Below are 57,671 nucleotides of genomic sequence, written 5' to 3' on the forward strand. Positions count from 1 at the left end.
GGCTTTGAGGACGCAGCCAGAGCCGCACGCCTTGCCGGCGTCAGGCTCCGCGTCATTGGCGACGGCGCTGGACGTGGCCTGCTGGAAGAGAAATATCCCGAATGCATCGTCCACGGCTGGAAAACAAAGGACGAAATCCGCAAGCTCGTCGGCGATGCGCGGGCCGTGATCATCTCTTCCCGTGTTCCCGAGCCCTTTGGCCTGGTGGCAGTGGAAGCAATCGGCAGCGGCATACCGGTGATCATGCCGGACGCGGCATTACTTGCAACGGACGTCGCGCAACGGGACTGTGGCCTGACATTCCACACCGGCAACACCCAATCCCTCGCTGCGGCTATCACTAGGCTCATCGGCGATGACGACCTTATACGCCGTATGAGCGCCAATTGCCTGCGAACGGCGGGTAGCCTTGCCCACTCGCCGGACGCATGGGGGCAAGCGCTTCTCGGCCTCTACGGTCGCGTTCTTACAAGAGCCGACAAGGAGACCGTGCGAACGCTGCACACGGCAACTGCGCAGGCTGTGGCGTGAGCGGCGGCGGCAAGAGATATGCGAACCATGAGGCCGATCGGTCACCTTTCTGCACCGACAAAGCGACCCAGAAAATGGCCGATTAAATACCTGCTATCAGCCTTTTATCGCCGGACGCTACGTCTATGTGACTAAAGAATGACCGCCAAGTCGAATTGCGAAACTGCGGACCGACTGACAACTTAACCAAGGTTTGGAAGTATCAAGGGGTATAGTAGATGCTATCGGCCTTCCGGGGAATAGCGCAACAAGAACAATCAGTTTCAGAACCGCTACAGGCAGCGGGTCAGAACCGGTACAAGCGTATCTTCGACATTGTCTTTGCTGGCACAGCGCTTCTGTTTCTTTCGCCAGCCCTGCTTGTGATCGCAATAGCACTTCTGATTGCCGATGGACGGCCGCTGATCTACCGGCACACCCGCATCGGTCAGGGCGGGCGCCAATTCAGATGTCTCAAGTTCCGCTCGATGAGGAAGGACGGAGACAAGAGGCTGGCCGAACTCTTTGCCCGGGAGCCCGAACGCGAGCAGGAGTGGCTGGCAGTCCGCAAATTGACCAACGATCCGCGCGTCCACACATTGGGCAAGTATCTGCGCATCAGCAGCGCCGACGAACTGCCACAATTGATCAACGTGCTGCGCGGCGAGATGAGCATTGTCGGACCGAGGCCCATCGTCCATGAGGAGCTGGAACGCTATGGTCCATTCGTCCACTACTATCTGTCGATGACACCTGGCGTGACGGGCCTATGGCAGGTGAAGCGGCGCTGCAACACGTCCTACGAACAGCGCGTTCAGTATGACGTTGACTACTACCACACGCGTTCGTTTTCGACCGACATGAACATATTGTGGAAAACAGTCGGCGTGGTTCTACTCGCCCGCAACGAAAAACACCTTACCAAATGAAAAAATATGCGGCGATAGCAAACCAGAATACGACGCAAACGAAGACCAGCAACCATCTGAGAGCATATTTCGTCTGAGGCTGTGTAACCTCGGCCGATGCGACCTTTTCCTGGTGCGCTAGCTTTACTATTCGTTCTGAGACTTGCTTCATAGCTGGTAACAAAACGTCTCAGACATGGCTGAGACAGGCTCCCAAGATCGAGTTGCATAAACCACGCTCAATGTCGCAGCCGACGTAATCGTCACACCTGTACATGATTCACGGGCAACTAACCACCCAGTGCGAATACCTTGATTTTGTCCACCGGTGGAGAATCTATACTGCAACCCTTCGCCGTCCAGCATATGGCGCAGGTCCCATCGAATATCCGGCCGGATGCACGCTCGACACATATACAGCGCTTTGGATCGCTATTTTCGCTCGTTCCGCAAGCTCATCCATCTCCCGCTCGTCAGCCCAAAGGACCAATCTCTGTGCAGTCGAAAAGATAGTCCAAAGGCGCCTGAAGCTACTCGACGAGGAGCATGATGGTCTTTGTGGCACTGTGACCGGCTGTCGTCGCGAGCTCGCGGACCAGCGACATAGACGCCGCCTCCGCCGCAATCACCCCGGGCCTCGATTTGAAAGTAAGGAAGTAGCGGCAAGATGGAGATCGAGGCTGTCATCGGAAGCAATCGTGCGGCACGTTCATGCGGCATCCTGCCCGCCGTTAGGAACCGGTCGGCAATGGCTGTTTCGGGAACTCGATGGCGACCCGTAGCCCCGGTTCGTTGTCGGTCATCGTAATCGAGGCGGAATGCAGGTCAGCGATGGCTTTGACCAGGCTGAGGCCCAGGCCGCTTCCAGGCGTCGTTCTGCTTTTGTCGAGGCGATAGAGACGACGAAAGACAAGCGAGCGCTCCGTCTCCGGAATGCCGGGGCCATCATCGGCAACCGATGCGCAGAGACCGTGTTCCTGATCGCTCAGCGACATGACGATACGGGTGCCGGCCGGACAATGATTGATGGCATTTTCAACGAGATTAACCAGCATTTGCGTCAGCAGTTCGCTGTCGCCGACGACCCCCAGGGATTGGCTAAGCTGCGTTACGAATTCAAGCGACTGATGGCTGTCTTCGGCAACATCAGCATAGATCTCGGCCACAGAACTCATGATGCGGACAAGATCGACGGGACGAAACCGCTCCTTCCTGGCACCAGCCTCGATCTGCGAAATCCGCAACAGCGCCTCGAAAGTCGCATTTATCTGGTCGCTTTCCAGCCGCGCTTCAATCAACGAGTTTGCGACCGGAAGGCCGCGCTCATCTCTTGAAAGTGCGTCTTCGATGATCATCTTCAGCCGGTTTAACGGCGTTTTCAAATCATGGGCGATATCGGAACTGACCTGGCGCATTCCTTCGACCAGCCCCGACAGGCGATCGATGGCGCGATTGATCTGACCGGATACAACATCGATATCGTCGCCGTTTCCTTGGAGCGGTATGCGGCTTGTCAGATCGCCCTGCGAGACCTCGACCATTGTCGTGGCGATGCCATCAAGCCGCCTTTGCGCCCTGGAGGCGAGCCATACACCTCCGCCGATCGCAAGCGTCACGATCAGCACCGTTGCCCATCCAAAGCTCATGAAAGCGATGGCTTCGAGGCGATCGGTTTCGGCAAAGCTTTGGCCGACGACCAGCCGGTCTGTTCCGACCATCCCGGATCTCATTCGAAATGATCCCTCGCCCGCAATGCCGATATCTGTCGCGCCGACGGTCGAAAGACCATCGACAAGCGCAGGTGCCGTAAAATTGCCAGCGATATGCCGGTTCGAGGCATCCGTCAGCGAAAACACCCGATCATTGGCCTTGTTCAAATTTGCATAGGTGTTGATGGTCGTGGTCAGGTCTTCGATGTCGTTGGGCGCATAGCTTGACCGGACCACCGAGTAGATTTCCTCGACCGAGGCGTCCAGGGCTTTCGACAATTCAAGCTTCAGCAAATGATAGGTGACAAAGCCCGACAGCAGAAAAGCCAGGACAAAGAGCAGTCCGAACATCAGGGCGAGCCGAAAGGGCGTGCTGCCAAGCAGCCTAGTGCGGAGCATGAAGACTGTAACCGATATTGCGGATCGTATGCAGCAGCGGGACTTCAAACGGCCTGTCGATCTTCGCACGCAAACGGCTGATATGCGTTTCGACGACGCTCGTCTTCGGGTCGAAGTGGAACTCCCAGACCTTTTCCAGAAGCATGGTGCGCGTCAGGACGCGGCCTTCTCCTCTCATCAACACCTCAAGCAATGTGAATTCGCGCGGCTGCAATTCGATCAGCTGATCGCCGCGCATCACGCGCCGCTTGATGAGGTCGAGCGCCAGATCGGCGACACGCAGGACGGTCTTCTGTTCCTGGGAAGGCGGGCGGCGAGAAAGCGCGTTGACGCGCGCCAGCAGCTCGGAAAAGGCAAAGGGCTTGACAAGATAGTCGTCGCCGCCCGCCTCCAATCCCTCGACGCGATCGTCGACCCCGCCGATCGATGTCAGGAAGATCGCCGGTACGGTATTGCGGGCCGCCCGGATCGCCTTTAGTAGGGACAGGCCGTCGAGACCCGGCAGCATGCGATCGACGATCATCACATCGAACTCTTCGCTTGTTGCGTGGTAGAGCGCATCGCGCCCATCCGCCATGATATCGCAAACATGGCCGGCTTCGGCAAAGCCCTTGGCTATGTAGTCAGCCGTTTTCCGGTCGTCCTCTATGACGAGGATGCGCATTTACAGGCCCTATCTATGAATTCTGCCTCCATGAGGCGTGGTTCTGCCGACATTATAGTTGCATCACCGGCCTGTCACTCCGCGAAAACCATACGCTTTCGTAAGGTCAATCACCCATTCCCAACCTTACGAAATCGTATCCTTGCGGCAAAGCGGTCGTATGACGCCCCCTGTAGGTTCCCGCCGTCCGGCAAGCGCCGACAAGCAACCCACGGCGAAAGTCCCTGCCGTCCCAAAATCTGGAGTGATCCCATGAAAACACTGTTCCTAGCCTCCGTCGTCACCGCCATTGCCGGCGCCGGCTTCGTCATCCTGGCGTTTACGGCCAATGCTGCCGTTCCCTGCGAGGATATGTTGAAACAGCTGCGCGCCGCCAAGCAGACCGTGAAACTGAGCGACGCCGATATGACCAAGGTCACCGATCTGGAAACCAAGGGCGTCGATCGCTGCAACGCCGATGACGATACCCGCGCCGACAAGTTCTTTGCCGAAGCCATGAAGCTGATGGGCAAATAGCAAGAAGGATTGGCCACGCCATGACACAATTTTCCCTCACCGATGCCGATAGGCGGCCAAACCGGGTTCCCTTTGTCAACGTCGAGTTCTGGCTGATCAAGCTTTTAGCGGTCACCATGGGCGAGACGGCCGCAGATTACCTCGCGGTCAATCTCGGACTAGGCTTGACCGCGACATCGCTTATCATGAGCGCGGTTCTTGTCGCCGCTTTGGTGCTTCAATTCGCTCAGAGGCGATATGTACCCTGGACTTACTGGACTGCGGTGGTCCTGATCAGCATCGTCGGCACGCTCGTCACCGACAATCTCGTCGACACCTTCGGCGTACCGCTCGAAGTGACGACAATCGCCTTCACGATAGCACTCACCCTCACATTCATCGGCTGGTACGCCGTGGAGCGCACACTCTCGATCCACTCGATTACCACGACGAGGCGAGAAGCTTTCTATTGGCTGGCAATTCTATTCACCTTTGCGCTCGGGACCGCGGTCGGCGACTTGATCGCTGAGGTTTTCGCCCTTGGCTATCTGACAACGGGAGCTCTCTTTGCCGGGATCATTGCGATCATTGCACTGGCTTACTTTCAGCTGGGAGCCAATAGTGTCGCAGCCTTCTGGCTAGCCTACATACTCACGCGGCCGCTGGGCGCCTCGATCGGCGATCTCCTCTCCCAGCCGGCCGAATATGGTGGCCTGGGGTTCGGTACCATCTATACAAGTCTGCTGTTCCTCGGCGTTATCGTTGCCGTCGTTATCTACATGACGATCGATTATCGGGCGGAAAGCCAATTGGAAGAAGAGTCTCAAGCCGGCTAGAGTCGCAAAGCGTTCCAGCGAAAGGAAGAAAGGCTTTGGGTGTCCGGCCCCAAGCCTTGATCAATAAGAAAATCGTGCCTCTGGCGTCTTGCAGCGGTTCAGGGCATCCTATGATGGCCGAAAATTGTGGCTATGGCAGTTGGAGGAATGCCGATGCGCTGCTTTACCGTACTTGGACCTTCGCAGACCGGAAAATCGACGGTCGTGGAAAAGCTCGGCTCCCTAGAAGGGGCGCCGAGAAAATCGATCTCCCCCTATGGACTGAACCTGACGGAATTCACCTGGGGAAACGAAGCGTGGTGCGCACTGGATACTCCAGGACCCAACGAAGCGTTGGCCCATGCACAGCATGCCCTTCTTGCCAGTGACGCCTGCATACTTTGTGTTTCACCGGTGCCCGAGGAGGCCGTGCTCGCCGCGCCCTATCTGAGAATAATCGAAGCCTCGGGGACGCCTTGCATCCTCTTCGTCAACCGGATGGACGAACCGAGAGGGCGACTTAGGGACGTGATCGCCGCACTTCAAGACTACGCCAACCACACGCTTCTGCTTCGCCAGATTCCGATCCGTGAGGGGGACAGGATCGTCGGCAGCTGCGATCTGATTTCGGAACGGGCGTGGCGCTACCGCGAAGGCCAGCCTTCTGCGCTAATTGCAATCCCCGAAGGCGCTAGCGAACGCGAGCATGAAGCGCGCACGGAACTCCTGGAGCATCTTTCCGAATTCGATGACTGGCTTCTCGAGGAATTGATCGAGGACCGTGTGCCGCCCAGCGACGCGCTCTATGCCATTTCATCGCGGGTTCTCAAGGAAAACAGGATCATCCCGGTCCTGATCGGTGCCGCAAGTCATGGCAACGGCATGACGAGGCTGATGAAGGCGCTGCGCCACGAGGCGCCGCCAGTGGCGGTCCTTCGCCAGCGTCTTGCTCAAGCCGGAAATGTCGATGAAGGCAAGGTGGCGGCCGTGAGCTTCCATGCCTATCATCGTCAGAATGTCGGCAAGACAGTGCTCGTGCGTGCACTTCGCGAGGGGCTGCGGCAAGGCGCATCACTTGGCGGGGCCAGTCTCGGCGCCGTACAGGATCCCGCAAATGGGCGATCGGCTTCCGCCGTTGTGCCCGCGCCGGGGGATGTCTTCGCAACGGTCAAGTCCGATCACCTGCGTGTCCCTTCGCTGTTGACGCCCGACGCGGTGGTCGCCCCGCCCGCATGGACGGAACCACCCACGCCGATGCTAGAAAGGATACTGGTCCCGGGCAGCGAACGCGATGAAACCAAGCTGTCCGAAACGCTGGCAAAACTTTCCGAGACGGATCGTGGTCTGAAGATATCGCAGGAGGAAGGGACCGGCGCCCAGCTTGTCTGCGCCCAGGGGCCTATGCATCTGCGCGATCTCTGCCGAACCCTGTCCGACGTCTTTCGCATCACTGTGACCGACCGAGCGCCGAGCCCGATCTACCGCGAGACAATCACGAAGCCATCCGAGGTTCATTACCGTCATCGCAAACAGACAGGCGGTGCGGGGCAATTCGCGGATGTGAAGCTGAGCATTCACCCGAACGAGCGCGGCCAGGGCTTCACCTTCGGCGAAACCATCAAGGGCGGCGTCGTTCCGCGCAATTACATCCCTGCCGTTGAAGCGGGCGCGCGCGAAGCGATGGAGAAAGGTCCGCTCGGCTTTGAGGTTATCGATGTCGGTGTAACGCTGTCAGATGGCCAGCACCATGCCGTCGACAGTTCGGAACACGCCTTCCGGACGGCGTCGAAAATGGGAGTGCGCCAGGCTCTTTTTGAAGGATCCACCGTCCTGATGCAGCCCGTCTTCCGCAGCGAAATTCACATTCCGTCGATCTATTCAGGCGGCCTCGTCCAGATCGTTTCCGCTCTCAACGGCCAGATTCTCGGCTTCGACCGGGATGAAACCATCAAGGGGTGGGACGTCTTCCGGGCTCTCGTGCCGGGTGGCGCACTTGCCGATCTGGCACGGGGGCTGCGCTCGGCGACACAGGGCATTGGCTATTTTTCGAAGACCTTCGATCATTTCGAGGAGCTGTACGGCAAGGAGGCGGACGCCATCGTGAGGGCACACGAGGCATCACGCGTCGCCCACTGAGCGGTCGCCGCACTTCATGCGCATTCGCAAAGGCCCGCTGGCTGCGGGATAGGTATGTGCGGCTTTAGGATGCGCAGGAAAAGACGGCACATCCCCTGCTCGGATACGGGTCCAAAGGCGATGCGTCTTACATCGGCCACAAATAGCTTAATTGTAGGTTGCTCGCCATGACGACTAGCATCGTCCGATATTTTGCTAGATGCGGCAATGGTTCGATTGATTGCTAACCAGCAAATGGATTGGGGCCATCTCTCAGATTGACGTATTACCAGGGAAAGATCCCGAATTTTTGGCAGGAAGTGTACGCCGTCATATGGCGTCTTCTTCGCGCGTCCATTTCGTTGATGAAGGCGACGACGAGTTGTTTGTTGGGATTCGGCGGTTACGCGCCCGTGCCGGTCGTTAAGGACGGCTGGGAGATCCTGTGGGTGCGCCGGCCTTGACTGCCGCAAAACGTGGTATCGAGCCCAATGTCGCGGTTGCGGACGCGCTGAGATCTCGATCGAGCCATTTGATGTTGTGCCATGGAGGTAGGAATCGTGAACATAGTACTGGCCACAGCCCACCCGCACATTCCCCAGATTGCCGGAGGAGCGCAGGCGAACATGCACGAAATGGCGCTGGCACTGCAAGATGAGGGCCACAAGGTCTCAGTGGTTGCGGGTCTGACCGGCGCCGGGCTTATTGGACTTCGGGCAAGAATTGCGTTGAAGTTGTTTCGCCGCTCATTTCACAGTGACAGCGCTCTCGGATATGAGACCGTCAGAAGCTGGTTTCCCTGGACGGTGGCTCCCGAAATTGTAGCGGAGCTGCGGCCGGACGTGGTGGTCGCCCAATCGGGGTTGCCAGGACACATAAGCAAGGCCTTCAAAGACCAAGGCATTCCGACGGTGATCCATTTCCACAATGTCGAGAGCGAGGATCTCGCTGACGTGTCCGGCTGCTCCGCCGATTCCTATGTTGCCAATTCGGGCTTCACAGCACGCCACGTGGCCAAGGAATACGGTATCGACGCTCGAGTGATCGTCCCGTCTTTTCACCGGGACTGGTACGAAACGCGCAGCGTCGGCGACAAGATCACCTTCATCAATCCGCATCCCAATAAGGGTGTTGAGATGTTGCTGGAGGTCGTGCGGCTGATGCCAACACAGCCGTTCCTCTTTGTAAAGGCGTGGACACTAACTCCAAAGGATACCGCCGTACTGGATGATGCGAACGCGCGATTGCCAAACCTCACTATCTCCGAGCCTGTTCGCGATATGCGTGAAATATACGCACAGACCAAGATTTTAGCGATGCCCAGCAAATGGGAGGAGGCCTGGGGCCGCGTCGCAACCGAGGCACAATTTAGCGGCATTCCGGTTGTTGGATCCAATAGAGGCGGCATTCCGGAAGCCATAGGTCCTGGCGGCGTCATTATGGATAAAGATGCCTCGCCGGAGCAATGGGCCGAGGTACTCGCGAGCCTCCATGGCGACCGTTACCAGAGCCTGAGCGTCGCCGCCCTTGCCCATTCGAACCGCCCGGAAATCGATCTCCACGTACAAATGAACAGTTTTGTTTCAGTGTGCGAACAGGCGGTGAACTCGGCGAGACCGACCTCTTGAACCCTAAACGTCTTTGCGGGAATTCAAGTCGATTGGCGGAATATTGACCTTACGATGGCTGATGAACCGTGCCATACCAATCAGCTGTTGGACCAGGAGGTCCCGATGCGAGAGCTCGAGCGAGCTGTTGAACTTCGGCCCGCCAAGCCACTCACCTAGGTATTTTTTCGTGTTCCAATAAAAGTGGCGGAGCAAAAGGCCGTCGGTGAAACCGTGTTTGGCGTGAAGCGCACCGTTGCCAATCTGATAGGTGTCATTGAGCTTCTTGATGTCGAGCTGTTCCTTGCGACCGTGGAAATGGTAGACGGCCATGTCAGGGACATAGTGAATTGGAATGCCGGCTTTGTGGGCGCGGTAGATCAACTCGGTTTCTTCGCCCGCCTTGAGCGGTGCGCCAGGACCAAAACGTTCGTCGAAGCCGCCAATCTCGTCAAAGACATCCCTCGGGATGGTCAGATTGCATCCATGAACGAAACCGCCCGGGTGAATGACCCCGCCGAAAACGGCAGGCTGATCATCGACTTTAATGGTGAAAGGCAAATCGGTGGGATCACCCAGTTCCACGCGGCCACCGCGAATGACCGGGGCAACCTCCCCCTCGTAGTATCGTATCAAGTCCGCGAAATAGCTGGGAGCCAGCACACAATCGTCGTCGGTAAACGCTATGATGTCGCCCGTTGCAGATTGAATACCCCTATTCTTTGCGCGGCATACGCCTTTTACAGGCTCACGCAAAATCCGCACGGGAATGGGGGCGTTGCGCTTCAACGCCTCCGCGGTCGCAACGGTGGCGTCTGTCGAACCGTTGTCGACAATAAGCAGCTCGACGTTTGATTGAGCAACAGTAGAAGCAGCCTCAAAGACAGATCGGACCACGTTTGGCAAAACGTCGGTGCCGTTGCGAACGCATAATACTACCGAAACTGATTTCATTGTTAAATCTAACTCATGCTCGTTACTCCGGATAGCTTAAGAAAGCTCGACAATGATGTCGATGATAAGGCGCTCTGTCTGTTCAGCGCCAGGCGCCTCACACGCGCGCTGGTGCGGTCAAGCCGCACAATTCAGCATCCACTGCACGCCAAACTGGTCAGTCAGCTTGCCGAAGAAGTCGCCCCAGGGCTGAATAGCGAGCGGCGTGGTGATGACACCGCCTTCGGCAAGACGGCCGAAAAGTGCCTTGGTCTGCTCGCGATCGTCCATCATCAGGATATGTGCGGAACCTCGCATTGGCTCGGCATCATCGTTGTCCGATGCATAGAAGAGCACCCCCTGCCCCTCGAACTTCGCATGCATGATTCGGCCACGCATAGCCTCATTGTGTACCGCCATACCGCCCTCGCCATAGCGCAACACCTCGACGAGGTGACCGAGGCCGCATCGCGTATAGAAGCTGAGTGCCTGCTCGCAGCTCGTCGTAAAGAAGAGATAATTTGATAATTGCATGACGAACCTCAACGACGGTTGGCCTCGGCGGGATAGCCATGCGCCTCGCGTTCGCGGCGCTGCGCGGCCAACAAAGGCTCAAAGTATTCTGCCCGCTCCGCTCCACCGCCTGCTGCCTGATTGATCTCGCGGATGCCAACCGTCTGGCCGCTGGCGCCCCAGTTTCCATCCGGAACCTCATGGACCAGCACCCAGTCTCCAGCACGGTTGGGGAAACTGCCATCCACGTCGAGGGTCTTGGCAATGATGGCATTTATGCGCGCGTGCAGCGCGGTCTTGTCGGATTGAGGGGCAGCTCCGACTGGGTAGACGACGTCAAAGATGAACCGCCCGCCCTTCGGCGCGTCAAGATCCGGCTTGCCGCCGACGAACCAGGACGTCTTCGCATCGACCTCGTTAAACAACACATAGGCCACGGCACGGCCTGCCGGCGTGTCGGCGCCAACTTCCGCAATCAGGATAGCTGCAGTGAGCTCGTCGGCGAGCAGGGCCTTTTGAGTGTCTGTGAAGGCGCCGCGCTGGTGGGTAATTCGGAGCAATGGCATTTGGGTCTCCTCTGGATTGGCGCCAGGGATTGCCAGCGCCGCTTAGACACATCACATTACGATCGTAATCATGTCAAGGATTATGTGGCGATCGTAATATAATAGGAGGGCGACATGGTGCGCTATTCGCAGGGACACAAGGAAAAGAGCCGGGCACTTATTGTCGATGCGGCCGGGCGCGGGTTTCGCAAGCAGGGCTATGGGGGAATCGGCGTGGATGGTCTGGCGCGAGAGGCAGGCGTTACACATGGCGCATTCTATGGTCACTTCCGGTCCAAGGCGGAGGCGTTCGGCGCGGCAGTCGTGGCCGGTCTCAGTGATCTCAGGCATGGGATAGAAACCGTGCGCGAGGAACATGGCGCAGGCTGGGTCGCCAAATTTGCCGCCTTCTACATGGGCCACAAACGAACCTGCGATTTGGCTGACGCTTGCAACTTGCCGAGCCTTTCCGCCGAAATCGAGCGTGCGGACCCTGCTATTCGCGCCGCCTACGAGGTCGAACTGCGCCAGGTGATGGAAGCGGTCGCCTTGGGATTACCGGAGGGATCGGAGACCGAGCGTCAGGCTCGCGCCTGGGTACTGCTGTCGCTGCTGACCGGTGGCGTCACCCTAGCCCGCGCCGTGCCGAGCCAAGCGACCAGCAAACAGATTGCCGCAGCCGTTGAGAGCGCTGTTTTGATGGTGGCCAAGGGTGCGCTGGATTCTCAATGAGCGGCGCCGTCAATGTTAGCGCGGACCGACGACGTAACTTAAAAAGTCAGCACGTGTTTGATTTGAATATCACATCGGATTTTCCACCTACCCGCAGTCCAGCCACCTATAGGCGAACCATACAATGGCCCCAATTCGCCCATTTGCTCCGCATAGTGGCTGATTTTTGAGCATTGGAGATGCATGTGACTCGTTTTCGCGGAATATTGATGGCGTCGATTTGTGTCGGTTTGATCGGCTCCAACCCTTCTGTGTCGACGTTTGTCGGCGAGAACTTGTTCGTCGGTTCGGCTCTTGCGAAGGACGGTGGCAACGGTCACGGCAACGGCAACGGCAACGGACACAGTGGCGGCAATGAGGGGAAATCCGAGAACCACGAAGGCGTCGCCTCTAGCGATGAAAAGGCCGAGAGAGCCGCCCGAAGGGAGGCCTTCGAGGAAGCAGCATCGGTCGCCGATCCCGACGACGCGAACCACCTTGGCGCACTGAATGCCGCACACGCCTCGCTCCGCGCAAGAGAGCGCGCTTCTCCAAAATCGGCAGTCGGCAAGATTGCGGCCTATGAACGGGCGCGCGAGAAGGCCCTTGCGATCACTGACCCGACGCAACAAGAATTGGCACTTGATGCGGCGGTAGATCAATTAGATGCAGCCTTCGGGCGCACTTTGACAACGGCCCAGATTAGCAAGGTCAATGCCCTGCTCGACGCCAGATAGGTACTTGATCCAAGCTTTGGCGGTGCGGCTGGTAGACTACTTAAACAGCTGTGTCAGATGGTCGTTGAGGTAGAAGCCCTGCGGGTCGAGCCTGCGACGCAGGGCACGGAATTCCTCGGCCTTCGGATAAATATCGCTCACATCGTCGCCGGTCAGGAAGTGCAACTTGCCCCAATGTGGTCGTGAACCAAAACCGCGCAGGATGGCGTCCACGTCCCGCAGGTACGGCCAGTAGTCGGTGCCGGGTTCGCCGGAAACCGATACGGTCACGCTGTCCTGTTCGAAGAACGGGCTCATCCAGGCGTTGTCGCCGGCCGTAAATCGATACTCGATCGGATAGATGCATTCCGGATATTTCTCCAGCATCAGCTTGCGGACTTCGATGACCGCTTGCTTGCCGTAGGCGACCGGAACCGCATATTCCAGCTCATGGAAGTTCGCGACGTAGACGATCGGATAGATCTCAGAGCTGAAAGCGATCTTCTCGAACTCGGTCTCCATCGGCGGCCGGTCCGTGATGTCCATCGTCTTCATTTCGCAGACATCGGTGGTTTTTCCCGATTTCGATGTAGCAGCCGTGTCGGGCAGGCAGTAGCAGTGACGGCTTTGCTCCGTCGGGCACCAGAAGAAACTGAAATGGCGATGCGACGCTGCAAGTTCGTCATGCATCTCCATGCAGGCGTCGAAATCCTCTCGCCAGATCTTCTCATGCAGGTTGTAGCTATCCATCAACTGAAGCGTGATTTCCGAGATCACCCCCAAAGTGCCAAGAGACACACGGCTTGCACGCAAAAGATCTTGATTGCTCTCGTCTACCGTCAGAACCCCGCCGTTCGGCTGGACAAGCTTCATTCCAACGATCGAAGAGGCCAGATTGCCCAATGTGCTGCCGGTGCCGTGCGTTCCGGTGGTCAGGGCGCCGGCGAGAGCCTGTGAATCTATATCACCCTGGTTCACCATCGACAGGCCGTTATCCTTGAGAACGCGGCCAAGCTCGTTGATTGTCGTACCCGCCGATACGCTGACCCGGCGCGCTTCGCGGTCGATGTGGCGGACGCCTTTCATTTGCGATAGCGAAAGCAGGAGCCCGCTTGTGATCGCAACGGGGGTGAAGGAATGGCCGGAACCGACGCAGCGCACATTCAGCCCCTGCGAAGTGGCTTGTCTCACCATGTCGCAAAGTTCCGTTTCGCTCGTCGGCTCTCCACGATACCTAGTGATGCAGGACTGGTTGCCGACCCAGTTTCTCCAATGTCCGCCCTGATGGAATCCGTTTGTCATCAGCCTGCATCCTGCCTCGGTTCGGGTTTCGTGTGCGTCTTGCCGATCATGACAATATCGCGAGGGAGAGCCAGAGCAAGCCGTGATTGCGCGGATCGCCATGAAACCGTGTCGCGTCAATGACGTCTTTTCGACCCGTCCAAAACGAGAAGCAGCAGCATACCGAGGGTTCCCGCACCAGCGCCGATCACGGCGGTTCCGGAATAGCTGCTGATGGCGGTGCCGAAGGCAAAGAGCGCGGCACTCATCCCCGCACTCAGAAATAGATTGACTGAGATAAGCGCGCTGCCGAGGCCCGGCCGGTCGGCGATCAGATCCTGCAAATAGGTGATCGGAATGCTGATCAGCGCGGCCGCTCCCGCGCCGCTGACAAGCGTCAGCGCATAGACATGCCACGGCGTGGAGGCAAAGCCGAGCAGCGCCAGGTAGGTGACATAGATGGCAGTGCCGATCGCCAGCGCGGCGACGGGACTAATGGAGCGCTGGATACGACCCCAGACGACGATGAAGATGACTTCGAGAAAGGCGACGATGCCGACCAGCACGCCGATGTCGGTGACGGTGCCATGCGCTGCTCCGGTTACAATCAACGGCAGGACGGCGCCACTGATGTGCAGCGTACTGAAGATCAATGCGATGGCGATAAGCCTGACGAAAATCTTCGGCGACAAGACCTCGCCGAGTGCGGCGAGATGGGAGAGATGGGCTCCGGCATGACTGTCGGTTCCGCTTTGGCGGGGCAGGAACGCAGCGATCAATCCCAGGCACGCGACACAGGCAAGACAGGCGAAAAGATAAGCCGGCAGCATGCTCGTCGCATGCGCGAGGAGCGCGCCGGTGATCCCCGGAACAAGGACCCAGGACAGCGAAATTGCCGCACGGACGCCGGAGTTTACCGCGGCAACCTCGTGGCGGGGCATGCCTTTGGCAGCCGCACGCACATTGGCAAAAAGCAGCGAATTCAGCGCATTGTAAATTGGCAGCATGAAAAGGATACAAAGAACGAATGTCGTCTGGGCAGGCAGGAGATAGACGACACCATAGCCGAGGACGCCGAAGACGGTGACCGACAGCATCATCGAACGGTACTCGCCAAGCCGATCGGCAAGATTGCCGACGAGAACGCTGACGACGACATTGACAGCGGCAGCCGCAAAGATCAGCGCGGAATAAAGCCCGTTGCTGAGGCCCAGTTCGCGAATGCCGATCACCGACTGGTATGGCGAGGTTGCAGCGCCCGCGAATCCATAGGCAAAGAGCGTCAGCGTGCTGACCCGGATCGTCGGGTTGCGGAAGACATCGGGGAGAAAAGCGGCCATCGGAGGGACTATCAAAGCGAGATGTGGCAAAGAGGAGATGCGCCCGGCGACTGCGGGCGGTAGGGCTTTAGCAGGTTCGGTGGTGCGCCGTAACACGCCAAAGCCGCTGGTCAATCTTTCCAGCGCGCGGAGAAGCGTGCCTTCGGTTGGTACTCGAAGCTCCGGTCGAACGGGAAGACAGGACGCACGCGGCGCTTGCTGACAAGGCCCCCGATATCCTGATTGACCACGCCATCCGTCAACGCCATCAGGTTGGGATTGGCAATCGGCGCAAGTTCCGGCGAAAGATAGCCGGATTTGACGACGAGCAGCCGCACCGCCTTGGGTTCAAGTCCGAGACGGGTGAAATCCCCGATGTTGTGATAGGGGCGCCGACGCGCCGCGAGCACCACGGTGACGCCGCCCAGGCGGACAACGGCCTGGCGTTCCGCCTGCGTGCCCGGATCATCGAGAAAAGTCACCTCCGCCTCTGTCTCGACGGGCAAGCTTGCCGGGTCGAGGCTGCCGCCGATCCGCAAAACAACGCTGGCGCCCTTGCCGGCAGCAAAGCAGGCTTCAACGGCTGGCCGGTCAGTAATGCCGGCCAACAGCGCGCCTTCGAAATTGCGCGCGATCAACGCCCGCAGCACATCGGCCCGATCTCCGACGCCACCGCCCGTTGGGTTGTCAGCGGAATCGGCAAGAATGACCGGAAAAGTGACAGCTTTCTGCGCGATATCAAGCATCTCATCGAGCGGGCCGGTGACCGGGCCGAAGCCGAAATCCTCGCGGGCGTTCCAATAGGAAAGCGCGATTTGCTCGGCGGCCCTCGTTGCCGCAACCTTGTCAACAGCGGTAACAACGGCACAGGCGGTCGCACGCGGCTCATCGGCCCAGACGTAACCGATCATCAGATTGGCATCGAGGATACCGGCTTGCCTGTCGAATTCCGGCAGGGTCCGGTAAATGCCCTTCGCAGGCTCGTCCTCGGTCGAGGTGCACTCGCCCGGCAGCAGCACCGGCACCGGCACCCAAACGACACCGGGCAGCTTGCCACCCTTCAGCACGTCGACCAACATCGACCAGGCACGAACCATGGTCTCGCGAACGTCGATATGGGGGGCAGTGCGATATGCGGCGAAGATGTCCAGCTGGTCGATGATCCGTTGGCTGACATTGCCATGCAGGTCATAGCTTGCGGCAACGGGGCAATCCGGCCCGACAACTTCGCGAGCAGCCGAAATCCAGTCGCCTTCGGCGTCATCCATTCCCTCGACATTCACCGCGCCATGCATGGCAAGATAGAGTCCGTCGAGCGGTAAGGCATCTTTCAGCAGTCCGAGGAATTCGGCCTTGATGGCTTCATAGGCCAGGCGCGAGACCGGTCCTCCGGGAACCGCGCGGGCGTGAATGAGCGGAACATGCTCGATGCCATCCGACTTCAGGAAGCTGAAATAATCCGAGCCGATGAGGTTCGCGCCACGCATGACGCGGAAATCGTCGACTGCCATCAGCACCGGCGAATAGGTGCTGCACTCCGTGTGAATTCCACCAACTGCAACGCGCATGATAGGGACCTTAAAGGTTCGGGCTGAGCGGCACGATGGCGGCAAAGCGTTCCCAGTTTTTCATTGCCCGTGGCGTCCAGGCCGCTTCGGCAATCGCTGGAAGACGCGGGAAAACCAGACGATTGAAATAACCGCGCGAAAGGAAATGCTCTGACCAGATGCAGGCCTGCACGCCTCTCATTCTGTCTTTCAATTCTTCCGGGAAATCGCCCTCTGCCTCGTAGGCATATGTGTGGGCGGGCGGCACGGTCCCAGCCCAACTTGCGCCTGGCTCCTGGAATGCTTCCGCCTGCACCATGTCGAGGTAATAGGCCTGGCCCGGCGTCATAACGACATCGTAACCCTCTCGCGCAAGGTCGATGCCGACATCAGGGTTTTCCCAGGCCATCAGCAGCGTATCCGCCGCGCCGACGCCGCCGCCGTGGGCCACCTCGTTCCAGCCGGCAAGCTTGCGCCCGCGCGCCGTCAGCATCTCCTTGACGCGCTTGAGGAAGTAGGATTGCAAGGCGAAGGTGCCGGAAATCCCCTGCTCTTTCATAAGCTTCCTTGCCAGCGGCGAGGCAAGCCAAGAGCCATTTGCCACCTCGTCGCCGCCGATATGAAGATAGTCGGAGGGGAAAAGTTCGACCATTTCGTCGAAAACCTTTTCGAGAAATTCGTAGGTGAAGGGCACCGCCGGGTTCAAGGCGTTGTTGGCATAGCCCTGAACCGAGTGATAGCTCTCGGGTGCCTCCTGCCCGTCGGTCAGATCAGGCAGGGCAACCAAAGTTGCCGCATTATGGCCGGGGATATCGATCTCAGGGATGATCTCGACGCTCAGTGCCTGCGCATGGGCGACGATGGCCTTTACGTCCTCCTGCGAATAGAAGCCGCCGACCGGCGCAGCACCGTTGCCGAGCTGCGGCAAAAGAGGCTCGTCCGGCCCGCGCAGGACGCCGGTCGTGGTCAGTGACGGATAGGCCTTTATCTCCAGGCGCCAGGCCTCGTCGTCGCTCAAATGCCAATGGAAGATGTTGAGCTTGAACCAGGCGACTATGTCGATCAGCCTGAGGACATCGCCAACTGGATAGAATTGGCGGGAAACGTCGAGATGGCATCCGCGCCAGCCATAGCGCGGCCTGTCGATGATCGTGCCGGAGACGGGGAAGCAAAATTTGTCAGGCATGGCGCGCGCACCATGCAGCAATTGCGCCAACGAGATCAGACCATACAGCCGGCCGGCGTCATCGCAATAGGCAAGGCTTACCTCGTCGGGCGAAAATTTGAGGGAATAGCCTTCCTTGGCAATGCCGGCATTGCTGACAAAGCTTATGGGACGACCTTGCGGCGCCGCGGCGAGATTGAAGGGCACATGGCTGCTCTCGAAAAGGCGGCGGAAATGGGCGATCGCGGTCGATACGGTGCTGACCTCTTCGAAAGAACTGCCCTCTGCTGGATAGAGCACGACCGGGAAGCCTTCCCCCGGCTTGGCGTCGATCTCGGCCGGCCAGGGCTGCAGCGCAAAGGGCAGATCGAGCTCTCCTTGCGGCAGGAGAACCGGCGGCGGCTCGCTGACGCGGCCCTCCAGCAGAAGGTCCGAGACGGCAACGTCCACATGCGTGCCGCCAGCCAGCGTCAGATAAGCGGACTTGGCGCCGTCAGTGCAATGGCGCGCCTGACGATGCAGGCCGCTGACGGTGAAGGTCCAGTTCTTACCGGGCTCGATGACCAAGCCTTGCGGCGGTGCGAATTCGTGAAAGTTGGCGTCCCGCCGCAGGAAAGTGGCATTGCCGCATGCCATTGGATCGATGACCCGCGTCAACGAGGTATAGGCCAGACGGAAGCCTGAAAGCGGCGTGTCGGAAAGATTGAAAACCATGAAGGTGAAGCGGCCGTTCGGCCCGCCATCCGGTTGCCAAGTACTTTCCAGGCGATAGGAAGCCGGTTGCATATCTGATCCTCTCGTTTTCATTGGCTTTCAATAGTGGTCCGATTGAGAAAAGGTCCGGGCGAGCTCCGCCTGACCGGCGGTAAGCCCGCAATCGACAGGCAGGCAGACGCCTGAAATCGCCGCGGCCAGGGGGCTCGCGAGGAAGCCGACCGCATTGGCGACATCGACGGGATCGACGACCCGCTGAAGTGGATACCAGCGGCGCGCCTCTTCAAAGACATTGGGATTGGCTGCAGCACGGGCCTCCCAGAGCTGAGTTCGCACCGTGCCTGGCGCTACGGCATTCGCACGGATGCCGAACTTTCCGTATTCGACCGCTACAAGCTTGGTGAAATGCAGCAGGCCGGCCTTGGCAGCACTATAGGCGGGATGACCAAAGACGTTCATGCCGTTCACCGAGGAAATGTTGATCAGCGAGCCCTTCGATGCCTTCAGCATGTCCTCGACGGCGCGGAAGCAGAGAAATGCGGCCTCGAGATTGAGAACATTGTCGGACCGCCAAATTTCCGGCGTCGTATCGTGCAGGCTGACGGCGTGGGCACCACCGGCATTGTTGACAAGCGTCCTCACAGTCCCGAGAGCCCGGGCGCGCGCTGCCATGTCGGCGACGCTCTCCACATCGGTGATGTCGCAGCGCACGGCCACGAAACGCCCTTCCGGTCCGAGATCCCTTGCAGCCTTTTCTGCCGCAGCAAGATCGATATCGACGAGGAGGATGATGTCATGGTCCTCGCCGAGCCGGGCGGCGATCGCCCGGCCGATGTCGCCTGCACCGCCTGTTACGATCGCAATCGTTCCGCTTCCGGGGCTTGTCTTTGCGGCCTGCATTCTCAGTCTCCAAGAAGTTGACGGTCATCACCGTCGCGGTGCGTGACAAGCTGTTGCTTGATCCGCCGAAGCGTTATCGTCGCCTTGGGCTGGATCGCATAGGCAACGAGGCTGGCAAGGATATCGACGGCGGCGAGATAGGCGATGCGCGTCGAGGTGGGACGATAGATGTTATTGCCTTCGGGCAAATCGATCGGCACAACGATATCGGCGGCCTCAGCCACCAGGCTGCCGCTCTGGGTCAGCGCGATGGTCGGGACCTTTGATTCGCGCGCGAGAGTGAACGCCCGGACGAGTTCGGCATTGCGCCCGGAAAAGGACGAGCCGATCAACACGTCAGTCGGCTTTGCAGCGGCCGCCATCATCAACTGCATGCTGTGATCGGAACTGGCGGTCACATGCAGCCCGAAGCGAAAGAGCCGGTTCTGAAATTCGTTGGCAACCATCGACGAATTGCCGCCGGAGCCGAAGGCATAGATCATCTCAGCCTGTGAGATTCGCTGCGCCGCCTGCGCGACGGCTGCCATATCAAGCGAACGGTGCAGCAGAAAAAGCGCGTTCTGCGCCTTCTCGACGATATCGCGCGCGACGTCGGCGGGATCGGTGCTCTTGGATTCCGGCTTCAGGTAGCGCACGCCGACATGAGCGGTGCGGGCCAGTTGGATCTTGAAATCGGAAAAGCTGTCGCAGCCGAGGCGCCGGCAGAAGCGGGTAACGGTTGGCGGCGAGACATCGGCTTTTTCGGCAAGGCCGATGATCGAGGCATTCACGGCAAATTCGAAGTCGTTGAGAATGATGTCGGCGATGCGGTTTTCAGATTGGGAAAACCGCCCCCTCTCTTCCTGCAATGTAGAGAAAATGTCCATTTACACGCTCCCCCAACGATGCGCCGATTTTGTCCGGCGTCATGCGCCTTTCGGCTTGTACGCGATGCAGTCGATTTCCACCTTGCAGTCCACCATCATCGACGACTGCACGCAGGCGCGCGCCGGCGGGTGCTCACCGAAATATTCCTGATAGATCTTGTTGAAGCTCCAGAAATCGCGTGGGTCGTCCAGCCAGACGCCGACCCTGACGATGTGCTCGACGCCGTAGTCGGCCTCCTTCAGGATCGCCAAGACATTGGCGATGGTCTTGTGTGTCTGCGCAATGATGTTGCCATCGATGATCTCGCCGTTTTCCATGGCGACCTGCCCGGACACATGCAGCCAGCCATCAGCTTCGACAGCCCGCGCAAACGGCAACGACTTGCCTCCTGCGCCCGTTTGACCCGTGCCATAACGCTTGATGGGCATTGCCGTTTCCTGCAAATTATTTTCTTGATAAGTTGACAAATGACCATAGAAAGCGGAATTTGACCAGCGAAAAACGTTATTTATGAAAAGAATTTCAATCTGGGAGGAAACATGCGCGATCCCTTTCAAAACCCTTTCCCTTCGTCCGACGCCGCTCGCCACGCCATTTGGGAGATGCTGGTGCCGCGCGATATCGACGCATTTCTCGCCGCCGACTGGTCCATGGTTGCGGATGATTTCGTCGAAGACGGCTTCATCGGCATTGACGGTAAGCGCGAAATCAGTCCGGACAATTGGTGCCTGGCGTTCCCGACGCTTGCCGCCTATCGCGACGAATGGCTGAGGCAGGCGAAGGATTTCGCGACGCAATCCTTTGCCGAGGATAGGCGCGCGGCGATCTTTACCACCACGACGCTGGAAGACATCGAGATTAAGGGCGAGGCAGCACTCGTTCGCAAGAAGTTCAATGGCGGCCTGACGAAGGCCGACGGCAGCCGCGATGTGATGCAGTGGCAGACACTTTATTATTGCCGCCTTCACGCGGGGCGCTGGAAGATTTCCGGCTTCACCGGCTATCTCCCCAATCCAATGGGTTGAACCGGTTTCAGCACGGAGGCAATTGCATTGCGCATATTTACGGCAGCCCTCGCCACCGAAACCAACACCTTCTCCCCCATCTGCGTGGATCGGCGGGCTTTCGAGGCGTCTCTTTATGCCCGGCCGGGCGAGCATCCCGAGACGCCGACGCTCTGTACGGCGCCGATAACAGTGGGACGCAAGGTTGCCGCGGAAAAGGGCTGGGAGCTGATCGAAGGCACCGCGGCCTGGGCGGACCCGGCAGGGTTGGTCAGCCGGTCAACTTACGAAGGTTTGCGTGACGAGGTGCTTGGGCAATTGCGGGCGGCGCTGCCGGTGGACGCGGTCGTGCTTGGCCTGCATGGTGCAATGGTCGCGGCGGGCTATGAGGATACCGAAGGCGATATCCTTGCCCGCGTGCGAGAGATCGTCGGGCCGGACGTTCTCATCTCCGCCGAACTCGACCCCCATAGCCACCTGACAGCCAAGCGCCTCAAGGCGGCCGATATCTTCGTCTATTTCAAGGAATTTCCGCATACGGACTTCGTCGAGCGGGCAGAGGATCTCTGGCGCATCACGGTCGACACGCTGGAAGGCCGGATAAAACCCGTCATGTCGGTATTCGATTGCCTGATGATCGACGTCTATCCGACCTCGCGGGATCCGATGCGCTCCTTCGTCGACAAGATCATGAAGATCGAAAAGGAAGATGCGGACGTTCTTTCGATTTCCGTGATCCATGGTTTCATGGCAGGCGACGTGCCCGACATGGGCACCAAGCTTCTCGTCGTCACCAACGACAAACCGGAAAAGGGCGCAATGCTTGCGCGCGAACTCGGCCTCGAGCTGTTTTCGAAACGGGGCACGTTCATCATGCCGCAGATCGATGAAAAGCAGGCCGTCGGCGAAGCGCTCGCTGCCGCATCCTGGCCGGTCGTCATTGCTGACATGTGGGACAATCCCGGCGGCGGTACCGCCGGCGATGCCACCGTGCTTCTTGAAGAGCTGTTGGCAAAAGGCGCGACCGACACAGCTATCGGCACGATATGGGACCCCATGGCCGTCAAGATCTGCATGGCAGCGGGAGAAGGTGCGGAGATTCCGCTGCGTTTTGGCGCCAAGTCGGCGCCGGGGACCGGAAATCCGGTGGATGGCATCGTCACCATCGTGAAGCTCGTTCTAAATGCCGAGATGCGCTTCGGCGAAAGCTTCGCTCCTTTTGGCGACGCCGCGCATATCGTTCTCAACGGCATCGACATAATATTGAATTCGACCAGGGCGCAAAGTTTCGATCCCAGCCTGTTTTCAGTGATGGGCATCGATCCGACGTCGAAGAAGATCCTTGTGATCAAATCGACCAACCACTTTTTTGCGTCCTTTTCCAAGATGGCGGCGAAGATTATCTATTGCGCAGCAGGCGCGCCTTACCCGAACAATCCGGCAAAGACGCCCTATCGCCGCGCAAGGAAGGACATCTGGCCGATGATTGCCAATCCTCATGCAAACGAACACGGGGCATCTTGAAATGAGCCATAACGAAGATTTCGCCATCATCGCCAAGCCGGGCGACAAAGTCTCCGATCTTTCGACGCCCCGGCCGATCATCGATGAGGACCGGCTTGCGGCAAACATCGCTCGCGTACAATCCTACATGGACAAGCATAGCCTGAATTTCCGGCCTCATATCAAGACCCATAAGATACCGGCGCTTGCCGCTGCCCAGATTGCCGCCGGAGCCCGGGGCATCAATTGCCAGAAGATCACCGAGGCGGAAGTCTTTGCTGCTGCAGGGTTCGACGACATACTGATCACATTCAACATCCTTGGCGCCGAGAAGCTTGCCCGCCTTGCAGCTCTCAACGATCGGATCGCAGCGCTCAAGGTCGTTGCCGACAGCGCGGTGACGGTGGACGGCCTGGCCGCGCACTTTGCCTCGCGCAAACCGCTGACGGTTCTTGTCGAATGCGATACTGGCGGCGGACGCTGCGGCGTCCAGACGCCTGCCGAAGCTGCCGCGCTCGCCGCCCGTATAGCAGCAGCCCCCAGCCTCGTCTTCGGCGGCCTCCTGACCTATCCGAAGATAGGTGGCGCGGCCGAGGTCGAGCGATTTGCAAGCGAGACCCTGGCTCTCCTCAAGGCCGCCGGCATCGACTGCCCCGTCGTCAGCAATGGTGGTACGCCGAGCCTTTTCGACGCCCACCTCGTGACCTCCGCCACCGAACATCGTGCCGGAACCTACATCTACAACGATCGTTCGATGGTGCGCGCTGGCCACTGCACCGAGGACGACTGCGCGATGCATGTGCTCGCCACCGTCGTCTCGCGTCCGACCGCCGACCGCGCGGTGATCGACGCCGGTTCCAAGTCGTTGACATCCGACCTTCTCGGCTTTGCCGACTTCGGCACCGTCGTCGGCTATCCCGAAGGCGTCATCACAGGACTATCAGAGGAGCACGGCGTCATCGACCTGTCGCGCTGCAACGGCAAGCGCCCCGAGATCGGCGAAAAGATCCGCATTATCCCGAACCACACCTGTGTGATCTCGAACCTGTTCGACACGATGGTGTTTCACCGCGACGGCGTTGTAACACGAGTGGAAGAGGTCGCGGCGCGCGGCCTCGTCTGGTAAATTATGACGTCGCGCCGCCGGCGCGGCCTAAGCCGCGGTCGACGGATTAAGCAGGTTCATGTCGATGTCGGTCAGTTCGACATGGCGTTCGAACGCAATCCCCGCATCGTCGAACAGATGGCAATCGGCCGCATTCAGACCCGCCGATAGCGGTACGTCGGCGCGGATCGGAACGCTTCCAGGCAAGGTCGCGCAGAAATTCTCGCCTTCCCCGTCGAGCGCCGCATAGGCAACCGTCTGCGCGCCCAGCCGCTCGATGACGGTCGGCACGATCGTCATGGTGATTTCGCCCGAGCCGATGTTGATGTGTTCCGGTCGAATGCCGAGGGTCAATGCCTTGCCGACCAGACCTTCGCGGGGCGTGACCGGCAGCAGGGCCGTCTGGCCCTTGTAGTCGATCTCGATGCCGGATGGGCCAACGCTCTTGCAGGTCACGGGCAGAAAATTCATTCTTGGATTGCCGATAAAGCCAGCCACGAAGATATTCGACGGCTTGTGATAAAGCTCGAGCGGCGCGCCGGTCTGGGCGATTTCACCGGCATTGAGCACCACGATGCGATCGGCCATCGTCATCGCTTCCACCTGGTCGTGGGTGACGTAAATCATTGTCGCCTTGAGCTGGCGATGCAGTTTGGCAAGCTCGATGCGCATGTCGGTGCGCAAGGCGGCATCGAGGTTGGACAGGGGTTCGTCGAAAAGGAAGATCTTCGGCTCGCGGACGATGGCACGGCCGATGGCAACGCGTTGGCGCTGGCCGCCCGAAAGCATGCCGGGTTTCTGTTGCAGACGCTGCTCGAGATGAAGAATGCGAGCCGCGTTGTCGACTTTCGCCTTCAATTTATCCTCCGGCATCTTCTCGACGCGCAGCGGGAAGGCGATGTTCTCGAACACGGTCATGTGCGGATAGAGGGCATAGGACTGGAAGACCATGGCAATGCCGCGCTTGACCGGCGGCAGGTCGTTGACCCTTTTTCCGTCGATCAGGATGTCGCCGCCGCTGATTTCTTCCAGACCGGCAATGCAACGAAGAAGAGTGGACTTGCCACAACCCGACGGCCCGACGAACACGACGAATTCGCCATCCTGAATCTCGAGATTGATATCGTGCAGGATTTCAGCGATGCCGTAGCGTTTGACGATATGATTGAGGTGAAGCCGGTCCACGCTATGCTCTCCAATTTGTCATCATCAGCTCCGGGGGCGGATCTCTCCGCCCCCGGAAACTGGATTACTTGTACTGCTCCAGATCGGCGGCTGCCTTCTTCAGAGCGACGGCTGGCTCCGTCTTGCCGGTGACGACAGACTGGACCATTTCGATCATGGTGTTCTGGAAGCCCTTGTAGTCAAGGAACAGAGGTTCCGGACCGCCGAAGGAGATGCCGTCGAGGAAGGGCTGCCAGCTCGGGTCTTTCGAGACCAGATCCTTGACGCCGGGAACGGGGCGCAGCGGGGTCAGCCCGTTGGAGACTTCATAGACGAACTGGTTTTCCGGGTTGGTGAGGAACTTGGCGAGATCGGTCGCCTTGTCCTCCACGCCGCTACCCTTGAAGATTGCAAGGCTGTCGGTGATGAGCAGCGTGCCCGGGCCCTTGGCATGCGGGCCGAGCGGCAGGTTGGCGACGCCCCACTTGAACTTTGCGTCCTTGAGCTTGTTAACAGCGCCGACGGAAGCGTGGATCATGGCGATCTTGCCGTCGAGGAAGATGGCGCGCACTTCGTTCTGCTCGTAGGCCGTCGGACCCTCTTCGGCATAGGGCACCATCGCCTTCAGCGCGGTCAGAGCCTCGAGATTCTCGGGGCTGTCGAGCACGATCTTGCCGTCGGCGTCGAGCACCTTGCCATTGTTGGTATAAACCCAGTGGAGGAACTGGTGCATGGTGTTGTCATAGGTCTTTGCGACGACGCCGAAGCCGGCAATGCCGGTCTTTTCCTTGATGGTCTTGGCGTCTGCAAGCTCTTCAGCCCAGGTCGTCGGCGGCTTTTCCGGGTCGAGGCCTGCCTGCTTGAAGAGGTCCTTATTCCAGTAGAAGGACTTGGTCGAGAAAGCGACCGGAACACCCCACTGCTTGCCCTCGAATGTCACTGTTTCCGGGATGTTCGGATAGTAAGCGGCCTTGTCCGCATCGCTCATCGCAACCGGGATGATGAGATCGTTGCTCGCGAACTGCTTCAGCGTGCGCGATCCGACATAGGCGAGCGCCGGCGGTGTGCCAGCGGCTGCCAGCGTCGTCACCTTGTCCTGGCACTGATCCCAGCCAACCGGTTCGATGTTGACCTTGTAGCCGGCGTTTGCCTTCTCCCAGGTGGAGATGAAAGGCGGATAGGTCGGATCGACCGAGTCGCCGCACTGGATGAAGTTGATGACCTTGTCTTCGCCAAGCGCTATCGACGTCGTCGACAGTAGGGCGGCGAAGACGCCCATTACGATCTTGGAATGCAGAGGCATTTCGTTTTTTCCTTCCACTCTGGTTAGGTAGTCTTCTACTCTTGGTTATTGGCGAGACACGTTGGCCTCACTCTTTCACGGCACCGGCCGTCAGGCCGGCGACGAGATAGCGCTGCAGGAAAATGAAAACGACGAGCACCGGCGCGATGCCGACGAAGCTTGCTGCCATCAGCTCGTTCCAGGCGACCTCCTGCCGTCCGAAAAACCCGAACAGGCCGACGGACAAGGGCATGTATTCGGACTTCGAATTGAAGGTCAGTGCATAGATGAACTGCTGCGCGTAGACCGTTAGGAAGCAGAACATTGCCACCACCAGCACGCCAGGCCCTGCAAGCGGCAGGATGATCCGGCGCAGGATATAGAGCCGGCCGGCGCCATCCACGAAGGCCGCCTCCTCCAATTCTTTCGGAATTCGCATCAGATAAGCGCGCAACAGCCAGATGCCGGTTCCAAGCAGAAAGGCTGCCCCCGGGATGATCATCGCCAGGTAGGTATTCAGAACACCGATGGTGCGCATCAACCGGAACAGGGGAATAATCAGCACGGCGCCGGAGAACATGTTCACCGATAGAAACATCCCGAGAATGATGCCGCGGCCGCGAAATTCGATGCGCGACAGCGCATAGGCCGCCGGAATGATCAACGCCAGGCCAAGCAAGGTGGTGACGGTCGCGATGAAAATTCCGTTGAGCATGTAGCGCCACAGGAGCGGCACCGTGGTCCAGATGGTGAAATAGGCGTCGAACGACCCGTTTTCCGGCCAGAAGTGATAGGGCGACGAAAACAGCAGTGATATCGGCTTCAGGGACACCAGAAAGCCTTCGATGAAAGGGCCCATGATGAAAAACAGGAAGACGAAGGTGCCGAGATAGATGCCGATCTTTTCGTGCCAGCGGAATTTGTCGATCATCATGACGCTGCCCCCTTACTTGCTGTCGGCGGCGGTGAGCCGGTTGATGACGCGGAAATAGAAGAAGCAGAAAATGCCAAGGCAGATGGCCACCAGAACGGCGCGCGCAGACCCTTCGCCATACTTGTAGGAGCCGATTGCGGTCCTGTAGGTATCGATGATCATCGTTGTGGTTTCGCCGCTGGGGCCGCCATGGGTCAAAATCCAGATGATGTCGAAGGAGTTGAATGTCGAGATCAGCGAGATCATCGACATGGTCAGGATAGCCGGCACCATCAGCGGCAGGGTGATGCGACGAAAACGATAGAAGCGGCTCGCACCATCCACCCAGGCTGCCTCGTAGAGGTCCTTGGAAATCGACTGGATCGCAGCGAGGAAATAGAATGTCACCATCGGCGTGCCGATCCAGACGTCCGTCATGATCGTCGCCCAGAATGCGGTGCTGCCATAGGCGAGAAAGGCGACGGGACCGTCAACAAGCCCGAAGCGCTGCAGCAGACCGGAGATCATCCCAAACTGGCCGTTATACATCCAGCCCCACATGAAAATACCGATGGCCATCGGCACGATCCACGGCATCAGCGTCAGGACGCGAAAGATCGTCCGGCCGGGCAAGGCGACGCTCAAGAGAAGCGCACCGCAGGTGCCGATGATCATCTTGAACAGCACAGAAAAGAACGTCCACACGAAGGTGCGAACGATGATCGTGCTGAAGCCGGCGTGGAAGATCTTGACGTAGTTGTCCCAGCCGACCCAGTTGACCGTCTTCTTAAGCGCCGCGTCGGTGAAGGACAGGTTGATCGTCGCCACCAACGGCCAGGCGACGATTGCCAGAACATAAAGCAATGCGGGAAGAAGCAGGAGCCAGGCGAATAAGACGTTACTGCGTTGACTGTTCATCCTTCCCGCACTCCTCAAGCCGCACGGGCATGGAGCGCTTCGTCGAAGCTATCCCACACCGGCCGGAGATCAACGATGGTTCGCTTCGAGCGTGCTTCGTCCATGGCAAGGGCGAGGATGCCGGCTTCGAGAGCATTGAGGGTCGAGACAGGAAGATGCTGGCCGGTTCGCACATGGGCCATAAGGTCGGCGGCCATCTGCTCGTCAGCGCCGTAATGCTGGGAAAGTTCGGTGCGCGTGGCGTATTTCTTCTCGACGACCTTCGCGCCAGTCAGAACCTCGTGAACATCGAGATAGCCGCGAATGAAGTCGCCCTCGGCCATGCCGCGCGAGCCCATGATCGCAAAGCGGCGAAACTGGTCGGGAACATTGAGGTTGGTATGGAAATTCATGCCGACACCGTTGGCATATTCGACGATCGCTACCTGGTAGTCGATGATGTCGCCATCGCTGTCGAACACCTTGTCGGAGCCCTTCCAGCCGGACGGCTTGCTATAGAACATGGTCATGTCGTTGATCCCATCGTTGCGAGGATCGTTGGCCGGAATGAAGCTCCGCCGTCCGCCAAAGCTTGCCACCCGCTCCGGCCGAACGCCGACAATGCCGTTATAAAGATCGAGGTCGTGGCAGCACTTTTCCAGCATGAAGCTGCCGGAATACTTCTCGTATCGACGCCAGTCGCGCATGAAAAACGCGCCGTGGTAAGGATAGATATGCTCCGAGGCTTCGATGGAGACGACGTTGCCAAGCACGCCGGTTGCCTGCGCGGCAAGCAGGTCGCGGTACATCGGCGAATACCGCAATACGAGGCCGACCATCAGCCGCTCGTGGCCGAACTTTGCCATCAAGCGGGCAAGCGCGATGCTGTCTTCGATTGTTGTGACAACCGGCTTTTCACAAAAGACCTTCAGACCGGCCTGAAGACCAATCCGGATGTGATCGAGGTGCATGTGGTTCGGCGAACCGATCATCAGCAGATCGAATTTTTCCCCCGCTATCAGCTCCTGCGGCGATGCATAGGATTTGCCGACGGAAATCTTCTTTTCGACAAGCTCGGGGAGCCCTGCGGGCTCCGGATCGACGTAACCGACGATCTCGAAATTTTCATCAATGGCGTTGAAGACATAGGCAAGGTAGGCCAGCCGGAATCCAAGCCCGATAATTCCCACTTTCATGCTATCGTGTTCCCACTCACGTAATTTATTTTCGTCAAGTTGAGACAAAAATTCGAAGGCGTCAACTTGAATGTGTGAAATCTTGATTTTATGAAATTAATTTTCATAAAGAGGCGTGCGACCGGCTCAGGGATGCAGCTCTGGGTAAAGCGACACGGGAATACCCACTCGTTTCCGGCGGTACTTTGCCTCACTGCCCCGTACTGAAAAAGGCAAGTCGGGTAAGGGCTGTGTAGTCGGACTCCGAGACCATCATCGCCACGAAAACGAGCACGAGAACCGGAGGCACAATGATCGCATAGACCAGAGCCAGCCGCTCCCACGCCATGTGCATGAAAATAGCGACGATCAAACCCGCCTTCAGCATCATGAACAGCAGGATCAAAAACCACCTGAGATAACTCTGGAAGCCGAGGTAATCCACCAGATATGAGAATGTGCTGAGGACAAAGAGCAGGCCCCAGACCACGAGATAGAGCTTGATCGGATGTTGCTGCCCGGAATGTGCCTGCGATTGGCTCATGATGCGCTCCTCACCATAGATAGAAAAATGCGAAGATGAATACCCATACCAGATCGACGAAGTGCCAGTAGAGCCCCATGATCTCGACAATCTCGTAGTTGCCCTTCCTGCTGGTGAAAAAGCCCCGCCTTTCGTTATCGAAATCCCCCCGCAACACCTTGCGGGCGGTGATCAACAGGAACAGAACACCGATGGTGACGTGGGTGCCGTGAAAGCCGGTGATCATGAAGAACGACGAGCCGAATTGCGCAGCGCCCCATGGGTTCCCCCAGGGTCGCACCCCTTCCCCGATCAACTTCGTCCACTCGAAAGCCTGCATCCCGACGAAAGTGGCGCCGAGCGCTGCGGTTGCCAGCATCAGTGCGGCAGACTTGCGTCGATCACGGCCGTAGCCGAAGTTGACCGCCATCGCCATCGTACCGCTGCTGCTGATAAGGACGAAGGTCATGAAGGCGATCAGGATCAGCGGGATTTCCTTGCCGCCGATCGTCAGGGCAAAGACCTCGCTGGGATTGGGCCAGGGGACGGTCGTCGACATGCGGGCGGTCATATAGGCAAGGAGAAAGCAGCCGAAGATGAATGTGTCGCTCAACAGGAAGATCCACATCATGGCCTTGCCCCAGGAGACGTTCTTGAACGCCCTCTGGTCAGACGAAAGATCTGCCGCGACGCCGCGCAGCCCGGCGGGCCGCGGCAGCGTTTGGCTGGTCTCAGTTTGCACGGTTTCATTCATCGTCCAAACTCCTCAAGTGACCAATTGCCGGCAAAGATCGGCGAAACTGTTGCCCCAGCCTGCAAAGAGCGCAAAGAGCACCAGCCAGACCAACAGCATGAAGTGGCAATAGGTCGCGCATAGATCGACGCTCAGCGGGAGCTTCTCCGGCCAAATACCGCTCCACGCGCGCCTCGTCGTCCGGCCGAGCACGAACAGCCCGCCGAGAATGTGCAGCCCATGCATTCCGGTGATCATATAGAAGAAGCTGTTTGCCGGATTGTCGGCAAGCACATAGCCCGCCCCCATGAGCTGCCGCCACGCCACCACCTGGCCGACAAGGAAAAGGACGGCCGTGACCAACGCCACCAAAAGAGCGGTCGTCACGGTCTCGCTTCGCCCGCGATGAGCTTCTGCTTTCGCCCATTCGAGCGCCACGCTGCTGGCGACAAGGATTGCCGTATTGACCCAGAGCAGCCGCGGGATCGGTATGCTCCACCAGTCGGCCTCCGCGCTGCGGGTCAGATAGGCGCTGATAAACAGCGTGAACAAGGCGCCGACGACGGCCAGAAAAATGCCAAGACCGATCTTTGCAGTTGGCAATGGTGAGCCCTGGGTGGTTTGTATCTCTCCAGCTCGTCCTGTTTCGAGCCAAGGCTTTGCCGTCAGCCGCTGTCGTGTCATCCACCAGCCGATGATGCAGGCAAGGACCGCCAGAAAGATAAGGATAGCGCTCATGTCGGCGCACCTCTTGACAGAACCGCGCTATCCGGCTGGTTCTGCGGAATGAAGTCCTCGGCCGCCCCGGGAACGCTGTAGTCATAGGGCCAGCGATAGACCACCGGCAATTCCTTGCCCCAATTGCCGTGCACGGGTGGCGTCTGCGGCGTCTGCCATTCGAGCGTCGTAGCGCGCCAGGGGTTGCCACCGGACGGTTTGCCCCTGAACAGGCTCCAGCCGAGATTGAACAGGAACAGCACCTGCGCGGCACCAACGATCAGCGCGGCGATGGTAATGAACTCGTTCAGCGTGTGCGCGGATGGCGGAATGAAGGCTGTCTCCCCCAGCTCGTAATAGCGGCGCGGCACGCCGATCAGGCCGAGATAGTGCATGGGGAAGAAGATCGCGTAGGCTCCGAGGAAGGTTATCCAGTAGTGGATATGGCCCATCACCTCGTTCAGCATGCGCCCGGTCACTTTTGGATACCAATGATGGATCGCCCCGAAAACCACCATGATCGGCGCCACACCCATCACCATGTGGAAGTGCGCGACGACGAACATCGTGTCGGAGAGCGGCACGTCGACGACGACATTGCCGAGAAACAGTCCAGTCAGCCCGCCGTTCAAAAAGGTAACGATGAAGGCGAGAGCAAACAGCATCGGCAGGGTGAGATGTATGTTGCCGCGCCAGAGGGTCAGCACCCAGTTATAAACCTTGATCGCCGTCGGGATGGCAATAATCAGCGTTGTCGTGGCGAAAAAGAATCCAAAATTTGGGTTCATGCCACTCACATACATATGATGCGCCCAGACAACGAAGCTCAGCGCCGCGATGATGAGGATCGCCCAGACCATCATTCGGTAGCCGAAGATATTCTTGCGAGCATGCGTGCTGATGAGGTCCGAGACGATGCCGAAGGCGGGCAGCGCCACGATGTAGACCTCCGGGTGGCCGAAGAACCAGAACAGGTGCTGGAAAAGGATAGGGCTACCGCCGCCCTGCTTCAGCTGCTCGCCCATCTCAACGATGGAAGGCATGAAAAAGCTGGTGCCGAGCAGCCGGTCGAACAGCATCATCACGCAGGCGACGAACAAGGCGGGAAAGGCAAGCAGTGCCATGACCGTCGCGGTGAAGATCCCCCAGACGGTCAGGGGCATCCGCATCAGCGTCATTCCGCGGGCACGTCCCTGCAACACGGTCACAACATAGTTGAGCCCACCCATTGTGAACCCGATGATGAACAGGATCAGCGACGACAGCATCAGGATGATGCCCCAGTCGCGCCCGCCCGGTGTGCCGGAAAGCAGCACCTGCGGCGGGTATAGCGTCCAGCCGGCCCCGGTCGGGCCGCCCGGCGCGAAGAAGCCGGCAACGAGCAGCAGCACAGCAAGCAGATAGAGCCAGTAGCTCAGCATGTTCGCATAGGGAAAGACCATATCGCGGGCGCCGAGCATCAATGGAATGAGATAGTTGCCGAAACCGCCGAGGAAGAGCGCCGTCAGCAGATAGATCACCATGATCATGCCGTGCATGGTGATGAACTGATAATAATGTTCGGCATCGATGAAGGAGAAATAGCCTGGAAATCCGAGCTGCAGGCGCATCAGCCAGGACAGCACCAGCGCCACCATGCCGATCGAGATGGCGGTGAGGGCGTACTGGATGGCGATCACCTTGGCATCCTGGCTGAAGACGTATCTCGTCCACCAGCTTCTCGGATGGTAGAGCTCCACGTCCGCGACTTCCGCGGGACGGATGATGTCTTCGGCGCCAGATGGAATGTCGACCATGCTACGTCCTCCGTGTTCCTCCCGGTGCGGCTTGCGGGTTCACTTTGCCGCCTGCTTTTGTACCAATGCCAGTGACTGCGAGAAGGTAGGCTGCTGCTGGAGCCAGGTCCGATAGGCCGTCTCGTCATCGACCACCACCGTTCCGCGCATCTGAGGGTGGCCGACGCCGCACAATTCAGCGCACAGGACCTCGAATGTTCCCGTCCGTGTCGGCGTGAACCAGTAATAGGTGACGGTGCCGGGGATCATGTCCATCTTGGCCCGGAATTCGGGAACATAGAAATCATGGATGACGTCGATCGAACGCAAGAGGACCTCGACGGGCTTGCCGACGGGCACATGCAGTTCGCCTCCCTGGATGACCACGTCGTCGAGACTGGCGGGGTCGTTCCTGTTCACCCCAAGCGGATTATCCGCAGTGACAGCGCGCGTATCCGACCGGCCAAGCCGGCCATCGGGGCCCGGCAACCGAAAGCTCCATTGCCATTGCTGCCCGACCACTTCGACTATGCTGGCATCGGCAGGCACGGTAACGAACTGTTTCCACACGAACAGGCCTGGCGCCAGCATCGCCGCCACGCCGAACGCGGTTCCTCCCGCAAGCCACCATTCCAGCCGCTTGTTCTCGGGCTGGTAGGCAGCCTGGTTTCCCGGCCGGTATCTGAAGCGAAAGACGCAATAGGCCATGAACAAGACGACGACGGCAAACACGAAGCCGGTAATCCAGAACGTGATGACGATCGTGTTGTCTATATAACTCCAGTTTGACGCGATCGGCGTCCACCACCACGGGCTGACGAGATGGAACCCAATGGATCCCACCACCACCAGAACGAGAACCAGCACGATAGCCATTTCCTGCCCCCGTTCGTGGCCTATTTTGAATATTGCTTCAGATAGGCGATCAGGTTGGTGATCTCGGTGTCATCCTTCAGCCCAACGAAGGTCATCTTCGTGCCCTTCACCTTGGCCTGCGGAGCGTGAAGATAGTCGCGAAGCACCGTCTCGTTCCAAACGAGACCGCCTTTGCCTGCCTCCTGCATGGCCGGCGAATAGCTGAAATTGGGATGCGTCCCGGCCGTCCTGCCGAACACGCCATTTAGCGAAGGGCCAACCTTGTTCGTGTCCGTCTCGGCGACATGACAAATGGCGCATTTCTTGAACACGACGGCTCCTGCTGCAACATCCCCATCCTCGGAATGCGCGTCGAGCGGCAAAAGAAAGGCGAAGCAAAGACAGATCGGAAGAGCACGGTACCACATCGCAATCCTTATCCTCCTCAAGGGTGCACCATCAGCCCCGGAGCTCGCATGGCGAGAACTCCGAAGACGATCCCGAAATAGGCGTCGCTCGCGAAATCAGAGCATGCGATTTTTGGACCTCAGGCGCGCATGTTCGCCGCAAATATAAGCCGTAACGCCAAAAGCCGCCACAGCCCTCCTCCTCAGCCGCGACCCGGCTTGCGATCCAAGAGTACCGACAAATCTCGCCGAAACGTTGAACTGCAACCGGCAATCACGACTTTATCAGAGTTTGCTCACATTGTCGCATGTCCTTGTTTGGTACGCACCGCTTTCAAGTGAGCCGCCATCATTGGTAAGAAGATACGGCCGATGGCAGTGGCAGCTGCCTCAAATGCCGGGAAATGAGCCCGCCCACTCGTTGGAACCAAAGCCGATCGGGCCTGACAGTCAAAGATGGCGAGAACGACCCGGCTCACCTTGTAGAAATTTGATCGTAGTATCCCCTTAGTACCCGCATGTGCTCGCGGTTCGGTATGTTTCATCCGTCGTTTCAGGGAGGAAACAGAAATGCCAAGTGCCAAGATTCTCATGATCACCGGTGATTATACCGAGGACTACGAAACCATGGTGCCGTTCCAGACCTTGCTGGCCTGCGGGCATGTCGTTGATGCCGTTTGTCCAGGGAAAAGAGCGGGCGAAACGGTCGCAACCGCGATCCACGATTTCGAGGGGGACCAGACCTATTCGGAGAAACGCGGCCACAATTTCGCGCTCAACGCCACGTTCGAGAGCATCCGCGTCGCCGACTACGACGCCCTCGTCATTCCCGGCGGACGGGCACCGGAATATCTGCGGCTCGACCCGAATGTCCTTAAGGCTGTCAGGCATTTTTTCGATGCTGACAAACCAGTGGCGTCGATATGCCATGGTGCGCAGTTGCTCGCCGCGGCAGGTGTCCTCAAGGGGCGCATATGCTCGGCCTACCCAGCCTGCCGACCAGAAGTCGAGCTCGCAGGCGCCACCTATGCGGAGATAGCCATCAGCGACGCAGTAACCGACGGCAAGCTTGTCACCGCGCCGGCCTGGCCCGCGCATCCTGCCTGGCTCAAGCAGTTTATGGCTGTGCTGGCAGCTTGAGGGCTGGTAAACTGTGCCGCTCGCAAAGAGCGGCACTGGGAGGATGTCATGTGTGAACTGTTTATCAAAGCCGATACACGGCTTTGGGAGAGCACCACGCGGTCGCTTCGTATCGACGGCATGGTGACAAGCGTGCGGCTGGAGAACTTCTTCTGGTCCAAGCTTGAAGAGATCGCAAAGCGGGACGGAATGAATGTCGTTCAGCTCATCACCCGCCTGCATCATGAATCGATCGACGCCGGTCACGACCTCGGCAATTTCACCTCGTTTCTCAGGGTATGCTGCGCTCGCTATCTCGATCTTCAGCTCTCCGGAAACATTCCTGCCGATCTTTCGCAGCCAATCGCCGGATTGGACGCCCGGGCGATCCTCGGCCGCGAACGACAGAAATACCACTGAGCTTTTCCCGCCGCCGCCACGCCAGATCACTCACCCAGCCGACCAAGGAGTGACCGAGGGTGGCGGGCCGGGCCATCCGACTTTTCCCAAGTGAAGAGCTTTTTTAGAAATCCGTTCCTCGGCACAATCAAAAATATACATATTCTATAGACATTATTTATGGAGAGCGGGACATTGACTACGAACATTCGAAAAGCGGTATCGGCCGACGCGACCTGTTGAAGCTGTCGGCGGCGGCCGGCATCGCGGTTGCCGGCGCAACTCTGGTTGCCCGCAGCCCGGCCGCAGCAGCCGACGCAGAGCTGTCGCTCAAGGGCAAGCGTATCGCAATTAGCGCGACCGGCACTGATCATTTCTTCGACCTGCAGGCTTACAATGCCCAGATCGCCGAAGTGAAACGCCTCGGCGGAGAACCGATCGCCGTCGATGCTGGTCGCAATGACGGCAAGCTCGTCTCGCAGTTGCAGACGCTCATTGCCCAGAAGCCTGATGCGATTGTCCAGATCCTCGGTACGCTCAGCGTCATCGATCCCTGGCTCAAGAAGGCGCGCGACGCAGGCATTCCGGTCCTGACCGTCGACGTCGGCTCGACGAATTCACTCAACAACACGACCTCCGACAACTGGGGCATCGGCAAGGACCTGGCCTTGCAGCTGGTCTCCGATATTGGTGGCGAGGGCAATATCGTCGCGTTCAACGGCTTCTACGGCGTTACCCCCTGCGCGATCCGCTATGACCAGTTGGTCAATGTCGTCAAATACTTCCCCAAGGTGAAAATCCTGCAGCCGGAGCTGCGCGATGTCATTCCGAACACCGTGCAGGATGCCTTCACCCAGATCACTGCGCTGTTGAACAAATACCCCGACAAGGGTTCGATCAAGGCGATCTGGTCGGCCTGGGATATCCCGCAGCTCGGGGCCACGCAGGCGCTTGCCGCCGCCGGCCGCACCGAGATCAGGACCTACGGCGTCGACGGCAGTCCTGAAGTGCTTCAACTCGTCGCCGATCCGAACTCGCCTGCCGGCGCCGATGTGGCGCAACAGCCAGCAGAAATCGGCAGAACGGCCATTCGCAACGTCGCCAAGCTCTTGGCGGGCCAGACATTGCCGCGCGAAACCTATGTGCCGGCCTTGATCGCCAACAAAACGAATGTCGCTGAGGTCACCAAGAAGCTCGGCATCGGTTGAAATCCTCCCTGTAAGCGGTTCGGGCCTCATCGCCCGAACCGCTTTTGATTTCCCAAAGGAAGCCTCAAATGGCGACGACGTCCAGCGCTGCGGAAAGCGGCGGCGATATCATTCGACTGGAGGGCATCTCCAAGCATTTTGGCGGCGCCCAGGCTTTGGCTGATGCATCGCTGTTTGTGCGGCGTGGATCCGTGCATGGCCTCGTCGGCCAGAACGGCGCCGGCAAATCGACACTGATCAAGCTTCTTGCCGGCCTGCATCACCCTGATGGCGGCCGCATCGAGATCAATGGGCGCTCCTTTGAAAGGCTGACGCCGCATCTTAGCGAAGAACTCGGCATCCATTTCATTCACCAGGACCGGTTGCTGGTGCCGACGTTCACGGTTGGTGAGGCGCTCTTCCTGGGTCGCGAAATTCGCATTGCCGGAACACCGTTTCTCAACCGGCGCGCCATGCAGCGGCGTGCAGCGGAAATCCTCGACGATTATTTCGGAATAAGGTTGCCGAACAGCGCCCTCATCAGCGAGTTGTCCACTGCCGAAAAGCAGATCGTGCAGATCACGCGTGCGCTTCTCAACCAGCCGAAAGTGCTCGTATTCGACGAGCCGACCGCGGCATTGGTTCGCCGGGAGGCCGATATTCTCTTTCGCCTGATCCGCCGCCTGCGCGACGAGGGCATCACGATCATCTACATCTCACACTATCTGAACGAGATCGAGGCGCTTTGCGACCACGTTACAGTCTTGCGCAACGGCCAGAGTGTCGCATCGCTGCCGATTGCCGAGACCACGGCGACGGCCATCGCCAAGCTGATGATCGAGCGGGATATCGAGGACATGTTCCCGAAGCGAAATGTCGCTCTGGCAGACGACATCCTCACCGTGAACGGCCTGACGTCGGCCGGGAAATACAGCGATATTTCACTGACCCTGCGACGAGGCGAAGTTCTCGGCATTACCGGCCTGCTTGGCTCGGGGGCAAAGGAACTGATCCGCACGCTGTTTGGGCTGGAAACCTCGACCTCCGGCCGCATTGACGTTGCTGGTGGCACCGTGCGCTCCGTCAGTCCCTTAAAGGCGGCTGGTCGAGGCATTGCACTAGTTCCCGAGGACAGGCGTCGGCACGGGGTTGCGCTCGATCTGAGCGTTGGCGAGAATATCACCTTGTCGGCGCTCTCCAGCTTCACGCGCTTCGGGTTTCTAAACCGCGGGCGTGAACACGCGGAGGCGGATGCGCTCATACGCCGGCTGGAAGTGAAAACCGAAGGGCGGGATGCCCTTGTTCGCACCCTTTCCGGCGGCAACCAGCAAAAGGTGGCGATCGCCAAATGGCTGAGCCGCCAATGCGAAATCTACCTCCTCGACGAACCGACAGTCGGGGTCGACATCGGCTCGAAGGTCGAAATCTACAATCTCATCGGCGACCTTGCCGCGCGTGGAGCGGGCGTGATCGTCTTGTCGTCGGACCTGCCGGAGCTGGTCGGGATCACCGACCGCATCCTCGTGTTCTTCCGCGGCCGCATCGTTCGCGAATTCCTATCCTCCGAGACGACGCCGGACGAAGTGCTGGCGCAATCGACCGGATCGGCGGAGGTGCTGCGCCATGTCGGCTGAAGTCCATTTTCCCGAGGCCGGCTTCGAGGCCTCTGAGCCCGCGCCGCGCCAGTTCGGCCAGAATTTTGCGGCCGCAGCGCTCAGAGGCGGATCGGTCATCGCCTTCGCGGCGATCCTGCTGACCTTCGCGCTGACCGCTCCCTATTTCCTCAGCATCGGCAATATTGGCAATGTGCTCGGCCAATCGGCGATATCGGGTGTGCTGGCGATTGGTCTTACCATCGTGCTGATCGCCGGCGGCTCGAACGTCGTTACCGGCGGCATCGATTTGTCACTCGCCGCAAACATGGGCCTCAGCGCCGCCGTCTACGCGACCCTCATTCAACTCGGCCACGGCGATGTCGTTGCGGTGGCGGCTGCGGTGGCAACAGGCGCGCTGATCGGCATCGTCAATGCCGTGGCCGTCGTGTTGGCAGGCATCGTGCCCTTGCTCGCAACACTTGCCGTCATGAACGTCATTTCCGGCCTGGAACTGGTGCTGACACAAAACACGGTACTGCCCGCGTCGACGCCGTTTCTATCCCTACTGTCCTCCGCCGATCGCTTTGGCATCCCGGTTCTTGCCTACGTCCTCATCGGCTTTACTGCACTCGTTGCGGCGATCGTCCAATACACGCCCCTCGGCCTCAGGCTCTATGCGGTCGGTGAATTTCCAGAAGCAGCCCATGCTGTCGGCCTTCCTGTCAACCGGCTTGTCGCCGGCGCGTTCATTGCCGCCGGCGTTTGCGGCGGAATTGCCGGCGTACTTTCGGTTTCCTACCTCAGCGGCAGCACGACGGGGTCAGGCGAGATGCTGCTGCCGGTCGTGGTGACGGCCCTGCTCGGCTCAGTATTTTCGCGTCGACTGGTGCCCACGATCCCCGGCACATTGCTGTCGGTGCTGCTGGTGGGTTTCCTGGTCAATGGCTTCCAGCTTCTCAACATCTCCAGCACGCTGGTAAGCGGCATCCAGGGTGCCCTCATCCTCATCGTCGTTTCCGCAACCACGCTCCTTCGCCGGCAGGAGGGCTGAGCCATGCCATCAACGACCTCGACACCCGCGACCGGCCACCTTCCGTCCCGCCTCCTTACCAGCCTCGGGCGCTACGGGCTGTTGCTAGCGCTTGTTGCCGTCTTCGCCATCTTTTCCGCTGCTGCCCCAACGTTCCTCAGCGTCGCCAACTTGCAGAGCATCCTAGTCAACAATTTCACGCTGCTGGCAATCGTCGCAGTCGCCATGACGTTTGCGGTTTCCTCGGGAGGCATCGACCTGTCGGTCGGGACTTCGGTGGATTTTGCAAGCTTCGCCTTCGTTTCGCTCGTGCTTGCGGGTCAGCCGGTGGCAATTGCCGCGCTTTCAGGACTTGCCGCCGGCGGCCTTGTCGGCGCGTTCAATGCGCTGCTGATCTCCGGGATAGGCATATCGCCGTTTCTGGCCACCCTCGGCACGCTTTTCATTGGCCGGAGCATACAGCAGATGCTGACCGACGGCGGAAATCCGGTCTATCTGCCGCCAAACGGCGTACCCCAGGCGTTCCGCTTTCTCGGTCACGGCACGATCGGCGGAATTCCGGTGCCGCTTGCGATCGCCGTTGCCATCATCGCGGCGGCAGCAATCGTGTTGGCTCGCAGCCGCTTCGGGCGCGTCGTGTTGGCGGTGGGGATACAGCCGGGCGTCGTGCGATATTCGGGCATAGCGATCCGCAGCCACGTCGCCATCACTTTCACGATAGCCGGCATCATCGCCGCTGCAGCCGGTCTCATCCTGACGGCGACCGTTACTGTCTATATTCCCTCCTCCGGCAACGCCTTTCTGCTCAACGCCATCGGCGCCACCTTCATCGGCACGACGCTTAGTCCGCTTGGACGTCCGAACGTGTTGGGGACCGTCCTCGGCGTCCTTCTTCTCAGCATCGTTGCAAATGGGCTGCTCCTCACCGGCTTGAACTTCTACTGGCAGCAGGTCGGCACGGGGGCTTTGATCTTTGCAGTGTTGAGCCTCAGCTTTGTGAACAAGAAATCTCGAAGCTGAGAGCGGAGCGAGCCAGACCGCATTCACTGAGCGCCGTTGCGGCGTTTAAGACATTGCCTCCCAGTGGCAAACAGCGCCGCCTTGCCTGCCTCAACGCGCGGCAAGGCGGCAGGCGGGTACCAGCCAGATCACCGCCCCGCCTTTGTTGCTCAACATTTCCGTAGAGCAGAATTTTGTAAACCAACGTTTCGCGCTGGAATTCTCCGGCCGATGGATGGTCCGAAGTCCTTCTCATGTCTTCGCGTTTGTATAAGACTGTTCTGAAATGGACCCATACCCATGTCACTGAACGCAGTCCCTGCCATATTAATCGTCGACGACGACCATGAAATTCGCACGCTTCTGAGCCGGTATCTGGATGAACAGGGCTTCCGGGTTTCGACCGCCGGCGATCTGCGTAGCTGCCATGACATGCTGAACCGGCGCCCGCCAGATCTGCTTGTATTGGACGTGATGCTGCCGGACGGATCGGGCCTCGATCTCTGTCGAGACCTGCGAAGCATCCGGCCACGCGTGCCTGTCATTCTCCTTACCGCGCTGAAAGAGGACATTGATCGGATCCTCGGGCTGGAGATCGGCGCCGACGACTATCTTGGCAAGCCGTTCAATCCGCGGGAGCTGGCAGCACGGATAAGGGCAGTCCTGCGCCGGGTCAATGACGACCGAACTCCCGAGCCAGAACAGCGGAGCTACTCCTTTGCAGGCAAGATTCTTGATCCCCAGCTTCGGCGGCTCATGGGGGAGGATGGCAAAGCAATTTTGCTGACGGGAGCCGAGTTCGACCTGCTTAGGGCTTTCCTCGAACGGTCTGGGCGACTGCTTTCCCGCGACCACCTGCTCGACCTGACCCAAGGGCGTGACCGCGATCCGGCGGATCGTTCGATCGACGTCCTGATGAGCCGGCTGCGGCGAAAGCTCGGTGAAACCGCCGAAGCGCCGATTTTCCGGACGATCCGAAATGGCGGATACCAGCTGGTCGTGCCTGTCGCGATCGTCACGAGCGATCCATGAGGTCGCTTGGCACCAGGCTGGCGCTTCTGTTGGCCGCCGCGATCATCCTCGTGGTGATCACCTCGTCCTTTGCGGCGAGCCTGGTTATGCGCGGGCCGCACCCGAACAAGATGATGGAACCGTTTGCGCGCCAGCTGCACATTCTGGCGAAGCTTGCGGAAGAAGACAGGGCTGCCGCCCTGTCGGCGGGTGTGGTGGTGTCCCCCGTACCGGCCGCCGGCGCCCGGGATGAAAAACTGTCCGAGTTCTTGACAGAGGCGCTGCATCGAACCGGAGAGGCCCGCGAGGCAATCGTAAACCGCGGCTTGATGCCCCCCCCCAATCCGACCGCATCTCTAAGGCTTTCCGACGGCGCCTGGATAGTGGTGCCGATGTCCGAGTTCGGTCCACCGCCCGACGGTTGGAAGATCCTGGCCGGCTGGCTCACCCTTATCGTCATTGGTAGCACGATCGTTTCTGTATTTGCCGCCTCGAAGATCACCAAGCCGCTTCGCCTGCTTGAACGGGCACTGGCAGATATAGAGCCCGATGGAACCATTCCCCATGTGCCTGAGACAGGACCGGGCGAAATTCGCGTCACCGCCCAGGCTCTGAACAGGCTGTCGGCAAGGGTAAAGGCGGCAACCGAAAGCCGAATGCGTCTGGTCGCGGCTGCCGGCCACGATCTGCGCACGCCGATGACGCGGATGCGCCTGCGTGCCGAGTTCATCGCCGATGACGAGGACCGGCGCAAGTGGCTTTCAGACCTTGAAGAACTCGACCAGATTGCCGATAGCGCCATTGGCCTTGTCCGGGAAGAAGTCAGTCGCGACAGCCTGCAGGAGATCAGGCTCGATTTGATTGTTGCGCGCATCGTGGCCGAACTTATTGCAATTGGCATGAATGTCAGGAGCGGCGAGTTGCAGGCTGCAACCATCTGTGCCGGCCCCCTTGCCATCACGCGAGCGTTGCGCAATCTCCTGATCAATGCCGCGACCCACGGTGAAACAGCCGTCGTTGCTGTCAGTTGCCTTGACGACATGATCGTCATCAAGATCGACGACACCGGTCCCGGCATTCCGCAAGAGCGGCTTGGCCAGGTTTTCGAACCGTTCTTTCGCATCGACATCGCGAGACAGAAGTCCTTTCCGGGTGCCGGCCTCGGCATGGCCATTGCCAAGGAAATCGTTTCCCGGTTTGATGGAGAGATCAAAGTGAGGAACCGGCAGCCCAAGGGGCTGGAGCAGGTCGTGGTCTTCAGAAACCCAGCCACACGATGACGGTCTGAAACGTCGTTTTGCGCTCAAGGACCGCTCCTGGAAATGTCAGGATAATAAATTCCTTTCTAATACCTTGTTTGAGCAATGTTCAGACATGTCCGACATGGCCTCTGATGTAGATTTGCCCTCGGCCGAATGCTGTTTTTGAACCGCTGCCAGCCGCTCCAAGTGCCGGCTTCGCCAAAAATGCCCCACATGAATGGCGAAGCCGGATTGCTGCCCCCGCGCTCGACCCTCGCAGTCGCCGAACTCCGGTCAGAGGGGCGAGTTTGCTATTTTCAAATTGTCGATGCAGGCCTATTATAGTTGTATGATGCAACTATAATAGGCCTGCCAAATGACCATCACCGCGCCCGAAACGATCATCCAGCCTGTTCGCGACGCTTCGCGCCGGCTTGTACGTGAACTCGGCTTTATGAGCTCGACCCTCGCCGGCACCAATCTGCCGCCCTCGGCGGTCCATGCCCTGATCGAGATCGGCAGGCACGGCATGCTGACAGCCGCCGACCTGAGCGACATCCTCAACCTCGAGAAATCAAGCATCAGCCGAATGACCCGCAAGCTCATCGCTTCCGGTGATCTTTCAGAAGGTGCGAGCGATCGGGATGGCCGGGCAAAGCTTCTGTCATTGACGCAGAAGGGTTGGAGCACGCTCGCAGCGATAGACATCTTTGCGAGGGACAAGGTCGCGGCCGCGTTAAGATACCTCGCACCGCAGGCACAGGCAAAGGTGGTCGAGGGGCTTGAAGCCTATGCACGGGCACTCGAAGCATGCCGTGCCGCAGCGCCACCTAAACTACGTCCGGAAATTTCGATAGAAGCCGGCTATCGCCCCGGCGTCATTGGACGCTCAGTCGAAATGCACGCCCACTACTACTCCCGCACGACGGGGTTCGGGTATTTCTTCGAAAGCAAGGTCGCCTCGGGCCTTGCCGAGTTCGTCGGGCGGCTGGATCGACCAGCGAACGGGCTTTGGGTTGCGTTGGAGGCCGGGAAGATCATTGGCACGGTGGCAATCGATGGAGAAGATCTTGGCGCCGGCATCGCCCATCTGCGCTGGTTCATCGTGGAAGACGGGTGGCGCGGCAGCGGAACCGGCAGGCGCTTGCTGGAGGAAGCCGTCGCATTTTGCGACCGGAATGAATTTTCGGAAATCCAGCTCTGGACCTTGAAGGGGCTGGACGCAGCACGACGGCTCTATGAGGCTTTCGGCTTTGAGCTTGCAGAGGAATATTCCGGCGACCAATGGGGCAAGGACGTGCCCGAGCAGCGCTTTATCCGCGGGCCCGGAAAGCACAAAAGCCCCACGCAAGTTTAAACATCGAATTTAAGCATGTTCAGGAACAAGCTGCGAATTCGTTTCGCTTGCCCTGATCCTGGTCATGACGGCCGTTCGCTCTTAATCGCTATTGTCCACTCCCACTCGCCAGATATCGGCAAATGACTGGTACATCAGGTCTTTGCCAACGTGAATGCGGCCGCCCCTGCAATGCGGACGGCGGCGTCGGTCGGGTGATCAAGGTGATCAGCAGCGGGTAGCGGGAACTGTCGGTGGCCAAGACCGCGGCATCAAAGTTGCTCACGCGCAGCGAATGTCCTTGCGTAAAATGTAAGCACCCGAGTCCTCTTCCTCGCTTGTATCAGGAGGCCCCCTTGACAAGCATCTCTTCAGTTCTTTCGAGCAGTCAATACAAATACAAATCGACAGCCAGCATCGCCTCGATGGGCGATTCCGATCTCCTGTCGTCTTCGGGAACGTCGACGACGACGAGTTCTAGCTCAAGCTCGACTTCATCGGACACATCCGCTTCCGACGAGCAGACCATCGTCGCGGCGGCAGAGAAACTTCTGTCGCAGATGATGGCAATGATGCTGAACAGCCAGCCCGGCAACAGCGATAGCAGCAATAGCGACCAGCAACAGTCATCCTCGGATCAGCAGACATCCCAGACCGACATGATCAGTGCGATGGACACCAACGGCGACGGCAATATCAGCAAGCAGGAGTTTGTTGCAGCCCGCCCGTCCGACGTCAGCGAAGATCAGGCTTCGACGCTGTTTGCAAGCTTCGATACGGGCAACACCGGCTCGTTGACCGAGGCGCAACTTTCAGAGGCAATGCAGTCGCAGGGCGTGCCGCCGACGGGAACGCCGCCGAGCGACAGCACCCTGTCGAGCATGCTCTCCTCGATGGATACGGACGGCAACGGCAGCGTCAGCGAAGCGCAATTCCTCGCAGCACGCCCCTCGAACGTCAGCCAAGACCAGGCGACAGCATTGTTCAAGAGCCTGGATACAGCCGGAACCGGGTCGTTGACAAAGGATCAGTTGGCGGCAATGAAAACGCAGACACCGCCGCCACCTCCGATGCAGTTCCAGGATTTTGCAAGCCTTTATTCGTCCAATTACGACGACAGCATGTCTGAAACCGTTGCCAACCTGTAATTAGAATGTGGACCGGGCAGCCGCCCGGTTTACGAAGTGGCATAAGCCTGGAGATCTGGACGAAAGACGTGGGGCCTTCACGTTCAGATCTCCCGGCAGCTACTTTAGGCCTTGCGTCTAACTTGATAGCCCATTGTATATATTTACGCATGTTTTCAGCCTGTTAGCCAATACCGGCCTGTCCTTGGCCTAAGCGCTGACTGGTATCTCTCTACCGAAAATTGAAACCGGCAAAGATTCTGCTCAGGAAATCAGACAATATTAAAACAATTGTCGAAAAGTGTCTGCTGTCCCAGGCGGTTTCAGGCTCTCAATGGTTGCGGTTTTAAAATCAGATCATCATCAGCGACCAAGGCGGCCCAACATCGGCGGATTTGGCGTGTTCCTTCCCGCTGTTCTTGCAATCTTTACGATCGCTGCCGTCGTTGTTTTTGCGGACCATGAACGAGCCAAGCAGATTCGCGTTGCGGAAAGAGCAAGCGCCTCGGAACAGCTTGCGACGCTGTCAGCGAGGCTCGAAACAAACATCAATGGAAATGTAAGCCTCCTGCAAGGTCTCGTGGCGGCCATTGCCACAGAGCCGCAGATGTCTCAGGCGCGGTTTTCCCAGTTCTCTGGGCAGCTGTTCCGCGCCACATCGCAGCTGCGCAATGTCGCCGGCGCTCCCGACCTGGTCGTCCGCTATGTATTCCCCGAGGGGCCAAACCAGAAAGCAATCGGGCTCGACTACCGCACGAACGACGAGCAGCGCGCCGGAGCACTGATGGCGCGCAATAGTCACAACATCGTGCTGGCAGGCCCGGTCAATCTTGTCCAGGGCGGCTCAGCTCTGATTGCCCGCTGTCCAGTCTATCTGTCAGTCGATAAGGCGCAAATATTTTGGGGAATTATCTCGGGCGTGATCGACCTTGGCCGGCTTTACGAGGATAGCGGCCTCGTGGCGGCCGACATGGACGTCGCACTCAGCCTGCAAACCGAGCCAAAAGCGCAACAGGACGTATTCTTTGGAAAGCTGGACACGTTCAATGGCGATCCCGTGCGGCTCTCTCTCAATCTTGGCTATAATACCTGGGAGTTGGCCGCAGTGCCGAAAGGCGGCTGGGCCACGCACTCGCATGTGATATTTTTTCGAATTGGCCTAGCAGTTGTCTCTCTTTGCATCATCGCGCCTTTGATATGGGCCGGCTTCCTGATGAGGGCGCGCCATCGCACCATCGTTCAGCTGCAGCGGCGCGAGGACGAGCTTGAGAGGACAAAGCGGACGCTCGAACACCAGTCCCTCCACGATTCGCTCACCGGACTGCCGAACAGGCGATACGTAGACCAGATGATCGCCAGTCAGAGCGCCGACCGGGGGGCCGAGCGTCTTGCGTTTATCCACGTCGATCTCGACCGTTTCAAGGAGATCAACGATACGCTCGGGCACGCAGCCGGCGACGAGGTCTTGCGATTGAGTACGGCAAGGCTTCAGACCATCCTCGGCCCGGAGGAATTTGCAGCGCGCATCGGGGGCGACGAGTTTGTCATCGTCACCGGCGGGCAGGATCCGCAACATCGGGCAGTCGCACTCGCAGCCAAGATCGTGGCCGCGCTTGCAACGCCCGTTCTGGTCAATGATCGCGAATGCAGGATCGGCGGAAGTGCAGGCGTCGCGTGGCAGAACAATTCCGATGACGATCTGCATCAACTGCTCGTCAATGCCGACATATCGCTTTACGAAGCAAAAAAACGCGGACGCGGACGCGTGGAAATTTTCTCAGACGAACTTCGCGCCGCGACGCTGCAGGCCAAGCAGACGGCAGATGAACTGATACTGGCGCTGGGACGTGACGAAATCGTTCCGTACTTCCAGCCGCAGTTCGATGCCACCACCTTGGATATTTCCGGCGTCGAGGCGCTGGCCCGATGGGATCATCCCCGGCACGGAATTCTGACACCCGACCGTTTCCTTGGCATTGCGGAAGGGATCAATCGCGTTGCCGACATCGACGCCTGTATCCTCGAAAAGGCCCTCTTCCAGTCGACCCGATGGGCCGCGATCGGTCTCGACGTGCCCCAGGTCTCCGTCAACATTTCGGCTCAACGCCTCAAGGACCCGAATTTGCTGACAAAGCTGCAAAATATTCCCTTCCGAAAGGGTGGCCTTTCTTTCGAACTGCTTGAGTCCATTTCGTTCGATGGGCATGACGCAGCACTCGAAGAAGCGATCAAGGACATCAAGGCGATGGGAATCGACATCGAGATCGACGACTTCGGAACCGGCCATGCCTCGATCGTCAGCCTGCTTGAACTTGCGCCCAAGCGCCTGAAAATCGACAGGAAACTGATCGCGCCGATTACGACGTCCCAATCCCAGCGTCGGCTGGTCGCGTCGATTATCGAAATCGGGCGATCGCAGAATATCGCAATCGTTGCCGAAGGCGTCGAGACCTTCGAACAGGCGAATATCCTGCGCGACCTCGGCTGTCATTTCTTCCAGGGCTATGCATTTGCAAAGCCGATGCCTGGGCGCGACTTCATCGAATTCGCGATGCAAAAGCAAGGCCACGGCGAAAATCTTCGCGACTGGGCGACATGGGCCTGAGTGATCTGGTCAACCGGCTCCCAGATTTCGCGCAGCCCAGTCGGCGCCGCGGCGAAAGATGGTCTTCATCTGCGGCACATCGAATTCCTTGGCCTGGTGGCCGAGCGACGAATAGAACACGCGGCCGAGACCATAGTGCCTTTTCCACACGACAGGCATGACCACCCCATCGATCCAGTGGGCGTGATCGCCGGTAAACGTTGTCGTCGCCAGCACTTCGTTCGATGGATCGACATGCATATAATATTGCTCTGACCTGTAGGGGAAATCCTCAATCCCCTCCATTACCGCGTCGTCGGGACGGGTAATATTGACCGTGTAGTCAATGATGTTTCCGGGGTGGGCGACCCATTGACCGCCAATGATGAACTGATATTCGACGCAGTCGCGGAAGCTATCCCCGGCGCCGCCGTGATAACCGGCAATGCCGACGCCCGCTTCGATCGCAGCCGCAAGGTTCGTTGCCTCTGCCTTCTCGATCTTCGACATCGTGACGATCGGCACGATGAGGCTGAGATCGTGGATTGAGGGGTCGGAGAAGGCAGCGGTGCTATTTTCGACGCGCACCTTGAACCCATCCTCCTCAAGCATATCGTGGATGACCTTGGCGCATTCCTCCGGTTCATGGCCGCTCCAGCCGCCCCAGACGATAAGTGCTTCACGCATGTATTGTCCTCTTGATCCTATCGACCGATACGTCCATCCACCAGGGATTTGGACAGCGGCGAAGGACGCTCTGTTTGAGTGGTGATCGTGACGGTGCGGCCGCTGTCGGAGGCCGTCTGAAAGGCTTCCATGACCTCGAGGACATGCAGCGCCAGGCTGCCATTGGCGCGATGAGGCCGGTTCGAGCGGATGGCGTGCGCCATGTCGGCAACGCCGAGTGAGCGGTAGTTGCCGTCGGCATAGGGCTCCGTGACATCGCGAACCTCGAACTCACCACCCTTCTTCAGAAACTCGACCGGCCCGCCGAAGCGGTTCGGGTCGGGAACGATCAAGGTTCCGTCGGTGCCATAGATTTCGATCGGCACATGTTTGTGGCCGGCGACATCGAAGCTCATGCCGATCTGCACCACCGCGCCATTGGCAAAGGCCATGACGCCCGCCACATGGGTCGCCACATGGACGGGAACGCGTTCACCGTTGCGCGGCTCGCTGGTAATGAGGCGCTCCTTGCGCGGCACAATGGCAAAGCCTGCCACCTGCGATACCGGACCAAGCAGGTTGACGAGATCGGTAATGTAATAGGGACCCATGTCGAGCATCGGTCCGCCGCCGACCTCATAGTAGAAAGCAGGGTTCGGATGCCAACGCTCGTGGCCGGGGCACATGAAGGTGGCCGTGCCGCCAACCGGCTGACCGATCGCTCCCTCGTCGATGATGGCGCGCGCCGCCTGATGGCTGCCACCGAGGAAGGTGTCCGGCGCAGCGCCGATCCTTAGGCCCTTCAGCGACGCAGCATCTGCGAGCCTCTTTCCCTCGACAAAATTGATCCCGAGCGGCTTTTCGGAATAGGTGTGCTTGCCGGCGTCGAGAGCCTGAAGCGCGACCGAGACATGCGCTTTGGGTACGGTCAGGTTGACGATGATATCGACCGTCGGATCAGCCAGCAGGGTGTCGATAGCGACTGCCTTCAGTCCGAATTCAGTCGCCTTCGCCGCAGCCAGTTCGCAATTGAGGTCCGCGACGCCACGAATGTCGAGAATGGGGAACGACTTCATCGCCGTGAGATAGGCACCTGAGATATTTCCGCAGCCGATGATGCCGATACCGACTTTTTCCATAAAGTTTCCTCCTGAACGATTCCGCACCACTCAAAGTCTACCTGCTCTTCGTTCCGCTTTCGAGCCAAGCGACCTGCGATGGAGATAGCTGGATCTCGAATGCTTCGACGCTGCTGTTCAACTCCCCCAAGGACCGTGGTCCGATCAGCGGAATGACCGGCCATGGCTGGTTGAGCACATAAGCCAGCGCTACCTGTATCGGCATTTTACCGAGGCGTGCCGCGAGTTCCTCCGCTCTATCCCGACGCTTAAAATTCTCCTCGGAATACCAAGCGCGAGCAAGTTCCTGATCGGTGAACTTGCCGCGTCCGGCGCGGTCTGTAAAGAAGCCGCGCGCCTGGCTCGACCAGGCGAAGTTGGTCACCTTGCGGCTCGCAAGCCAAGACTTCCATTCTGCGTCCGACGACGCAATGCAGCCCGGCCATACGGGCTCAACCATCTCCGCCAGAGAGAAATTGTTCGACAGCACGCTCGGCTTTGTCTTGCCGGTGCGCTCGGCATAGGCGATCGCCTCGTCCATTCGCTCGCGCGTCCAATTGGAACCGCCGATCGGCCCACGTATCCGCCCCGCCTTCACCTCGGCATCCATGGCATCGACGAATTCGCCGACCGGGATGTCGGGATTGTCACGATGCATGAAATAGATATCGACATGGTCGCTCTTCAACCGATCAAGGCTGATCGCCAGCTGTTTGGCAATGACATCGGGATAGCAAAGCGGCGTATGGGCACCCTTTTCGATAACGACGATCTGGTCGCGTACGCCGCGGCTTTGCATCCACTCGCCGACAAGCCGGTCCTGCATGCCGCCGCCGTAGTGAAAGGCAGAATCGAGGAGATTGCCGCCCGCTTCGAAGAAGGCATCGAGAACGATCGCAGCACCGGGAAAAGTGGAGAATTCCATCAGACCAAGGGCGGCAAGGGAAACGTCCTTGGAGAGATTCTCGATCCGCCCCCGGGCCACGCTTCTGTGCTTGCGGACAAGGGCGTCGCCGCGCAAGGTCCGGGTGCGGACTGCCGGCGTCTCGATGCTATACTCAAGGCCGATCGCGGCGCGCCATTTGTCCATGACCCGGAGATTGCCGACCGTGTCGGCCCGCGTCATGCCGGGATAGGCGAACTCCTTGTGTCCTGTCCTGATGGCGGTCGCCGCCGCATCGACCTCGAAGCTGTAGATATGCCGAGGCTCATCGACCCTGACATTCCGCTGCGAACCGTCGGCCGCAAAGACCCGGATTGTTGCTGTCCCGCCCGACTTGCCTGCTGCAAACCAGAACTGGTCGATCTCGATCCGCCCCTTGGTCCCGAAGATCCGCAGCACGTTGTCCTGCGCCAGCGAGACAGAGCATGAAACCTCGGCAATGACTCCATTTGGAAAGCCGAGAACCGCAGAACTCCATTCGTCAATGCCGGTCTGGCCGAGATGACCGACAGCAAAGACCCTGTCCGGCTCGAGCACGCCCTTGTCGCCATCGACGCCGGCGATCAGCCTTGCCATGGACACCGGGTACCCGCCGACATCGAGGATGCCGCCGCCGGCAAGCTCGTTTGAAAACAACCGGTGCTGCGGCTCGAATGGCGTCTTGGCAAAGCCGAAGCTCGATTTGATCAACCGGACCTCGCCGATCGCCTTCGATTTCAGGAGCTCGATCAGTTTTAATGTCAGGGGGTGAAGGCGGTACATATAAGCCTCGCCGAGGAAGGTGCCTGCCTGACGCGATGCCTCCTGCATCGCTCCGGCCTCGGCTGCCGAAATTCCCATCGGCTTCTCGCAAAGCACATGTTTGCCCTGTTCGGCCGCCTTGATCGCCCATTCGGCATGGCCTGGATGCGGCGTGGCAATGTAGACGGCGTCGATTTCAGGATCGGCAAGCAGGGCTTCATAGCCGCGGACGATGCGAGCGCCCGGGAAGCTTTCGGCAAGACCTGATCTGTCGGGATTGCGCGTCCCGACCGCTTCGACGCGACCTGTTTCTGATTGCGCGACGCCGGCAAAGAAGTCAGCTGCGATCCGGCCGGGCCCCAGGATGCCCCAGCGTATTTTATCCGTGCCCGTCATGGACATATCCTCTTTGAATCCGGTTCAAATCAATTCGACAATCGCACAGCCATAGGGCTCGAGCGACAGCGCTCCTGCGACCCTCTTGCCGCCGTCGAGCAGGTTGCGCCCCTCCGGCACCATCGTTAGCTCCGCCGTCCCGTCGAGGCAGTTCTGAATGAACAGCAGCCGTCTTTCGTCGTTCTGACGCATCGTCACTTCGACGCCGTCGGGAAGATCGGGCAGCAAGGGTTTGACACCTGCCTCGGCAAAGGTGCGCTCGGCAAGGGCTGCCGCCAGATCAGGCGTCAGGTAGGTGCCGACATAGAGCACCCTACCCTTGCCGACACTGCGCGATGTCGCCATTGGCATGCCTTCGGCATATCGGTTCGACCAGGTCGCGACGATTTCGACATCATCCTCGATCGTCAGGTTCTCGTAATAGTAGCCGGCGTCGAATTCGCGGTTTCCGATGGTGAACCGGCGGACGCGACGGTGGGATTCGGCCGGGCGGTTCGGCGGTATTACCAGTCCGCCGGAGCGCGACATGACCTCGAAGAGGCCGTTTGCGCCGGGCGCCGCCAGCCTGCCGAAATCTTCCACACGCACGCCGGTCAGCCGCGATAGCGCCCGGCCCGGCGCCCCGTCGCGAATGACGTGGTTGTTTTCGTCGCGCGTACCAGTACGGGCGCCGATGACGACGGTGCCGCCGCTGCGCGCGAAGGCCTCCAGTCGCGCGGTCCAGTCGTCCTTCCACATGACCCAGTGGGGCACGTAGAGCAGCTTCAGCCGCGAAAGATCGTCTTCGGGATGGATGAAGCCGCAAGCGATGCCGTGATCGTAGCAATATTGGTGCAGATGCACCGCGTCGTCCTGCGGGCTGGGCAGGCCGATCGAATAGGTCTTGTGAGCCTCCTGATTGTCGAAATCGGACCCGGCAATGCCGACATCCATGCGGACATGGGTGCCGAGGATCTTGTCCTTCAGCGCCGTCATCTCGGTTGCGAAGCGCTTCGCCTCGTCGTAGCGATGGCGCGGCACGTCGTCGTGATCGATGATGCCCATCCAGTATATTTCCGCGCCGAAATGGGCGGGCCTCCAGCGGAAGAACATCAGGCCGTCCGCGCCGCGCGCAACCGACGACATGGCCATGCGGCGCATCTCGCCGGGCTCCGGCGTCAACGTGCAGAATCCGGGCTGGCTGCCGAAGCCCGATTGCTGCTCCGGCACGATGTAGTTGCCCGAAAAGCCGCGGCAGATATCGAGATGAAGCGCCTGGACCTTGGCGTGGTTTCCGATACGCAGGAACTCGTCATAGAGCATCGGATAGAGATCGTAGCCGACGAAATCGAGATCAGTCGAGAACTGGCCGCGAAAATCGATGTCGCGCAGGCCGCCGAGATTGTGGAAGACGAACCAACCCGCCTTCGTAGCACGCAGGATCTCCACTTGGTCATGCTGGAACCGCGCTGTCGAGAAGGCAAGAAAGCGGTGGTAATCCTGAACATGGCCCGGGCTCGGGAACGTCGGTGCGAAATCGAGGGGAAGAACGATCTGGCCGAAATCATCATAGGCCGTCGCCCAGAAGTCGCCGCCCCAGGCAAAATTCAACCTGTCGATCGTGCCGTAGCGATCGGCGAGATAGGCCTGGAATTCCTTGAGTGCCGAAGGCGAAAAGGATTCCGGCATGCTGGTGTTGAGCTCGTTGTCGGTCTGCCAGCCGATCACATCGGGATTGTCGCGATAGTGTTCGGCCATCGCCCTGGTGATGCGCTTGCTATGTTCGCGGAACACGGGGCTGCTGGTGTCGGCATGCTGTCGTGAGCCATGGCTCATCGTCCGGCCATTGCCGTCGACCCGCAATATCTCCGGATGCGCCTCAGTCAGCCATCGCGGTGGCGTCGCTGTCGGCGTGCACATGATCGTGCTTATCCCGTGACGACCCAGCATGGCGATGGCCCGATCGAACAGATCAAAGTCAAACGTAGCCTTGCGCGGCTCGAAGATATGCCAGGCGAATTCGCCGAGACGCGCAACGTTGAACCCGGCCTGCGCCATGCGCTTTGCGTCGCGCTCCCAATAGCTTTCGTCGACATGCTCGGGATAATGCGGGACGCCGACGAGAAAGCGGTCGGTGTCGATGGTGCGCCACACGGAGAGATCTTTTGCACTGTTATTGGCTGACAAGGTATCAGGCTCCTAAAGTTTGGTCATTTGTCGAGGATCGGCTTGCGAACCGTGATCGTCCGCTCGTCGCCCTGGGAAAACAGATAGATCTCGCGCGGATCGACGCTCAGGCTGATCGCGGCGTCGGCGGCGACACCGGCAATATGTCCGACCTGCACGGTGATGTTGCCGGTGCCGCTTTCGGAACTGACGCATTGCAACGGCCCTGCATCGACATAGAGGATGGTCTCGCGACCAAGATGCTCGACGAGACGAACCTGTCCGCAAATCGTTGCCGCCTTTGAAGCGGTATCGCAGACAGTGATGCTTTCCGGCCTGACGCCAAGCGTCAGCGCAGCGCCCTTTTGGACCGAGGCACCCGCCGCAAGTTCAACGGCAATCGGCGCAAGACCCGGCGCCGAAACGGTCGCGATCTGTCCTTTGACGTCATCCACCGTTATCAGGAAGAAATTCATCCGCGGTGCGCCGAGAAATCCCGCGACGAAGAGATTGTCCGGATTACGGTACAGCTCGAGCGGCGAGCCCACCTGCTCGATGATGCCACGGTTCAAGACGACGATCCGGCTTGCCATGGTCATCGCCTCGACCTGGTCATGTGTCACATAGACCATGGTAGCGCCAAGCTCGGCGTGCAGCCCGCTCAGTTCGACGCGCATCTGTGTGCGAAGAGCGGCATCGAGGTTCGACAGCGGCTCGTCGAACAGGAAGACGTCGGGCGAGCGTGTGATCGCCCGACCGATCGCCACGCGCTGACGCTGCCCGCCCGATAGTTGCTTCGGCCTCTTGTCGAGCTGATCGGTGATGCGCAGGATCTTTGCCGCGCGAGCAACAGCCGCGTCGATCTCTTCCCTTGGGCGCTTGGCCATGCGCAAGCCGAAGCCCATGTTTTCGGCCACCGTCATATGCGGATAGAGCGCATAGGACTGGAACACCATGGCAATGCCGCGGTCGCCTGGCTCGGCCGTGCTGACATCGCGGTCATTGATAAGAATCTGGCCCGAGGTAATGGTTTCGAGGCCGGCGATCGATTTCAAAAGCGTGGATTTGCCGCAGCCAGACGGGCCGACCATGACGATGAACTCGCCCTGAGCCACGCTAAGGTCGATGCCGCGCAGCGCGTGATAAGCGCCGTAGTTCTTATTGACATGTCTGAGTTCGAGGCTGGTCATGCGTCTGCTCTCTTGGGAAGGTGGCGGCTGGATCGGGGAATGGTTTTTCAATGCGATGATAGTCATCCCTTGACCGCCCCCATGGTCAGGCCGGCGATGAAATGCTTCTGCATCAGGAAGAACATGATGACAGGCGGCACCGCGACAACGATCGTGCCGGCAGAAATGAGGTTCCAGGCGGAGACCCATTCGCCGCGCAGATTGGCAAGCCCCGCCGTCACCGGCTTGACCGTATCACTGACGGTAAGCACGACTGCCCAGAAGTAATCGTTCCAAACGAAGGTGAAGATCAGGATGGCAAGTGCCGCGAGCGCCGGACGAACCAGAGGAATGACGACATGCACCAATGTCTGGAACGGCGATGCGCCTTCCGAGCGTGCAGCCTGAAACAGCTCGTCCGGCAGGGCTGCGATGAAATTGCGCATGAACAGCGTGGCAAAGCCGGTCTGGAAGGCAATATGGAAAATGACCAGGGCGGCCGTCGTGTCATAGAGGCCGATCCGCACCATCAGGTCGCGCACTGGTATCATCATGATCTGATAGGGCAGGAAATTGCCGCCGACGAACAGCGCGAAGACCAGCATGTTGCCGGGAAAGCGATATCGCGCCAGCACGAAGCCGGCGAGCGTACTAAGGATCAGGACGCCGATCACCGCCGGAATGGTGATCGTCAGGCTGTTTAGGAAATAGCGTGCCATCGGCGTCTGGGTGAAGACGGCGGTGTAATTCTCGATCAGTCCAAACTGCGTCGGCCATCCCCAGAGATTGCCGCCCATGACGTCCTGTGTCGAGCGCAACGAGGTGAGGATGACGGCAAAGAGCGGGCACAGCCAGAGGATCAGGATTGCGAGCACGGCGATGACGTAGAAGCGCCGTTGCCAGATGGCGGCTTCAGGAATTGGGCGAGGATACATCAGGCGCCCCTTTCTTCGATACGGATGATGCGCGTGAGATACCAGGTGATGAACGCTGCCATGATCACGAACAGAACCGACGCGATCGCCGCGCCATAGCCGAAGCGGTAGGAAAAGATCGACTGTTCGAACATCTGGTAGGCAAGCACTTCCGACGATCCGAACGGACCGCCCTGTGTCATGACCGAAACCATGTCGAAAGACCTGAGCGCTCCGACCACCGTCACGGCGATGGCGATGAAGGTGACCTGCGTCAGCTGCGGCAGAACGATGTGCCGCAGCATATTCCAGCCCTTGGCGCCATCGACGCGCCCGGCACCGATCAGTTCCTCGCTCAGATTGTTGAGACCAGCGAGATAGAGCACCATACAGAAGGCGATCTGCGGCCAGAGCGCGGCAATGACGATCGCAAAGGTCACGAGATGCTCGTCTGAAAGCACGGCCGGAGCCGTCGCGCCGAAAAAGCCGAAGATCAGGGCAAGCAACCCCAACTGCGGCGTGTAAACCCAGGTGAACACGACGCCGACGGCGACCGAGGCCAATACCAGAGGAATGAAGAACAGCGATTTCATCAGCCGCATCCCCTTGATCTTCTGATTGACCAGCAATGCGATCGCAAGCCCCAGCGGCGGTGCGGCCATGAACATGACCAGCCATATGACATTGTTCTTCAGCGAGACGTAGAATTGCGGATCGTTGAAAAGCTCGACGTAGTTTCCAAAGCCGATCCACACCATCGGGCTGAAGCCATCCCACTCGTGCAGGCTGATCCAGAGGCTTTCGACAGCAGACCAGAGGATGACGACGGAGAAAACAACAGCGGCAGGCAGTATTAGCAAGGTCGGGGTCATCCACCAGCGGTGGCGGCGCCAGAGCGGTATCATTCAAGAACCTCTTTCGTTTCTGGGGAAGCGGGGCGCCTGCCCCGCTTCCCGGTCGCTGGGAGGGAACTAGATCTTGTAGATCCGCTTGCGGGTGCCTTCGAGCCTTTGCAGGATGGCATCGCGGCGCTCGGGCTTGGCCATGAACTCCTGGAAGCCGACAAGGCCCGCCTGCGCCATGTCGGGATCGCTGTCGCGGTCGTAATATTGCGACGTACTCTGCACGGTCTTCAGCGTCTCGACGGCAATGTTGACCAGCGGATCCTTGCTCGGCGGCAGATCGTTGCGCGGCGGGACATTGCCGCCCGGCTCCAGGTAGGGTCCGAGGTTTTCCGGCCGATAGAAGTAAGACAGGAATTCGCGAGCGCCCTGCTTGTTCTTCGCATTCGCGGGGATATGCACCGAGTTCAGCGAAAACTCCTCGAAGTGGCCGACCTTCGGATCGATCGTCGGGAAGGTCGAAAAGGCGAGCTGGTCGAGGTCTTCCTTGGGGAAGGCATACCTGACGAAAGCGCCGAGGTTCATCATGCCCGCCTTCTTCTGCGCAAGCAGGGCACCTGCCT

53 protein-coding genes (2 of these 53 cut by a window edge) are annotated in these 57,671 nt (G+C 59.1%); 22 read left to right on the forward strand and 31 right to left on the reverse strand.

Going from position 1 to position 57,671, the window contains the following annotated elements; translation table 11 throughout:
- Positions 1–531 carry the 3' end of a glycosyltransferase family 4 protein gene (locus tag AB4Z52_RS13285; protein ID WP_442218388.1) on the forward strand. 747 nt of this gene lie to the left of the window's left edge, so 531 of the gene's 1,278 nt are visible here — the last part of the coding sequence; the start codon falls outside the window, past its left edge; its stop codon occupies positions 529–531.
- Between the two features lie 218 nt (positions 532–749).
- The gene (locus tag AB4Z52_RS13290; RefSeq protein WP_442218389.1) at positions 750–1,439 is read left to right on the forward strand and encodes a sugar transferase; all 690 of its coding nucleotides are present in this window, start codon (positions 750–752) and stop codon (positions 1,437–1,439) included.
- 710 nt (positions 1,440–2,149) lie between these two features.
- Here the strand turns inward: AB4Z52_RS13290 and AB4Z52_RS13295 are convergent.
- Positions 2,150–3,526 carry an ATP-binding protein gene (locus AB4Z52_RS13295; protein ID WP_442218390.1) on the reverse strand — a complete coding sequence of 459 codons (1,377 nt, stop codon included), beginning with the start codon at positions 3,524–3,526 and terminating at the stop codon, positions 2,150–2,152.
- Entirely contained in the window at positions 3,513–4,190 is a 678-nt protein-coding gene (locus AB4Z52_RS13300; RefSeq protein WP_442218391.1) for a response regulator, read from the reverse strand. Before AB4Z52_RS13300 ends, AB4Z52_RS13295 begins: the two co-directional genes overlap by 14 nt.
- Positions 4,191–4,442: 252 nt before the next feature.
- Here AB4Z52_RS13300 and AB4Z52_RS13305 point away from each other — a divergent pair, with 252 nt between their 5' ends.
- From AB4Z52_RS13305 to AB4Z52_RS13320, 4 genes are all read left to right on the forward strand, one after another.
- Positions 4,443–4,706, forward strand: coding sequence for a hypothetical protein (locus tag AB4Z52_RS13305; RefSeq protein ID WP_442218392.1), 264 nt, complete (start codon positions 4,443–4,445; stop codon positions 4,704–4,706).
- Between the two features lie 20 nt (positions 4,707–4,726).
- A complete protein-coding gene (locus AB4Z52_RS13310) occupies positions 4,727–5,521 on the forward strand; it encodes a COG4705 family protein (protein WP_442218393.1) in 795 nt (264 codons plus the stop codon).
- Positions 5,522–5,674: 153 nt separating this feature from the next.
- Complete coding sequence (locus AB4Z52_RS13315; RefSeq protein WP_442218394.1) at positions 5,675–7,636, forward strand: elongation factor G; 1,962 nt, start codon at positions 5,675–5,677, stop codon at positions 7,634–7,636.
- A gap of 524 nt (positions 7,637–8,160) precedes the next feature.
- The gene (locus tag AB4Z52_RS13320; protein ID WP_442218395.1) at positions 8,161–9,243 is read left to right on the forward strand and encodes a glycosyltransferase; all 1,083 of its coding nucleotides are present in this window, start codon (positions 8,161–8,163) and stop codon (positions 9,241–9,243) included.
- 3 nt (positions 9,244–9,246) lie between these two features.
- Here AB4Z52_RS13320 and AB4Z52_RS13325 read toward each other — a convergent pair whose 3' ends face one another.
- From AB4Z52_RS13325 to AB4Z52_RS13335, 3 genes are all read right to left on the reverse strand, one after another.
- Positions 9,247–10,176: a glycosyltransferase family 2 protein gene (locus AB4Z52_RS13325; RefSeq protein WP_442218396.1), complete on the reverse strand. Its 930-nt coding sequence runs from the start codon at positions 10,174–10,176 to the stop codon at positions 9,247–9,249.
- 117 nt (positions 10,177–10,293) lie between these two features.
- Complete coding sequence (locus tag AB4Z52_RS13330) at positions 10,294–10,689, reverse strand: VOC family protein (protein WP_442218397.1); 396 nt, start codon at positions 10,687–10,689, stop codon at positions 10,294–10,296.
- Positions 10,690–10,697: 8 nt separating this feature from the next.
- Positions 10,698–11,234: a tautomerase family protein gene (locus tag AB4Z52_RS13335; RefSeq protein WP_442218398.1), complete on the reverse strand. Its 537-nt coding sequence runs from the start codon at positions 11,232–11,234 to the stop codon at positions 10,698–10,700.
- A gap of 117 nt (positions 11,235–11,351) precedes the next feature.
- Here AB4Z52_RS13335 and AB4Z52_RS13340 point away from each other — a divergent pair, with 117 nt between their 5' ends.
- Both AB4Z52_RS13340 and AB4Z52_RS13345 read left to right on the forward strand, forming a co-directional pair.
- Positions 11,352–11,945, forward strand: a complete 594-nt coding sequence (locus tag AB4Z52_RS13340; RefSeq protein ID WP_442218446.1) for a TetR/AcrR family transcriptional regulator — start codon at positions 11,352–11,354, stop codon at positions 11,943–11,945.
- Between the two features lie 185 nt (positions 11,946–12,130).
- On the forward strand, positions 12,131–12,661 hold the full coding sequence (locus AB4Z52_RS13345) for a Holotricin-3 precursor (RefSeq protein WP_442218399.1): 531 nt from the start codon (positions 12,131–12,133) through the stop codon (positions 12,659–12,661).
- Positions 12,662–12,697: 36 nt separating this feature from the next.
- On the opposite strand, the gene AB4Z52_RS13350 is transcribed toward AB4Z52_RS13345, so the two are convergent.
- The 7 genes from AB4Z52_RS13350 to AB4Z52_RS13380 all read right to left on the reverse strand — a co-directional run bounded on the left by AB4Z52_RS13350 (position 12,698) and on the right by AB4Z52_RS13380 (position 20,861).
- A complete protein-coding gene (locus AB4Z52_RS13350) occupies positions 12,698–13,942 on the reverse strand; it encodes a D-arabinono-1,4-lactone oxidase (protein WP_442218400.1) in 1,245 nt (414 codons plus the stop codon).
- 116 nt (positions 13,943–14,058) lie between these two features.
- Positions 14,059–15,261 carry an MFS transporter gene (locus AB4Z52_RS13355; protein WP_442218401.1) on the reverse strand — a complete coding sequence of 401 codons (1,203 nt, stop codon included), beginning with the start codon at positions 15,259–15,261 and terminating at the stop codon, positions 14,059–14,061.
- Between the two features lie 110 nt (positions 15,262–15,371).
- A complete protein-coding gene (locus tag AB4Z52_RS13360) occupies positions 15,372–16,808 on the reverse strand; it encodes a M81 family metallopeptidase (RefSeq protein ID WP_442218402.1) in 1,437 nt (478 codons plus the stop codon).
- 10 nt (positions 16,809–16,818) lie between these two features.
- A complete protein-coding gene (locus AB4Z52_RS13365; protein ID WP_442218403.1) occupies positions 16,819–18,738 on the reverse strand; it encodes a beta-N-acetylhexosaminidase in 1,920 nt (639 codons plus the stop codon).
- 27 nt (positions 18,739–18,765) lie between these two features.
- The gene (locus AB4Z52_RS13370) at positions 18,766–19,566 is read right to left on the reverse strand and encodes an SDR family oxidoreductase (protein ID WP_442218404.1); all 801 of its coding nucleotides are present in this window, start codon (positions 19,564–19,566) and stop codon (positions 18,766–18,768) included.
- A 2-nt stretch (positions 19,567–19,568) separates the two neighbouring features.
- Positions 19,569–20,432, reverse strand: a complete 864-nt coding sequence (locus AB4Z52_RS13375; protein ID WP_442218405.1) for a MurR/RpiR family transcriptional regulator — start codon at positions 20,430–20,432, stop codon at positions 19,569–19,571.
- A 39-nt stretch (positions 20,433–20,471) separates the two neighbouring features.
- Positions 20,472–20,861, reverse strand: a complete 390-nt coding sequence (locus AB4Z52_RS13380) for a RidA family protein (protein ID WP_442218447.1) — start codon at positions 20,859–20,861, stop codon at positions 20,472–20,474.
- A 111-nt stretch (positions 20,862–20,972) separates the two neighbouring features.
- Here AB4Z52_RS13380 and AB4Z52_RS13385 point away from each other — a divergent pair, with 111 nt between their 5' ends.
- Genes AB4Z52_RS13385 through AB4Z52_RS13395 form a run of 3 tightly spaced genes read left to right on the forward strand, consistent with a single transcriptional unit; the run spans position 20,973 to position 24,066 of the window.
- A complete protein-coding gene (locus AB4Z52_RS13385) occupies positions 20,973–21,458 on the forward strand; it encodes a hypothetical protein (protein WP_442218406.1) in 486 nt (161 codons plus the stop codon).
- A gap of 27 nt (positions 21,459–21,485) precedes the next feature.
- The gene (locus AB4Z52_RS13390) at positions 21,486–22,961 is read left to right on the forward strand and encodes a M81 family metallopeptidase (protein ID WP_442218407.1); all 1,476 of its coding nucleotides are present in this window, start codon (positions 21,486–21,488) and stop codon (positions 22,959–22,961) included.
- Between the two features lies 1 nt (position 22,962).
- The gene (locus AB4Z52_RS13395; RefSeq protein ID WP_442218408.1) at positions 22,963–24,066 is read left to right on the forward strand and encodes an alanine racemase; all 1,104 of its coding nucleotides are present in this window, start codon (positions 22,963–22,965) and stop codon (positions 24,064–24,066) included.
- Positions 24,067–24,093: 27 nt separating this feature from the next.
- On the opposite strand, the gene AB4Z52_RS13400 is transcribed toward AB4Z52_RS13395, so the two are convergent.
- From AB4Z52_RS13400 to AB4Z52_RS13450, 11 genes are all read right to left on the reverse strand, one after another.
- Positions 24,094–25,230: an ABC transporter ATP-binding protein gene (locus AB4Z52_RS13400; protein ID WP_442218409.1), complete on the reverse strand. Its 1,137-nt coding sequence runs from the start codon at positions 25,228–25,230 to the stop codon at positions 24,094–24,096.
- Between the two features lie 64 nt (positions 25,231–25,294).
- On the reverse strand, positions 25,295–26,512 hold the full coding sequence (locus AB4Z52_RS13405) for an ABC transporter substrate-binding protein (RefSeq protein ID WP_442218410.1): 1,218 nt from the start codon (positions 26,510–26,512) through the stop codon (positions 25,295–25,297).
- Between the two features lie 67 nt (positions 26,513–26,579).
- Positions 26,580–27,425 (reverse strand): carbohydrate ABC transporter permease, encoded by an 846-nt coding sequence (locus AB4Z52_RS13410; RefSeq protein WP_442218411.1) that lies wholly within the window; start codon positions 27,423–27,425, stop codon positions 26,580–26,582.
- A 12-nt stretch (positions 27,426–27,437) separates the two neighbouring features.
- A complete protein-coding gene (locus AB4Z52_RS13415; protein ID WP_442218412.1) occupies positions 27,438–28,322 on the reverse strand; it encodes a carbohydrate ABC transporter permease in 885 nt (294 codons plus the stop codon).
- A gap of 14 nt (positions 28,323–28,336) precedes the next feature.
- Positions 28,337–29,497: a Gfo/Idh/MocA family protein gene (locus tag AB4Z52_RS13420; RefSeq protein ID WP_442218413.1), complete on the reverse strand. Its 1,161-nt coding sequence runs from the start codon at positions 29,495–29,497 to the stop codon at positions 28,337–28,339.
- Positions 29,498–29,687: 190 nt separating this feature from the next.
- Complete coding sequence (locus tag AB4Z52_RS13425; protein WP_442218414.1) at positions 29,688–30,020, reverse strand: cytochrome C oxidase subunit IV family protein; 333 nt, start codon at positions 30,018–30,020, stop codon at positions 29,688–29,690.
- Between the two features lie 10 nt (positions 30,021–30,030).
- The gene (locus AB4Z52_RS13430; RefSeq protein ID WP_442218415.1) at positions 30,031–30,753 is read right to left on the reverse strand and encodes a heme-copper oxidase subunit III family protein; all 723 of its coding nucleotides are present in this window, start codon (positions 30,751–30,753) and stop codon (positions 30,031–30,033) included.
- Between the two features lie 12 nt (positions 30,754–30,765).
- Positions 30,766–31,470, reverse strand: a complete 705-nt coding sequence (locus tag AB4Z52_RS13435; protein WP_442218416.1) for a cytochrome c oxidase subunit 3 — start codon at positions 31,468–31,470, stop codon at positions 30,766–30,768.
- On the reverse strand, positions 31,467–33,245 hold the full coding sequence (locus tag AB4Z52_RS13440) for a cbb3-type cytochrome c oxidase subunit I (protein ID WP_442218417.1): 1,779 nt from the start codon (positions 33,243–33,245) through the stop codon (positions 31,467–31,469). Before AB4Z52_RS13440 ends, AB4Z52_RS13435 begins: the two co-directional genes overlap by 4 nt.
- A gap of 39 nt (positions 33,246–33,284) precedes the next feature.
- The gene (locus tag AB4Z52_RS13445; RefSeq protein WP_442218418.1) at positions 33,285–34,100 is read right to left on the reverse strand and encodes a cytochrome c oxidase subunit II; all 816 of its coding nucleotides are present in this window, start codon (positions 34,098–34,100) and stop codon (positions 33,285–33,287) included.
- A gap of 20 nt (positions 34,101–34,120) precedes the next feature.
- Positions 34,121–34,507 carry a c-type cytochrome gene (locus AB4Z52_RS13450; protein WP_442218419.1) on the reverse strand — a complete coding sequence of 129 codons (387 nt, stop codon included), beginning with the start codon at positions 34,505–34,507 and terminating at the stop codon, positions 34,121–34,123.
- Positions 34,508–35,056: 549 nt separating this feature from the next.
- Here AB4Z52_RS13450 and AB4Z52_RS13455 point away from each other — a divergent pair.
- The 11 genes from AB4Z52_RS13455 (at position 35,057) to AB4Z52_RS13505 (ending at position 48,135) form a co-directional block, all read left to right on the forward strand.
- Positions 35,057–35,626, forward strand: a complete 570-nt coding sequence (locus AB4Z52_RS13455; protein WP_442218420.1) for a DJ-1/PfpI family protein — start codon at positions 35,057–35,059, stop codon at positions 35,624–35,626.
- A gap of 48 nt (positions 35,627–35,674) precedes the next feature.
- Positions 35,675–36,025 carry a ribbon-helix-helix domain-containing protein gene (locus AB4Z52_RS13460; protein ID WP_442218421.1) on the forward strand — a complete coding sequence of 117 codons (351 nt, stop codon included), beginning with the start codon at positions 35,675–35,677 and terminating at the stop codon, positions 36,023–36,025.
- Between the two features lie 173 nt (positions 36,026–36,198).
- Positions 36,199–37,212: a sugar ABC transporter substrate-binding protein gene (locus AB4Z52_RS13465; protein ID WP_442218448.1), complete on the forward strand. Its 1,014-nt coding sequence runs from the start codon at positions 36,199–36,201 to the stop codon at positions 37,210–37,212.
- A 68-nt stretch (positions 37,213–37,280) separates the two neighbouring features.
- On the forward strand, positions 37,281–38,825 hold the full coding sequence (locus tag AB4Z52_RS13470; protein WP_442218422.1) for a sugar ABC transporter ATP-binding protein: 1,545 nt from the start codon (positions 37,281–37,283) through the stop codon (positions 38,823–38,825).
- Complete coding sequence (locus AB4Z52_RS13475) at positions 38,815–39,837, forward strand: ABC transporter permease (RefSeq protein WP_442218423.1); 1,023 nt, start codon at positions 38,815–38,817, stop codon at positions 39,835–39,837. Before AB4Z52_RS13470 ends, AB4Z52_RS13475 begins: the two co-directional genes overlap by 11 nt.
- 3 nt (positions 39,838–39,840) lie before the next feature.
- Positions 39,841–40,836: an ABC transporter permease gene (locus AB4Z52_RS13480; RefSeq protein WP_442218424.1), complete on the forward strand. Its 996-nt coding sequence runs from the start codon at positions 39,841–39,843 to the stop codon at positions 40,834–40,836.
- Positions 40,837–41,115: 279 nt separating this feature from the next.
- Complete coding sequence (locus tag AB4Z52_RS13485; RefSeq protein WP_442218425.1) at positions 41,116–41,847, forward strand: response regulator; 732 nt, start codon at positions 41,116–41,118, stop codon at positions 41,845–41,847.
- Complete coding sequence (locus AB4Z52_RS13490; protein WP_442218426.1) at positions 41,844–43,106, forward strand: ATP-binding protein; 1,263 nt, start codon at positions 41,844–41,846, stop codon at positions 43,104–43,106. The genes AB4Z52_RS13485 and AB4Z52_RS13490 overlap by 4 nt, the downstream gene beginning before the upstream one ends.
- A gap of 337 nt (positions 43,107–43,443) precedes the next feature.
- Entirely contained in the window at positions 43,444–44,424 is a 981-nt protein-coding gene (locus tag AB4Z52_RS13495) for a bifunctional helix-turn-helix transcriptional regulator/GNAT family N-acetyltransferase (RefSeq protein ID WP_442218427.1), read from the forward strand.
- A gap of 335 nt (positions 44,425–44,759) precedes the next feature.
- On the forward strand, positions 44,760–45,551 hold the full coding sequence (locus AB4Z52_RS13500; protein ID WP_442218428.1) for an EF-hand domain-containing protein: 792 nt from the start codon (positions 44,760–44,762) through the stop codon (positions 45,549–45,551).
- Between the two features lie 313 nt (positions 45,552–45,864).
- Positions 45,865–48,135, forward strand: coding sequence for a bifunctional diguanylate cyclase/phosphodiesterase (locus AB4Z52_RS13505; RefSeq protein WP_442218429.1), 2,271 nt, complete (start codon positions 45,865–45,867; stop codon positions 48,133–48,135).
- Between the two features lie 9 nt (positions 48,136–48,144).
- On the opposite strand, the gene AB4Z52_RS13510 is transcribed toward AB4Z52_RS13505, so the two are convergent.
- The 8 genes from AB4Z52_RS13510 to AB4Z52_RS13545 all read right to left on the reverse strand — a co-directional run.
- Positions 48,145–48,801, reverse strand: coding sequence for a ThuA domain-containing protein (locus AB4Z52_RS13510; protein ID WP_442218430.1), 657 nt, complete (start codon positions 48,799–48,801; stop codon positions 48,145–48,147).
- 17 nt (positions 48,802–48,818) lie between these two features.
- Complete coding sequence (locus AB4Z52_RS13515) at positions 48,819–49,919, reverse strand: Gfo/Idh/MocA family protein (RefSeq protein ID WP_442218431.1); 1,101 nt, start codon at positions 49,917–49,919, stop codon at positions 48,819–48,821.
- 37 nt (positions 49,920–49,956) lie between these two features.
- Positions 49,957–51,978: an aldo/keto reductase gene (locus AB4Z52_RS13520; RefSeq protein ID WP_442218432.1), complete on the reverse strand. Its 2,022-nt coding sequence runs from the start codon at positions 51,976–51,978 to the stop codon at positions 49,957–49,959.
- A gap of 24 nt (positions 51,979–52,002) precedes the next feature.
- Positions 52,003–54,144, reverse strand: coding sequence for a beta-galactosidase (locus AB4Z52_RS13525; RefSeq protein ID WP_442218433.1), 2,142 nt, complete (start codon positions 54,142–54,144; stop codon positions 52,003–52,005).
- 23 nt (positions 54,145–54,167) lie between these two features.
- Complete coding sequence (locus AB4Z52_RS13530; RefSeq protein WP_442218434.1) at positions 54,168–55,313, reverse strand: ABC transporter ATP-binding protein; 1,146 nt, start codon at positions 55,311–55,313, stop codon at positions 54,168–54,170.
- Between the two features lie 62 nt (positions 55,314–55,375).
- Positions 55,376–56,227, reverse strand: a complete 852-nt coding sequence (locus AB4Z52_RS13535) for a carbohydrate ABC transporter permease (protein ID WP_442218435.1) — start codon at positions 56,225–56,227, stop codon at positions 55,376–55,378.
- Positions 56,227–57,111, reverse strand: a complete 885-nt coding sequence (locus AB4Z52_RS13540; RefSeq protein ID WP_442218436.1) for a carbohydrate ABC transporter permease — start codon at positions 57,109–57,111, stop codon at positions 56,227–56,229. Before AB4Z52_RS13540 ends, AB4Z52_RS13535 begins: the two co-directional genes overlap by 1 nt.
- Before the next feature lie 66 nt (positions 57,112–57,177).
- Positions 57,178–57,671: the end of an ABC transporter substrate-binding protein gene (locus AB4Z52_RS13545; RefSeq protein ID WP_442218437.1), read on the reverse strand. Its footprint extends 778 nt past the window's final position; 494 of the gene's 1,272 nt are visible here — the last part of the coding sequence; its start codon lies beyond the right edge, outside the window; the stop codon is at positions 57,178–57,180.

Origin of the sequence: Rhizobium sp. 2YAF20 (assembly GCF_052114685.1) — a bacterium.
Classification (GTDB): domain Bacteria; phylum Pseudomonadota; class Alphaproteobacteria; order Rhizobiales; family Rhizobiaceae; genus Rhizobium.

Excerpts from the sequence above, each read along its gene's own strand:
- AB4Z52_RS13290 (WP_442218389.1), top strand. The coding sequence starts at position 750 with ATGCTATCGGCCTTCCGGGGAATAGCGCAACAAGAACAATCAGTTTCA.
- AB4Z52_RS13295 (WP_442218390.1), bottom strand. The coding sequence starts at position 3,526 with ATGCTCCGCACTAGGCTGCTTGGCAGCACGCCCTTTCGGCTCGCCCTG.
- AB4Z52_RS13300 (WP_442218391.1), bottom strand. The coding sequence starts at position 4,190 with ATGCGCATCCTCGTCATAGAGGACGACCGGAAAACGGCTGACTACATA.
- AB4Z52_RS13305 (WP_442218392.1), top strand. The coding sequence starts at position 4,443 with ATGAAAACACTGTTCCTAGCCTCCGTCGTCACCGCCATTGCCGGCGCC.
- AB4Z52_RS13310 (WP_442218393.1), top strand. The coding sequence starts at position 4,727 with ATGACACAATTTTCCCTCACCGATGCCGATAGGCGGCCAAACCGGGTT.
- AB4Z52_RS13315 (WP_442218394.1), top strand. The coding sequence starts at position 5,675 with ATGCGCTGCTTTACCGTACTTGGACCTTCGCAGACCGGAAAATCGACG.
- AB4Z52_RS13320 (WP_442218395.1), top strand. The coding sequence starts at position 8,161 with ATGGAGGTAGGAATCGTGAACATAGTACTGGCCACAGCCCACCCGCAC.
- AB4Z52_RS13325 (WP_442218396.1), bottom strand. The coding sequence starts at position 10,176 with ATGAAATCAGTTTCGGTAGTATTATGCGTTCGCAACGGCACCGACGTT.
- AB4Z52_RS13330 (WP_442218397.1), bottom strand. The coding sequence starts at position 10,689 with ATGCAATTATCAAATTATCTCTTCTTTACGACGAGCTGCGAGCAGGCA.
- AB4Z52_RS13335 (WP_442218398.1), bottom strand. The coding sequence starts at position 11,234 with ATGCCATTGCTCCGAATTACCCACCAGCGCGGCGCCTTCACAGACACT.
- AB4Z52_RS13350 (WP_442218400.1), bottom strand. The coding sequence starts at position 13,942 with ATGACAAACGGATTCCATCAGGGCGGACATTGGAGAAACTGGGTCGGC.
- AB4Z52_RS13355 (WP_442218401.1), bottom strand. The coding sequence starts at position 15,261 with ATGGCCGCTTTTCTCCCCGATGTCTTCCGCAACCCGACGATCCGGGTC.
- AB4Z52_RS13360 (WP_442218402.1), bottom strand. The coding sequence starts at position 16,808 with ATGCGCGTTGCAGTTGGTGGAATTCACACGGAGTGCAGCACCTATTCG.
- AB4Z52_RS13365 (WP_442218403.1), bottom strand. The coding sequence starts at position 18,738 with ATGCAACCGGCTTCCTATCGCCTGGAAAGTACTTGGCAACCGGATGGC.
- AB4Z52_RS13370 (WP_442218404.1), bottom strand. The coding sequence starts at position 19,566 with ATGCAGGCCGCAAAGACAAGCCCCGGAAGCGGAACGATTGCGATCGTA.
- AB4Z52_RS13375 (WP_442218405.1), bottom strand. The coding sequence starts at position 20,432 with ATGGACATTTTCTCTACATTGCAGGAAGAGAGGGGGCGGTTTTCCCAA.
- AB4Z52_RS13380 (WP_442218447.1), bottom strand. The coding sequence starts at position 20,861 with ATGCCCATCAAGCGTTATGGCACGGGTCAAACGGGCGCAGGAGGCAAG.
- AB4Z52_RS13385 (WP_442218406.1), top strand. The coding sequence starts at position 20,973 with ATGCGCGATCCCTTTCAAAACCCTTTCCCTTCGTCCGACGCCGCTCGC.
- AB4Z52_RS13395 (WP_442218408.1), top strand. The coding sequence starts at position 22,963 with ATGAGCCATAACGAAGATTTCGCCATCATCGCCAAGCCGGGCGACAAA.
- AB4Z52_RS13405 (WP_442218410.1), bottom strand. The coding sequence starts at position 26,512 with ATGCCTCTGCATTCCAAGATCGTAATGGGCGTCTTCGCCGCCCTACTG.
- AB4Z52_RS13410 (WP_442218411.1), bottom strand. The coding sequence starts at position 27,425 with ATGATGATCGACAAATTCCGCTGGCACGAAAAGATCGGCATCTATCTC.
- AB4Z52_RS13415 (WP_442218412.1), bottom strand. The coding sequence starts at position 28,322 with ATGAACAGTCAACGCAGTAACGTCTTATTCGCCTGGCTCCTGCTTCTT.
- AB4Z52_RS13420 (WP_442218413.1), bottom strand. The coding sequence starts at position 29,497 with ATGAAAGTGGGAATTATCGGGCTTGGATTCCGGCTGGCCTACCTTGCC.
- AB4Z52_RS13425 (WP_442218414.1), bottom strand. The coding sequence starts at position 30,020 with ATGAGCCAATCGCAGGCACATTCCGGGCAGCAACATCCGATCAAGCTC.
- AB4Z52_RS13430 (WP_442218415.1), bottom strand. The coding sequence starts at position 30,753 with ATGAATGAAACCGTGCAAACTGAGACCAGCCAAACGCTGCCGCGGCCC.
- AB4Z52_RS13435 (WP_442218416.1), bottom strand. The coding sequence starts at position 31,470 with ATGAGCGCTATCCTTATCTTTCTGGCGGTCCTTGCCTGCATCATCGGC.
- AB4Z52_RS13440 (WP_442218417.1), bottom strand. The coding sequence starts at position 33,245 with ATGGTCGACATTCCATCTGGCGCCGAAGACATCATCCGTCCCGCGGAA.
- AB4Z52_RS13445 (WP_442218418.1), bottom strand. The coding sequence starts at position 34,100 with ATGGCTATCGTGCTGGTTCTCGTTCTGGTGGTGGTGGGATCCATTGGG.
- AB4Z52_RS13450 (WP_442218419.1), bottom strand. The coding sequence starts at position 34,507 with ATGTGGTACCGTGCTCTTCCGATCTGTCTTTGCTTCGCCTTTCTTTTG.
- AB4Z52_RS13455 (WP_442218420.1), top strand. The coding sequence starts at position 35,057 with ATGCCAAGTGCCAAGATTCTCATGATCACCGGTGATTATACCGAGGAC.
- AB4Z52_RS13460 (WP_442218421.1), top strand. The coding sequence starts at position 35,675 with ATGTGTGAACTGTTTATCAAAGCCGATACACGGCTTTGGGAGAGCACC.
- AB4Z52_RS13470 (WP_442218422.1), top strand. The coding sequence starts at position 37,281 with ATGGCGACGACGTCCAGCGCTGCGGAAAGCGGCGGCGATATCATTCGA.
- AB4Z52_RS13475 (WP_442218423.1), top strand. The coding sequence starts at position 38,815 with ATGTCGGCTGAAGTCCATTTTCCCGAGGCCGGCTTCGAGGCCTCTGAG.
- AB4Z52_RS13480 (WP_442218424.1), top strand. The coding sequence starts at position 39,841 with ATGCCATCAACGACCTCGACACCCGCGACCGGCCACCTTCCGTCCCGC.
- AB4Z52_RS13485 (WP_442218425.1), top strand. The coding sequence starts at position 41,116 with ATGTCACTGAACGCAGTCCCTGCCATATTAATCGTCGACGACGACCAT.
- AB4Z52_RS13490 (WP_442218426.1), top strand. The coding sequence starts at position 41,844 with ATGAGGTCGCTTGGCACCAGGCTGGCGCTTCTGTTGGCCGCCGCGATC.
- AB4Z52_RS13495 (WP_442218427.1), top strand. The coding sequence starts at position 43,444 with ATGACCATCACCGCGCCCGAAACGATCATCCAGCCTGTTCGCGACGCT.
- AB4Z52_RS13505 (WP_442218429.1), top strand. The coding sequence starts at position 45,865 with ATGGTTGCGGTTTTAAAATCAGATCATCATCAGCGACCAAGGCGGCCC.
- AB4Z52_RS13510 (WP_442218430.1), bottom strand. The coding sequence starts at position 48,801 with ATGCGTGAAGCACTTATCGTCTGGGGCGGCTGGAGCGGCCATGAACCG.
- AB4Z52_RS13515 (WP_442218431.1), bottom strand. The coding sequence starts at position 49,919 with ATGGAAAAAGTCGGTATCGGCATCATCGGCTGCGGAAATATCTCAGGT.
- AB4Z52_RS13520 (WP_442218432.1), bottom strand. The coding sequence starts at position 51,978 with ATGACGGGCACGGATAAAATACGCTGGGGCATCCTGGGGCCCGGCCGG.
- AB4Z52_RS13530 (WP_442218434.1), bottom strand. The coding sequence starts at position 55,313 with ATGACCAGCCTCGAACTCAGACATGTCAATAAGAACTACGGCGCTTAT.
- AB4Z52_RS13535 (WP_442218435.1), bottom strand. The coding sequence starts at position 56,227 with ATGTATCCTCGCCCAATTCCTGAAGCCGCCATCTGGCAACGGCGCTTC.
- AB4Z52_RS13540 (WP_442218436.1), bottom strand. The coding sequence starts at position 57,111 with ATGATACCGCTCTGGCGCCGCCACCGCTGGTGGATGACCCCGACCTTG.